Origin of the sequence: Roseateles sp., from assembly GCF_044373315.1 — a bacterium.
Taxonomy (GTDB): Bacteria; Pseudomonadota; Gammaproteobacteria; order Burkholderiales; family Burkholderiaceae_C; genus JACDQM01.
Window position 1 is genome coordinate 1 of sequence record NZ_JBILQK010000022.1, and the last position, 49,011, is coordinate 49,011.

General features: G+C 66.1%; 54 protein-coding genes. 30 read left to right on the top strand and 24 right to left on the bottom strand.

Annotated features, from left to right (window positions below; translation table 11 throughout):
* Positions 1-124: 124 nt before the first annotated feature.
* Complete coding sequence (locus ACIQ67_RS07500) at positions 125-385, bottom strand: toll/interleukin-1 receptor domain-containing protein (protein WP_397533736.1); 261 nt, start codon at positions 383-385, stop codon at positions 125-127.
* A 97-nt stretch (positions 386-482) separates the two neighbouring features.
* Between ACIQ67_RS07500 and ACIQ67_RS07505 the strand changes: the two genes are divergently transcribed.
* Positions 483-698 (top strand): hypothetical protein, encoded by a 216-nt coding sequence (locus ACIQ67_RS07505; protein WP_397533737.1) that lies wholly within the window; start codon positions 483-485, stop codon positions 696-698.
* 605 nt (positions 699-1,303) lie between these two features.
* Here ACIQ67_RS07505 and ACIQ67_RS07510 read toward each other — a convergent pair.
* From ACIQ67_RS07510 to ACIQ67_RS07525, 4 genes are all read right to left on the bottom strand, one after another.
* Positions 1,304-1,888: an NUDIX hydrolase gene (locus tag ACIQ67_RS07510; protein WP_397533738.1), complete on the bottom strand. Its 585-nt coding sequence runs from the start codon at positions 1,886-1,888 to the stop codon at positions 1,304-1,306.
* Between the two features lie 105 nt (positions 1,889-1,993).
* Positions 1,994-2,254: a glutathione binding-like protein gene (locus ACIQ67_RS07515; RefSeq protein ID WP_397533739.1), complete on the bottom strand. Its 261-nt coding sequence runs from the start codon at positions 2,252-2,254 to the stop codon at positions 1,994-1,996.
* A 13-nt stretch (positions 2,255-2,267) separates the two neighbouring features.
* Positions 2,268-3,347, bottom strand: coding sequence for a hypothetical protein (locus tag ACIQ67_RS07520; protein ID WP_397533740.1), 1,080 nt, complete (start codon positions 3,345-3,347; stop codon positions 2,268-2,270).
* Positions 3,344-3,706, bottom strand: coding sequence for a hypothetical protein (locus ACIQ67_RS07525; RefSeq protein ID WP_397533741.1), 363 nt, complete (start codon positions 3,704-3,706; stop codon positions 3,344-3,346). The genes ACIQ67_RS07520 and ACIQ67_RS07525 overlap by 4 nt, the downstream gene beginning before the upstream one ends.
* A 169-nt stretch (positions 3,707-3,875) precedes the next feature.
* Here ACIQ67_RS07525 and ACIQ67_RS07530 point away from each other — a divergent pair, with 169 nt between their 5' ends.
* The 9 genes from ACIQ67_RS07530 to ACIQ67_RS07570 all read left to right on the top strand — a co-directional run bounded on the left by ACIQ67_RS07530 (position 3,876) and on the right by ACIQ67_RS07570 (position 12,184).
* On the top strand, positions 3,876-5,270 hold the full coding sequence (locus ACIQ67_RS07530; RefSeq protein ID WP_397533742.1) for a DUF1800 family protein: 1,395 nt from the start codon (positions 3,876-3,878) through the stop codon (positions 5,268-5,270).
* Between the two features lie 5 nt (positions 5,271-5,275).
* On the top strand, positions 5,276-6,469 hold the full coding sequence (locus ACIQ67_RS07535) for a DUF1501 domain-containing protein (protein WP_397533743.1): 1,194 nt from the start codon (positions 5,276-5,278) through the stop codon (positions 6,467-6,469).
* 43 nt (positions 6,470-6,512) lie between these two features.
* Positions 6,513-6,965 carry a DUF3106 domain-containing protein gene (locus ACIQ67_RS07540; RefSeq protein WP_397533744.1) on the top strand — a complete coding sequence of 151 codons (453 nt, stop codon included), beginning with the start codon at positions 6,513-6,515 and terminating at the stop codon, positions 6,963-6,965.
* Positions 6,966-6,980: 15 nt separating this feature from the next.
* Positions 6,981-7,625, top strand: coding sequence for an RNA polymerase sigma factor (locus ACIQ67_RS07545; RefSeq protein WP_397533745.1), 645 nt, complete (start codon positions 6,981-6,983; stop codon positions 7,623-7,625).
* Positions 7,622-7,966, top strand: coding sequence for a hypothetical protein (locus tag ACIQ67_RS07550; RefSeq protein ID WP_397533746.1), 345 nt, complete (start codon positions 7,622-7,624; stop codon positions 7,964-7,966). Before ACIQ67_RS07545 ends, ACIQ67_RS07550 begins: the two co-directional genes overlap by 4 nt.
* A gap of 67 nt (positions 7,967-8,033) precedes the next feature.
* Positions 8,034-8,528, top strand: coding sequence for a MaoC family dehydratase (locus ACIQ67_RS07555; RefSeq protein ID WP_397533747.1), 495 nt, complete (start codon positions 8,034-8,036; stop codon positions 8,526-8,528).
* 103 nt (positions 8,529-8,631) lie between these two features.
* The gene (locus ACIQ67_RS07560; protein ID WP_397533748.1) at positions 8,632-10,182 is read left to right on the top strand and encodes an alpha/beta fold hydrolase; all 1,551 of its coding nucleotides are present in this window, start codon (positions 8,632-8,634) and stop codon (positions 10,180-10,182) included.
* Complete coding sequence (locus ACIQ67_RS07565; RefSeq protein WP_397533749.1) at positions 10,179-11,003, top strand: ATP-binding cassette domain-containing protein; 825 nt, start codon at positions 10,179-10,181, stop codon at positions 11,001-11,003. Before ACIQ67_RS07560 ends, ACIQ67_RS07565 begins: the two co-directional genes overlap by 4 nt.
* Entirely contained in the window at positions 11,000-12,184 is a 1,185-nt protein-coding gene (locus tag ACIQ67_RS07570; protein WP_397533750.1) for an ABC transporter permease, read from the top strand. Before ACIQ67_RS07565 ends, ACIQ67_RS07570 begins: the two co-directional genes overlap by 4 nt.
* 51 nt (positions 12,185-12,235) lie before the next feature.
* Here ACIQ67_RS07570 and ACIQ67_RS07575 read toward each other — a convergent pair whose 3' ends face one another.
* Positions 12,236-12,514, bottom strand: a complete 279-nt coding sequence (locus tag ACIQ67_RS07575) for a hypothetical protein (RefSeq protein ID WP_397533751.1) — start codon at positions 12,512-12,514, stop codon at positions 12,236-12,238.
* Between the two features lie 258 nt (positions 12,515-12,772).
* On the opposite strand from ACIQ67_RS07575, the gene ACIQ67_RS07580 reads away from it, so the two are divergent.
* The 5 genes from ACIQ67_RS07580 to ACIQ67_RS07600 all read left to right on the top strand — a co-directional run bounded on the left by ACIQ67_RS07580 (position 12,773) and on the right by ACIQ67_RS07600 (position 17,561).
* Complete coding sequence (locus ACIQ67_RS07580; RefSeq protein ID WP_397533752.1) at positions 12,773-13,492, top strand: helix-turn-helix transcriptional regulator; 720 nt, start codon at positions 12,773-12,775, stop codon at positions 13,490-13,492.
* Positions 13,493-13,607: 115 nt separating this feature from the next.
* The gene (locus tag ACIQ67_RS07585; protein ID WP_397533753.1) at positions 13,608-13,781 is read left to right on the top strand and encodes a hypothetical protein; all 174 of its coding nucleotides are present in this window, start codon (positions 13,608-13,610) and stop codon (positions 13,779-13,781) included.
* Positions 13,782-13,807: 26 nt separating this feature from the next.
* Positions 13,808-15,064, top strand: coding sequence for an HlyD family secretion protein (locus tag ACIQ67_RS07590; RefSeq protein WP_397533754.1), 1,257 nt, complete (start codon positions 13,808-13,810; stop codon positions 15,062-15,064).
* A 28-nt stretch (positions 15,065-15,092) separates the two neighbouring features.
* Positions 15,093-17,225: a peptidase domain-containing ABC transporter gene (locus tag ACIQ67_RS07595; protein ID WP_397533755.1), complete on the top strand. Its 2,133-nt coding sequence runs from the start codon at positions 15,093-15,095 to the stop codon at positions 17,223-17,225.
* Positions 17,226-17,327: 102 nt separating this feature from the next.
* On the top strand, positions 17,328-17,561 hold the full coding sequence (locus ACIQ67_RS07600; protein ID WP_397533756.1) for a DUF2061 domain-containing protein: 234 nt from the start codon (positions 17,328-17,330) through the stop codon (positions 17,559-17,561).
* Here ACIQ67_RS07600 and ACIQ67_RS07605 read toward each other — a convergent pair.
* Positions 17,548-18,528 carry a Bug family tripartite tricarboxylate transporter substrate binding protein gene (locus ACIQ67_RS07605; RefSeq protein WP_397533757.1) on the bottom strand — a complete coding sequence of 327 codons (981 nt, stop codon included), beginning with the start codon at positions 18,526-18,528 and terminating at the stop codon, positions 17,548-17,550. The genes ACIQ67_RS07600 and ACIQ67_RS07605 overlap by 14 nt on opposite strands.
* Positions 18,529-18,585: 57 nt before the next feature.
* A complete protein-coding gene (locus ACIQ67_RS07610; RefSeq protein WP_397533758.1) occupies positions 18,586-18,852 on the bottom strand; it encodes a YkgJ family cysteine cluster protein in 267 nt (88 codons plus the stop codon).
* 122 nt (positions 18,853-18,974) lie between these two features.
* Here ACIQ67_RS07610 and mnmG point away from each other — a divergent pair, with 122 nt between their 5' ends.
* From mnmG to ACIQ67_RS07630, 4 genes are read left to right on the top strand one after another with little or no spacing between them, the layout of a single operon-like run.
* Positions 18,975-20,954 (top strand): tRNA uridine-5-carboxymethylaminomethyl(34) synthesis enzyme MnmG, encoded by a 1,980-nt coding sequence (mnmG, locus tag ACIQ67_RS07615; protein WP_397533759.1) that lies wholly within the window; start codon positions 18,975-18,977, stop codon positions 20,952-20,954.
* A complete protein-coding gene (gene rsmG / locus ACIQ67_RS07620) occupies positions 20,951-21,610 on the top strand; it encodes a 16S rRNA (guanine(527)-N(7))-methyltransferase RsmG (protein WP_397533760.1) in 660 nt (219 codons plus the stop codon). Before mnmG ends, rsmG begins: the two co-directional genes overlap by 4 nt.
* Positions 21,611-21,669: 59 nt before the next feature.
* Positions 21,670-22,440: a ParA family protein gene (locus tag ACIQ67_RS07625; RefSeq protein WP_397533761.1), complete on the top strand. Its 771-nt coding sequence runs from the start codon at positions 21,670-21,672 to the stop codon at positions 22,438-22,440.
* 4 nt (positions 22,441-22,444) lie between these two features.
* A complete protein-coding gene (locus tag ACIQ67_RS07630) occupies positions 22,445-23,221 on the top strand; it encodes a GNAT family N-acetyltransferase (RefSeq protein WP_397533762.1) in 777 nt (258 codons plus the stop codon).
* A gap of 34 nt (positions 23,222-23,255) precedes the next feature.
* Here ACIQ67_RS07630 and ACIQ67_RS07635 read toward each other — a convergent pair whose 3' ends face one another.
* The gene (locus tag ACIQ67_RS07635; protein WP_397533763.1) at positions 23,256-23,696 is read right to left on the bottom strand and encodes a GNAT family N-acetyltransferase; all 441 of its coding nucleotides are present in this window, start codon (positions 23,694-23,696) and stop codon (positions 23,256-23,258) included.
* A gap of 2 nt (positions 23,697-23,698) precedes the next feature.
* Positions 23,699-24,640, bottom strand: coding sequence for an N-acetyl-gamma-glutamyl-phosphate reductase (gene argC, locus ACIQ67_RS07640; protein WP_397533764.1), 942 nt, complete (start codon positions 24,638-24,640; stop codon positions 23,699-23,701).
* Positions 24,641-24,685: 45 nt separating this feature from the next.
* Here argC and ACIQ67_RS07645 point away from each other — a divergent pair, with 45 nt between their 5' ends.
* From ACIQ67_RS07645 to ACIQ67_RS07665, 5 genes are all read left to right on the top strand, one after another.
* Positions 24,686-25,231: an RBBP9/YdeN family alpha/beta hydrolase gene (locus tag ACIQ67_RS07645; RefSeq protein WP_397533765.1), complete on the top strand. Its 546-nt coding sequence runs from the start codon at positions 24,686-24,688 to the stop codon at positions 25,229-25,231.
* 14 nt (positions 25,232-25,245) lie between these two features.
* Positions 25,246-26,154: a ParB/RepB/Spo0J family partition protein gene (locus ACIQ67_RS07650; protein ID WP_397533766.1), complete on the top strand. Its 909-nt coding sequence runs from the start codon at positions 25,246-25,248 to the stop codon at positions 26,152-26,154.
* Between the two features lie 434 nt (positions 26,155-26,588).
* Positions 26,589-28,511 (top strand): PrkA family serine protein kinase, encoded by a 1,923-nt coding sequence (locus ACIQ67_RS07655; protein WP_397533767.1) that lies wholly within the window; start codon positions 26,589-26,591, stop codon positions 28,509-28,511.
* 25 nt (positions 28,512-28,536) lie between these two features.
* Positions 28,537-29,817 (top strand): YeaH/YhbH family protein, encoded by a 1,281-nt coding sequence (locus ACIQ67_RS07660; protein ID WP_397533768.1) that lies wholly within the window; start codon positions 28,537-28,539, stop codon positions 29,815-29,817.
* A gap of 116 nt (positions 29,818-29,933) precedes the next feature.
* Entirely contained in the window at positions 29,934-31,445 is a 1,512-nt protein-coding gene (locus ACIQ67_RS07665; RefSeq protein ID WP_397533788.1) for a SpoVR family protein, read from the top strand.
* A gap of 3 nt (positions 31,446-31,448) precedes the next feature.
* Here ACIQ67_RS07665 and ACIQ67_RS07670 read toward each other — a convergent pair whose 3' ends face one another.
* The 5 genes from ACIQ67_RS07670 to ACIQ67_RS07690 all read right to left on the bottom strand — a co-directional run bounded on the left by ACIQ67_RS07670 (position 31,449) and on the right by ACIQ67_RS07690 (position 36,966).
* Positions 31,449-32,165 (bottom strand): ArsR/SmtB family transcription factor, encoded by a 717-nt coding sequence (locus ACIQ67_RS07670; RefSeq protein WP_397533769.1) that lies wholly within the window; start codon positions 32,163-32,165, stop codon positions 31,449-31,451.
* Positions 32,162-32,515 carry an antibiotic biosynthesis monooxygenase family protein gene (locus ACIQ67_RS07675; protein ID WP_397533770.1) on the bottom strand — a complete coding sequence of 118 codons (354 nt, stop codon included), beginning with the start codon at positions 32,513-32,515 and terminating at the stop codon, positions 32,162-32,164. The genes ACIQ67_RS07670 and ACIQ67_RS07675 overlap by 4 nt, the downstream gene beginning before the upstream one ends.
* Positions 32,512-32,838 (bottom strand): NIPSNAP family protein, encoded by a 327-nt coding sequence (locus ACIQ67_RS07680; protein ID WP_397533771.1) that lies wholly within the window; start codon positions 32,836-32,838, stop codon positions 32,512-32,514. Before ACIQ67_RS07680 ends, ACIQ67_RS07675 begins: the two co-directional genes overlap by 4 nt.
* Before the next feature lie 74 nt (positions 32,839-32,912).
* Complete coding sequence (locus tag ACIQ67_RS07685) at positions 32,913-34,340, bottom strand: FAD-binding oxidoreductase (protein ID WP_397533772.1); 1,428 nt, start codon at positions 34,338-34,340, stop codon at positions 32,913-32,915.
* Positions 34,341-34,494: 154 nt separating this feature from the next.
* A complete protein-coding gene (locus ACIQ67_RS07690) occupies positions 34,495-36,966 on the bottom strand; it encodes a penicillin acylase family protein (RefSeq protein ID WP_397533773.1) in 2,472 nt (823 codons plus the stop codon).
* A gap of 142 nt (positions 36,967-37,108) precedes the next feature.
* Here ACIQ67_RS07690 and ACIQ67_RS07695 point away from each other — a divergent pair, with 142 nt between their 5' ends.
* The 3 genes from ACIQ67_RS07695 to ACIQ67_RS07705 all read left to right on the top strand — a co-directional run bounded on the left by ACIQ67_RS07695 (position 37,109) and on the right by ACIQ67_RS07705 (position 39,666).
* Positions 37,109-38,614 carry an OmpP1/FadL family transporter gene (locus tag ACIQ67_RS07695; protein WP_397533774.1) on the top strand — a complete coding sequence of 502 codons (1,506 nt, stop codon included), beginning with the start codon at positions 37,109-37,111 and terminating at the stop codon, positions 38,612-38,614.
* Positions 38,615-38,744: 130 nt separating this feature from the next.
* Positions 38,745-39,002, top strand: a complete 258-nt coding sequence (locus ACIQ67_RS07700) for a hypothetical protein (RefSeq protein ID WP_397533775.1) — start codon at positions 38,745-38,747, stop codon at positions 39,000-39,002.
* An 82-nt stretch (positions 39,003-39,084) separates the two neighbouring features.
* The gene (locus tag ACIQ67_RS07705) at positions 39,085-39,666 is read left to right on the top strand and encodes a cob(I)yrinic acid a,c-diamide adenosyltransferase (RefSeq protein WP_397533776.1); all 582 of its coding nucleotides are present in this window, start codon (positions 39,085-39,087) and stop codon (positions 39,664-39,666) included.
* On the opposite strand, the gene ACIQ67_RS07710 is transcribed toward ACIQ67_RS07705, so the two are convergent.
* On the bottom strand, positions 39,663-40,640 hold the full coding sequence (locus tag ACIQ67_RS07710; RefSeq protein ID WP_397533777.1) for a helix-turn-helix transcriptional regulator: 978 nt from the start codon (positions 40,638-40,640) through the stop codon (positions 39,663-39,665). The genes ACIQ67_RS07705 and ACIQ67_RS07710 overlap by 4 nt on opposite strands.
* Before the next feature lie 122 nt (positions 40,641-40,762).
* Between ACIQ67_RS07710 and ACIQ67_RS07715 the strand changes: the two genes are divergently transcribed.
* Positions 40,763-41,836 (top strand): hypothetical protein, encoded by a 1,074-nt coding sequence (locus ACIQ67_RS07715; RefSeq protein WP_397533778.1) that lies wholly within the window; start codon positions 40,763-40,765, stop codon positions 41,834-41,836.
* Positions 41,837-41,872: 36 nt separating this feature from the next.
* Here the strand turns inward: ACIQ67_RS07715 and ACIQ67_RS07720 are convergent, their stop codons facing one another.
* From ACIQ67_RS07720 to ACIQ67_RS07735, 4 genes are all read right to left on the bottom strand, one after another.
* Entirely contained in the window at positions 41,873-42,091 is a 219-nt protein-coding gene (locus ACIQ67_RS07720; RefSeq protein ID WP_397533779.1) for a hypothetical protein, read from the bottom strand.
* Positions 42,092-42,361: 270 nt separating this feature from the next.
* Positions 42,362-42,880, bottom strand: coding sequence for a GNAT family N-acetyltransferase (locus ACIQ67_RS07725; RefSeq protein ID WP_397533780.1), 519 nt, complete (start codon positions 42,878-42,880; stop codon positions 42,362-42,364).
* 113 nt (positions 42,881-42,993) lie between these two features.
* The gene (locus ACIQ67_RS07730; RefSeq protein WP_397533781.1) at positions 42,994-43,653 is read right to left on the bottom strand and encodes a PolC-type DNA polymerase III; all 660 of its coding nucleotides are present in this window, start codon (positions 43,651-43,653) and stop codon (positions 42,994-42,996) included.
* 10 nt (positions 43,654-43,663) lie between these two features.
* Positions 43,664-43,978, bottom strand: a complete 315-nt coding sequence (locus ACIQ67_RS07735; protein WP_397533782.1) for a nucleotide pyrophosphohydrolase — start codon at positions 43,976-43,978, stop codon at positions 43,664-43,666.
* 150 nt (positions 43,979-44,128) lie between these two features.
* On the opposite strand from ACIQ67_RS07735, the gene ACIQ67_RS07740 reads away from it, so the two are divergent.
* A complete protein-coding gene (locus tag ACIQ67_RS07740) occupies positions 44,129-45,259 on the top strand; it encodes an SGNH/GDSL hydrolase family protein (RefSeq protein WP_397533783.1) in 1,131 nt (376 codons plus the stop codon).
* Positions 45,260-45,284: 25 nt separating this feature from the next.
* Positions 45,285-45,977, top strand: a complete 693-nt coding sequence (locus ACIQ67_RS07745) for an OmpW family protein (protein ID WP_397533784.1) — start codon at positions 45,285-45,287, stop codon at positions 45,975-45,977.
* Positions 45,978-46,214: 237 nt separating this feature from the next.
* Here the strand turns inward: ACIQ67_RS07745 and ACIQ67_RS07750 are convergent, their stop codons facing one another.
* The 4 genes from ACIQ67_RS07750 to ACIQ67_RS07765 form a co-directional block, all read right to left on the bottom strand.
* Entirely contained in the window at positions 46,215-46,268 is a 54-nt protein-coding gene (locus ACIQ67_RS07750) for a hypothetical protein (protein WP_397533789.1), read from the bottom strand.
* Positions 46,264-46,911 (bottom strand): 7-carboxy-7-deazaguanine synthase, encoded by a 648-nt coding sequence (gene queE, locus ACIQ67_RS07755; protein WP_397533785.1) that lies wholly within the window; start codon positions 46,909-46,911, stop codon positions 46,264-46,266. The genes ACIQ67_RS07750 and queE overlap by 5 nt, the downstream gene beginning before the upstream one ends.
* A 25-nt stretch (positions 46,912-46,936) precedes the next feature.
* Positions 46,937-48,040 (bottom strand): 6-carboxytetrahydropterin synthase, encoded by a 1,104-nt coding sequence (locus tag ACIQ67_RS07760; protein ID WP_397533786.1) that lies wholly within the window; start codon positions 48,038-48,040, stop codon positions 46,937-46,939.
* Between the two features lie 533 nt (positions 48,041-48,573).
* Positions 48,574-49,011, bottom strand: a 438-nt coding sequence (locus tag ACIQ67_RS07765) for an SUV3 C-terminal domain-containing protein (RefSeq protein WP_397533787.1), incomplete at its 5' end; no start/stop codon positions are given.

Consider the following 49,011-nt stretch of genomic DNA (forward strand, 5'->3'; position numbering starts at 1 on the left):
GATGCTCACCGCGGTGCTCCAGCACCATGCGTACGGCACGCTCGCGCACCTCAGGCGAAAACTTCGGGGACTTCTTCATGGCTCCATTCTCCAGAATCGGAGCCTCCTCGAAACCCGGGGCGATTCACTTTTCCTTCATCTCTCGGTTCGACGCAATATCCAGTTCCCGGGTTACCCACTCACTGTTTACCGAATGAGAAGAAATGATTGCGGCAACAAAGTCGACCTGATCCAACCCTTCTCGGATCTTCAGGACGAGTGAGTCACCGATGTTGATCTCTGCCTCGTCAATCCAAACAGCGTGCCCGGCAAGGCGCAGGTCGGCCGCGAGTTTCCGGGCGAAAGGCTTATCGGCGTGGGAGTGACTTAGGAATACGCTGCTCATGTTCGAGAGTGTAGTTTCTGAGGAGTAACGTTCTTGTTATGCGGACAAGCCAGCGTAGCTGGCGCAGGTCAGCTTGACCAAAGGGTTATGCCTCTGCATGCTGAAGGACCTTTGCGGCGTACACGAGGCAGAGCGCACCAACAAGGAAGAAGATCGCAGCAAGCGCCCATACGCTAGCGAACTGCTCGGACAAGCGATGAATGGCCGTCAGCCTAGCCGGCCCGCGCCAGACACCTACCAGTACGCCATGCCCTACTGTGCCCATACCGATTGCCAGAAGGCAAAGGAAGCCGACCAGACCAAGGCGCTTTGACCGAACGGGCGATAGCCTGGCGCCGCGCCCCAGCCGTGGAACCAACAATGTGATGAGAAACAGCCCAACGAAAAACGTGGCGACAACGACAACCTCGGCTACGTTGAACTCGGGGGACTGCGCCGCTCCAAACAAGACTGAAAGAGCCAAGTAGCCGATGGCGACTTGAATGCCTACAAGTAGAACGCGCATTTCAAGAGGCATAACGTAATTTATGGCGACAGGCGATGCGCCCTAACCTCGGGCGATGCTGCATAACTTCGGACGCGGCCGTCCCCCTAAGTGCTTGATGCAAAGCGTCTTCCTTCAGTTTCTCTGTACGTTCATACAAAACAAAACTCGCCTGCGAATCCGGCAGCTTGCTACATCGACTTCTGAGCCTTGCCGGAGCGCAGTAGCGGTGCATGTTGCCACGACTCGGCGGGTTAGCACCAGCCTGCAAACACCTGCACCCGATGGTTTACTCCTTGGCAGGAACTGACGCGCCCGCTCAGTTTCAAGCGAAACGCATGCACGAGTCAGGCCGGCCTGGGCGGTGACTCGGCCTCCTTGGTGCCAAGAGAAGCCAAAGCGTTTGCTGAGCGGCCGCCTCGATGGGCCACAGATCAGCCCGCGCTCAGACCCAGCGCCCTGAGCTTCGCCAGCACCGCATCAAAGCGCGGCTCGCCCTGCCCGGCCAGCTGGGCCAGCGGCCACCAGGCCACGCCGTCCACTTCCTGCTCCTGCGCCTGCAGGGCTTCGGCGGCAGCGTCGTCGCCGCCGGCCTGCAGCAGGTAGGCGTAGTCGTGGTGCCAGTGGGCGCCCTCGCCCTTGCGCGGGTTGGCGGCAATCGCGTGGCTGTCGATGTCCAGCGGCACAGCGGCGGCCCACAGCGGGTGGGCGCGCAGCGTCTGCAGGCCGGTTTCCTCGCGCACCTCGCGGCAGGCCGAGTCCCACAGGCTCTGGCCGGGCTCGTAGTGGCCGCCGGGCTGCAGCCAGCGGCCGATGATGCGGTGCCGGATCATCAGCACGCGCGCGCTGGCGGCGTCCAGCACGATGGCGCTGGTGGTCACATGGCCGCGCATATTGGCGCGGCTCAGCGGGTCCTGCGGGTCTTCATCGAGCTGCAGGCTGAGCGCCTGCAGGCGCTGGCGCTCGGCAGGGAACAGGTCGAGATAGTCGCGGAGTTGCTGTTGGGCTTGATGGCGCATGGTGGGCCGGATTATCTGGCTGATCCAGACGCTCACTCATGGCGTCATCACGACCGGATCGGTCGCTGCTGGCGGGCTGGCTCGCTGGCTGGCGTTGCGGTGGCGCTACTTCAGCAAGCCCTGGGCCTTCAGCGCTGCCACCACTGCGGGCCGCGCTGACACGCGCTCGCGCATCGCCATCAAGCGCGGGTAGGGGCTGAGGTCGACGCCCAGCTGCTGGGCCCAGCAGCTGAGCATGAAGAGATAGGCCTCCGCCGACGTGAAAGGCTCACCGGTGCAGTAGCCCGGCTCGGCCAGCGTGCTCTCAAGCCACGCGAACTGCTCTTGCAACCAGCAGACTGGCGGAGCTTGGGCGTCCTCTGGCATGGCGATGATGTTCCTACTGCGCGGCGCCGCTGGTCCAGGCCTTGCGGATCAGCGCGCCACAGCTGGCCGAATCGGCGCCGCCGCCACCTGAAGCCTCGGCGCGCGCCACGATGCCGTAGTAGCGCCGCGCGGCGTCGATCCAGGGGTAGAAGCCAAATGCACCCGCGCTGCTGAAGGCGCCGTCGCCCTGGCGTGGATCGTCTTCGACCCAGTGGCCCAGCGAGTAGTGCCAGTCCAGCTCGGTGCGCATCGGCGTGGACAGCGCGCTGGCGCAGCTGCTCGGGTTGGTGCAGACCGGATGGCTGCCCAGTTGGCGGCCGAGCTGCAGCTCCTGGCGCAGCAGCTTGCGCAGGAACAGCGCATAGGCGCTGGCACTCATGCGCGCGCCGCCTGCCAGCTGCGGCTGGGTGTAGCTCAAGGCCAGCTCGGTGCCCAGCACGCGGCGCATCTCGGCGGCCAGGGCCTCGTTGTCCAGCGCCGCGATGCCCATGCCCTCGGGTTGCGCGCGCGCCGCATGCACCTGCATATGGCCGCCGTTGTAGAAGAACTTGCCGACATGGGCGGGCGTCAGCAGACCGTTGTCGCCCCGGGTGGCGCAGCTGCCCACGGTGTCGCCACGCTCGCAGCCCGAGAAGCCGAAGCTGGTGTAGCCGCTGCGGAAGTTCAGCGCCTCGATGTCCTGCGCGCTGGGCTGGCCGGCACGGCGTTCGACGACATAGGCGCCGTACAGCCATTTCGAGGCCGAGGCGATGGGCATCACGGTGTCGGCCTGGTAGACGGTCAGATTGCCAGACGCGAGCACCGAGCCCGCACCCAGACGCGCGCTGCGGTCGCCGATTTCCCAGTAGAACGGGCGGATCGCGGCGCAGGCATTGCTGTTGCTGAGCGCCGTGCTGCTGGCGGCTGCCACACGCGCCGCGTCGCTGATTGGCGCGGGCGCGGGCGCGGGCGCGGGTGCTGGTGCGGGCACCGGCGCTGGGGCCGGTGGCTCGCTGCCGCCGCCACCACCGCCGCAGCCGAGCAGCGCAGCACTCAACATCGGCAGGCCGCCCAGCCAGACAGCCCGACGCCGGGCAGCTTCAGCGCGACTCATGGGCGGCTTTGCGGATCGTGCTTCTGGCGGCGGATGGCGCGGCTGTTGTGGTCCTGCTGATGCTCCAGGCGCGCTGCTTCCTTGCGCGTCACCTGGCCATCGGCCTCGACACGCTGTTCCATGCGCGCGGTCTTGGCCTGCTGGTGCTGCAGGCGGCGCTGTTCGCGCCGCGTCAGCTCACCACCGGCAACGCCCGAGGCGATACGGTCCGCCTGGCGCGCCTGGCGATTGTCGACACGCTGCTCTTGCGGCGTGGTGGCGGGATCGGTCTGGGCCATGGCCTGGCCCATCAGCACCACATAGCCGACCAGCGCGACGAAGAAGGTCAGCGCGGTGCTCTTGATGGACAACTTGTTCATGCGGGGGACTCCTGTTTGGGGCTGTACGGCAACAGCGGGCGTCGTTGGAAACATCGGGGGCCGGTCCGTCATCTGCACCGGCCTGCCCCTTGAACCTGGCTCGCCCGGCCGCCTTACTCAATCCCCAGCGCCCAAGTCGGGATTGCCGGCGCCCCGTAAGAGCCCGCCCTTGCGCCAGTTCAAGCAGCATCACCACCCCAAGCGCCTGCGCTCCCCGCCCACCATGCATGCCGCCGCCCTCGCCGCCCACCGTTTCGGCTATGCCGAGACCAGCTTGCGCGCCCTGCAGGCCGATCCCAAGGCCTGGGTACTGGCGCAGTTCCCGGCCACGGGGCCGACACCCAATGTCTTTGACGCCCAGGGGCTGGCCGACAGCTCGGCCGCCGTGCGCGTCACCCGCGAGGTGCTGCGCGCCGCGCTGCGTCCGCAAGACGGCGAGGACAAGGCCCGCCGCGAAGCCCGCCAGGCGCTGCGCCAGATCAACCAGCAAGGCCTGCAGCGGCGCTGGCAGCACATCATCAGCACTGAGGCGCCGGTGGCCGAGCGCTGGCTGCAGTTCTGGGCCAACCACTTCTGCGTGGCCGCCACCAAGGGCAGCGTGCTGGGCCTGGTGTGGCCGCATGAGAACGAGGCCATCCGCCCGCATGCGCAGGGCCGCTTCGTCGATCTGCTGAAGGCCTCCACGCTGCACCCGGCGATGCTGCTGTATCTGGACAACGCGCAGTCGATCGGCCCGGATTCGCGCGCCGGCCAGCGCCGCCAAAAGGGCCTCAACGAGAACCTGGCGCGCGAGCTGCTGGAGCTGCACACGCTGGGCGTGAATGGCGGCTACACCCAGGCCGATGTCACTGAAACCGCGCGCCTGCTGACCGGCTGGACGGTGCGCTACGCCACCGACGGCAAGGCCGGCTTCCAGGCCACGCTGCATCAGCCCGGACCCAAGACCATTCTCGGCAAGCGCTATGCCGAAGGCCCGCAGGCGCTGGACGAGCTGCTCATCGACCTGAGCCGCCACCCGGCCACCGCGCGCCATATCGCCACCAAGCTGGCGCGGCATTTCGTCACCGACGATCCGCCTACGGCGCTGGTGGATGCGGTGGCGACGCGCTTTCGGGCCAGCGACGGCGATCTGCGCGCCACGGCCCATGCGCTGCTCGAGCATCCGCTGGCCTGGAGCCCCGCGCACGCCGGGAAGTTCAAGCGCCCGGAAGAGCTGCTGCTGTCGGCCCACCGCATGCTGAAGCTGCCCTTCGGCGAAGCCCAGCTGCAGGCCGGCGCGCAGGCGGTGCAGGCCATGGGCCAGAGCCTGGGCCGCGCGCCATCGCCGCAGGGCTGGCCCGACCGCAGCGAAGACTGGCTGTCGCCCGACGCCCTGTTCAAGCGCGTGCAATGGGCCGAGCGCTTTGCCGCCAGCCATGCTGACAAGGCGGATGCGCGGCTGCTGGCACAGCTCGCCATGGGCGAAGACTTGAGCGCGTCCACTCAGCAGCAAATCGAGCGCGCCGAAAGCGGCGCCCAGGCCCTGGCCCTGTGGCTGGCCAGTCCTGAATTCCAGCGGAGATAAACACCATGCACGCTAACCACAAGCTGCCGCGTCGCGCGGCCCTGCAATGGCTGGCCGCCGGCCTCGGTGCAGCCGCCCTCCCCGCCAAGCTGGCGCTGGCCGCCAGCAGCAGCGATGCCGAATCGCCCCGCCTGGTGGTGGTGATGCTGCGCGGCGCGCTCGACGGCCTAGCCGCCGTTCCCGCGCTGGGCGACCCGGCCTGGGCAGCACTGCGCGGCCAGGAAGCGCCGTCGCCTAACGCCCAGCAACCACGTCCGCTGGACGGCACGATGTTCGCCATGCATCCGGCGCTGGACACCCTGCATCGCTGGTGGGGCGAGCGCCAGCTGCTGGTGCTGCATGCCATCGCCAGCCCCTACCGCGAGCGCTCGCACTTCGATGCCCAGCAGCTGCTGGAAAGCGGCGGCGAGCGGCCCTTCGCGCTGCAGACCGGCTGGCTGGGCCGGGCGCTGCATGCCTCGGGCAAGCCAGCGGTGGCGCTGAGCCCGGCCATGCCGGTGGCGCTGCGCGGCTCCGAGCAGGCCAGCACCTGGACGCCCAGCCGCCGCGGTGCGGATGACGCGGACACGCTGGCCCGCATCGCCCGGCTGTATGGCGATGACCGGCAGCTGGCCGAGGCCTGGTCCAAGGCGCTGGTGCAGCAAGGCATGGCGCGCGAGGCGGGCATGGCCGAGATGGGCGCTGCCGGCAACGCCAATGGCTTTGCGGCGCTGGCCCGCCAGGCGGGCAGCTTCCTGTCGGCCGAGCGCGGCTCGCGCGTGGCCTGGCTGGAAACCGGCGGCTGGGACACCCACTCGCAACAGGCCAACCGCCTGCAGCGCCAGCTGGCCAGCCTGGACGAAGGCTTGGCTGCGCTGCGCGAATCGCTGCGCCCGCACTGGGCCCGAACCACGGTGCTGGTGATGACCGAGTTCGGCCGCACCGCCGTGCTCAACGGCAGCGGTGGCACCGACCATGGCAGCGGCGGCGTGGCCCTGCTGGCGGGTGGCGCGGTGGCCGGCGGCCGCGTGCTGAGCGACTGGCCGGGCCTGGCCCCGAATCAGCTGCTGGACGGCCGCGATCTGCGCCCGACCCAGGACATCCGCCGCGTGATCGGCGCCGTGCTTCAGCGCCAGTTCGGGCTGTCGACGACCCAGCTGCAGGCAGGTGTGCTGCCCGGCGCGGCGTCGGCCGAGCGCCTGGCACTTTGGCGCGCCTGAGCCGGCGCTGGCATCATGAACCGTGCGATCCGCTGAAACTGCCATGAAGAACCGCCTAGTCAATTACCGCCCCGTGTTCGCTGCGCTGCTGCTGGCGCTGACCGGTCTTGCTGCCCATGCCGCGCCGATCGAAGTGCCCGACCCCAAGGGCTGGGCGGCGCTGACACCGGAGCAGCAGGAAGAGCGCCGCGCCGCGCTGAAGCGCCAGCTGCAACAGGCCACGCCCGCCGAGCGCCAGGCCTTCCGCCAGCAGCTGCGCGAGCGCCTGGAAACGCTCAGCCCGCAGGACCGCAAGGCCTTGGCCGCACAGACCCGCGACCGCTGGGATTCGCTCAGCCCCGAGCAGCGCCAGCGCCTGATGGACGAGCGCCGCGAGCAGATCAAGGGCATGACGCCCGAGCAGCGCCGCGAGCTGGTGCAGCAGCGCCGCGCGATGCTTGAGAAGCTGAGCCCCGAAGAGCGCCGCGCCTTGCGCGAGAAGCTGCCCCGGGACTGACGAACAAGGACAGCGATGTTCGACCCCTCAAGCGAAACCCCGGTGCTGGAGCTCAAGCCCCCAGCCGCCCGCCCGCGCAGCCGGCTGACGCGCTGGCTGGGCCAGCTGGCACCGCCGCCCAAGGACTGGGCGCTGTGGCATGGCGCCTGTGGGGGCGATGCCGAATCCGCTGCGGCGCTGGTGCGCATGCTGACCCCCCAGGCCCTGGGCCTGGCGATGCAGCTGCTGCGCCAGCGCGCCGATGCCGAGGACGTGGTGCAGGAATCCTTTCTGCGCCTGTGGAGCAGCCGCCCGAGCGACAGCCAGGGGGCGACGCTGGCGACCTTCTTCAACACCATCGTCATCAACCGCTGCAAGAGCCTGCTGACGCAGCGCCGTGAACTGGCCACCGAACCCGAGGCCCTGGCCGAGCTGTCCGACGCGCAGCAGCCCGCGCACGCGAGTGAGCCCCAAGGCCTGCAGCAAGCCGAGCGGCTGCGCGAGGTCTTGCACAGCCTGCCGGCGCGCCAACGCATGGCGCTGGCCATGTGGGCCTATGCCGATGCCTCGGTGCCCGAAATTGCCGCAGCACTGGAGATCGACAGCAATGCAGCCCACCAGCTGCTTCACCGCGCCAAGCAGACCATGAAGCTGCGCCTGGCCCAGGGAGAACCTTCATGAATCAAGACCCGACCCCGACCGACACCGACGACGATCTGGCGCTGCGCCAGGCCTTGCGCCAGAACCGCGCGCCGGCCGCCAACAGCCAGGCCTTGCAGCAGCGCGTGCTGGCGCAATGGCAACAGCGCCATGCGCAGCAGCCGCCGCCGGGCCAGCCCACGCTGCTGGCCGCCGGCCCGGCCCTGCTGCTGGGCCAGACGCGCCGCCAGCGCATGGCGCGCGCCTTGGTCGTGCTGGCGCTGGGCGTGGCACTGGCGGCTTGGTGGCTGCGCCCCGATCCCACGCTGAACGAGCTGCTGCAGCCGGACGTGCTGTCGCAGATGGGCATGGGCGAAATTTGAAGGCGGCCAACCAGCCCCTGTCGCGCTGGCGATGGCCGCCGTCCCGCGCCTGTCTATAGTCCGGCGCATGAGCACAGCAGAATCAAGACTTGCCTTCGAAGACTTCCAGGTCGGCCGGGTGTTCGAGTTCGGCGGCCGGCAGGTGGACCGTGACGAGGTGCTGGCCTTCGCCGCCGCCTACGACCCGCAGCCTTTTCACCTGGACGAAGAGGCGGCCAATGCCTCGGTGCTGGGCGGCCTGTCGGCCAGCGGCTGGCACACCTGCGCGATGACCATGCGCATGATGTGCGACGGCTATCTGCTGAACTCCACCAGCCAGGGCTCACCGGGGCTGGACAACATCCGCTGGCTCAAGCCGGTGCGCCCCGGCGACACGCTGAACGTGCGCATGAGCATCCTGGAAGCGCGCCCGAGCAAGAACCGCCCGCAGATCGGCCTGGTGCGTTCGCAGTGGGAGGTGCGCAACCAGCATGGCGACACCGTGTTGACCATGGAAGGCTGGGGCATGTTCGGCCGGCGCGAGGCCGCTGCCGGGGCCGAGGTGCCGCCAGCCGCTGGCTAATCTCCGCCACTCATCCGCGCCGGCTGCCATTCGCGACAGCGGCGCCACCGTGAAGACATGGCTGCGCTGACAATCCGCCCGACCTTGAAAAGGACGGATGCCCATGACGTTAGCCCTTCAAATGCGCAGCCCCGCCGGCCGACCGCCGCGGCGCCCGGCGCTGACCCTTGCGGCAACGGCCGCGATGCTGCTGACCCTGCTGTCGGCCGCCACGCCCACGCTGGCCGCCAATCCGGCGGATGAGACCGGCCCGACCAAGCCCTGCCGTGTCGAGGGCTGGCCCAATGAGCTGCGCTGCGGGCAGATTGAGCGGCCGCTGAACCCGGCCGAGCCGCAGGGCCGCAAGATCACGGTGCACTACCTGCTGGTGCCGGCCAAGTCGCGCAGCAAGCTGCCCGACCCCATCGTGCTGTTCGCCGGCGGCCCGGGCCAGAGCGCCACGCGCCTGGCGCCCAAGATGATCGGCGGCCTCTCGGGGCTGAACAACCGCCGCGACCTGGTCTTCATCGACCAGCGTGGCACCGGCCTGTCGGCGCCGCTGCAATGCCCCGATGCGCGCGGCCTGCCGATGGCCGAAGCCATGAGCAGCGCGGGCCAGCTGCGCCTGCTGCAGCGCTGCAGCGCCGAGCTGCAAAAGCTGCCCCATGGCGATCTGCGCTTCTACACCACGACCGTGGCGATGCAGGACTTCGATGCGGTGCGCCAGCAGCTGGGCGTACAGCGCTGGAACCTGATCGGCGCGTCCTACGGCACGCGCGCCGCGCTGGAGTACCAGCGCCAGTTCCCGCAGGCGGTGCGCCGCACGCTGCTGGACGGCATGGCGCCGCCTGATCAGACCCTGCCCGACAGCATGTCGGCCGATGCCCAGGCGGCGTTGGACCGTGTGTTCAGCGCCTGCGAGGAAGACGCACGCTGCACCCAGGCCTACCCGCAGCTGCGCACGCGCTGGCAGCAGCTGCTGCAGAGCCTGCCGCGTGAGGTGAGCCTGCCGCAGCCGCTGACCGGCGCGCCGGAGCGCGTGATGCTGGAACGCGACGCGCTGCTGCGCGCGGTGCGCCTGCCGCTGTACACACCGGCGATGAGCGCCGCGCTGCCAGCGGCCCTGCATGCCGCCACGCAAGGCCGCTTCGACGGACTGGCCGGGCTGGCCAGCGGCATGGGCATGTCGGGCAAGGATCGCTTGTTCGAAGGCATGCATTTCTCGGTGATCTGCGCCGAGGACGGGCCGCGCCTGGCGGCTGAGGGCCAGTCCGCCAGCGGCCGCGATTTCGGCGAGGCCGATGCACGCCTGTACCGCCAGGTCTGCGCGCAATGGCCGCGCGGCGAGGTGCCGGCGGCGTTCTACAAGACCTCGGCGGCGCAGAGCCCGGTGCTGCTGCTCAGCGGCGGCGCCGACCCGGTGACGCCGCCGCGCCATGGCCAGCGCGTGGCCGAAGCGCTGGGCGCCAAGGCCCTGCATCTGGTGGCGCCGAATGCCGGCCATGGCGTGATGCGCACGGCCTGCCTGCGCGAGCCGCTGCTGCGCTTCTTCAACGCCGCCAGTGATGACGAGGCGCTGGCACTGAAAGCCGATTGCCTGGAGCGCATGCCGCGCGCCCTGCCCTTCATCCCCCCCGGCACGCCCAAGCCAGCCGCCAGCGAGGTTTCCAAATGATCCAGATCGACAAGGTCTCCAAGCGCTTCGTCGCCAAGGGCCAGGGGGAGCGCAAGGCCTTCTGGCGCAAGGCGGCACCCCAGCATGTGCAGGCGGTGCATGACCTGAGCCTGCAGGCACCGAACGGCCAGATCACCGGCCTGCTGGGCCCCAACGGCGCCGGCAAGACCACCACGCTGCGCATGCTGGCCGGCATGTTCGCGCCCGACAGCGGCAGCCTGCGGGTGGACGGCATCGATGTGCAGGCGCAGCCGCGCGAGGCGCTGGCACGCATGGGCATCCTGGCGGACGCACATGGCCTGTATCCGCGCCTGACGGCACGCGAGAACATCGTCTACTACGGCCGCCTGCAGGGCATGGATGCCGCGCAGGCGCAAGGCCGCGCCGACGCGCTGGCCGAGCTGCTGGACATGCGCGCCATCATGGACCGGCGCGCCGAAGGCTTCAGCCAGGGCGAGCGCATGAAGACGGCACTGGCGCGCGCGCTGGTGCATGACCCCAGCCACGTGATCCTGGACGAGCCGACCAACGGCCTGGATGTGCTGGCCACGCGCAGCCTGCGCGAGGTGCTGCGCCACCTGAAGAGCCCGGCCGGCGGCAGCAAATGCATCCTGTTTTCCAGCCACATCATGCAAGAGGTGGAACTGTTGTGCGACCACGTGCTGGTGGTGGCGCATGGCCGCGTCGTGGCCGAGGGCAGCGTGGCTGCGCTGCAGGCGCAGACCGGCCAGGCGCGCTTCGAGGACGCCTTTGTGCAGCTCGCCTTCCCTGAGCTGCTGACCCACGAGAACAACAAAGTCGCCATGGAGGCCCAGCCATGAACCCGCAGAAATCCTTCGCCCACTACCTGGGCCTGGTGTTCCGCAAGGAGCTGCTCGACGCGCTGCGCGACCGCCGCACGCTGATGCGCACGCTGCTGCCCATGCTCTTCATGGGCCCGCTGATGATCTTCGCGCTGTCGGCCTTCATCGGTTCGCTGGAGGAGCGCGCCGAGAAGCGCGAGCTGCTGATCGAGAACATCGCCGCAGCGCCCAGCCTGCAGAACTATCTGGAGCGCCAGGGCTACACGATCAAGGCGCCGCCCGCGGACTACGAAGAGCAGCTGCGCAAGACGCGCCTGCTGGAAGCGGTGGTGCGCGTGCCGGCCGACTTCGAAGCCAAGCTGCAGGCGGCTGAGCAGCCGGTGCTGCAGATCGTCAGCGACAGCGGCAACCAGCGCGCCGAGATCAGCGCGCGCCAGGCCACCCGGGTGCTGCAGGGCTTCGAGCGCGAACGCGTCTCGCTGACGCTGATGTTGCGCGGCGTTCCGCCTGATCTGCTGGATCCACTGGAGGTGGACGACATCAATCTGGCCGGCCAGCAGGCCCGCGGCGCGCAGCTGACCGCGATGATCCCGATGCTGATCATCATGGCCGTGCTGATGGGCGCGCTGACCGCGGCGCTGGACAGCACCGCCGGCGAGCGCGAGCGCGGCTCGCTGGAGCCGCTGCTGATGAACCCGGTCCCGGGCTTTGCGCTGGTGGGCGGCAAATGGGCCGCCGTGGCGCTGCTGGGCGTAGCGGTGGCGCTGGCGGCGATCTTCAGCTTCGTGCCCTCGCAGCTGCTGATCCGCAACGACGAGCTGAAGGCGATGTTCCAGTTCGGCGTTGGCGAGGCGCTGCGCTCCTGGCTGCTGCTGCTGCCGCTGAGCGCCAGCTGCGCGGCCATGCTGATGGCGATGGCCATCCGCACCAAGACCTTCAAGGAAGCCCAGGCCAGTGCCGGCCTGCTGGTCAGCCTGTTCGGCCTGACCCCGCTTATCGCGCTGCTCAACCCCGGCGGCGAGCAGGGCTGGTATCTCTGGGTGCCAGGTCTTGCCCAGACCACGCTGATGAATATGGTGATCAAGGGCGACCCGCTGCTGTTGAGCAAGGTGGCACCCTCGCTGGCGGTCAGCGCGCTGCTGACGCTGGCTTCGCTGGCCCTGGTAGTGCGCTCGATGAAACAGGCGGTGGCGCGCTGAGCGCGGTGCCAGCCGCCCTGAGGCTGGGGCCGGCTGCCGCGCTCTTCATCATCAATGGCGCAGCGTCAGAGCGCGCTGCACCTCGCCCTGCCAGGGCAGCATGTGCACGATCTCGTTGAGCTGGCGCACCGATTCCATCGGCGCCAGTACATCGCCTGCAGTGTTGACGAGCTGCATATTGGTGATGAGCGCCATCGGATCGGCGATGGCCACGATGCCATAGGGCAGGCATACCCAATCCCAGGCCACACCGGCCGCACCACGCTCGGACTCACCGAACCAAAGGGTTTGCCCGGAGGCCGGGCGGCTGGCGTCGCCCGCGACCAACACGCGGGTACTCAGATGTGCAAAATGAAGACGCGGCGCGCGGTGCGCATCACACAAAACACGCGGCCATGCGTACACAATCCAGGCAGGAGTCATCTCGTTTGATGAAGTTGAGGGTATAGGGGCCTGAGTGAAGCCCGATGACATGAGTTTCGGCAGACGCACGCAATGTCGCTAGCTGTAAACCTTGTCAGGGATACTCAGGGGAGCAGGCCGTGCTTTGGGCCTGGCGTGAATCCATCAAACAACCGGATTTGATTGATGCTGCACGGGGGTTACCAGTCGGTGCTAGAAGCCCGCTCGCGCGAAGAATTTCGCGGCGAGGTGATTCGGTTTGCGCAGGGCTTGGGGTTTGAGTCCGTCTCAGCAACGGCGGTTCAGGACCAATCAGTAGGCCACGCAGTTTTTGAAAGCGTGGACAACATCCGCCCCGACTACCTTGAGCACTTCGAAGACGTCGGCAATTGGAGAGTTGACCCAGTCGCCCAGCATTGCAAGCGCAGCAGCATGCCCATCGTTTGGGACCAGTCCACTTACACAACTGCAGGGCTGGGCCAGTTGTGGGAATCGCAGGCGCACTACGGATATCACACTGGCATTTGTCTGGCCTTGCACATGCCCGAAGGAAGGCATTTCATTCTTGGCGTTGACCGTGCACAGTCGTTACATGATGAAGGTGGAGACGTCACGCGGCTTGTCGCCGACCTTCAGCTCTTTGCGGTGTGCGCACAGGAGGCTGCATGGCGCCTTCTGATGCCTAGCCATTTCAGCGCTCAGTCCTTAAACGCGCACCTCACACCTCGCGAGTTGGAATGCTTGCGGTGGACGATGGAGGGCAAAACTGCGTGGGAAGTGGGCACGATTCTCAGCATTAGTGAGCGAACGGCTGTCTTGCACATCAACAATGCCATGCGAAAACTGGATTGTTCAAGCAAGCACCAAGCAGTGCTCAAGGCCTTGCGACTTGGTCTAATCCGGTGATATTCACGAGTTACTGTCTGATCCAAACCTGTAAGACTTGACAGTTACTTAAGCGCGACTCCGCTGCTCCAATTTGATCAACGTACAGAGACGTTGACTCAAACAGGAGCTTGAAATGGAAAAGGTCGTTCAGCAGTTTGGATTCCACCAAGTTGATGCCGTCAATGGTTCCGGCGCGTCCCCTACGGCGGCCCAAGACCAGAGCCCTATCGTTGTGCCGCTTGAATGCCTTGAGTTGGTCAGCGGTGGCAATGGCGAAGCAAACTCCGCCCCCGTCAAAGGCTGGTGATCTGTCACGTTCGTTCAGCGCTCTGAATGCCTCTCTTCCGCGCTGAAGCGCAACACGGGCGCAACTCCGCCCGCCTCGGCACCATCAATCTCCACCGCCCCGTCCCGCTGCATCTGCTGACGGCCGCGGCGCTGGGTGCGGTGGCGCTGGTGGGTGTGTTCCTCTGTACGGCGGAATACACCCGCAAGGCGCGTGTCAGCGGCTATCTGGTGCCGGACCGGGGCGTGCTTCGCATCACGCCACCGCAGGCGGCGACGGTGCTGTCGCGCGAGGTCAGCGAGGGCCAGACGGTGCGGGCCGGCGATGTGCTGTTCGTGCTGTCGCTGGACAGCGGCGCGGCACAGGCGGGTGAAGGGATTGCCCAGAGCCTGGTCGAGCGCGAGCGCTCGCTCAGTCAGGCAGCCGGGCAACAGCAACAACTGCTGCGCGCCCAGGCCCTGGCGCTGGATCAACGCGTGGCCGGTTTGCAGCGCGAGCTGGATCAACTGGCGGCCGAGGCGCGCTTGCAGAACGAGCGCCTGACCCTGGCGCAACAAAGCCTGGCGCGCACCGAAGCGCTGGGGCGTGACCAGTTCGTGTCGAGCGCTCAGGTGCAGGCCAAGCGTGAAGAGACGCTGGGTTTGCAAGGGCAGCAGCAGGCTTTGGCGCGCCAGCGCGAGAGCCTGCACAGGGAGTTGCTGTCCCTGCAAGCCCAGCGTCGAGAGTTGCCGCTGCGCGGCGAGGTGCAACAAGGCGAGATCGCCCGCGACCTCGCCGGCCTGAAGGCGCTGGGCCTGGAGACCGAGGCCAAACGCCGCTTGGTGCTGCGCGCCCCCAGCGACGGCATCGTCAGCACCGTGCTGGCCGAGCCCGGCCAACCGGTGGCACCGGGCATGGCGCTGGCCAATGTGCTGCCGGCGCTCACGCAGATGCAGGCGCATCTGTATGCGCCCTCCAGCGCCGTTGGCTTTGTGCGTCCAGCGCATGCGGTGCAGCTGCGCTATCAGGCATTCCCGTATCAGAAGTTCGGCCAGCAACAGGGTCAGGTCTTGCGCATCTCGCGCACGCCGCTGGCCCCGGCCGAGCTGGCGACACTGGCCTTGCCGAGCACACTCACCCAGGGCGCGGCCACCGAGCCGCTCTACCGCATCACCGTCACGCTGGATCGCCAGACCGTTGCCGCCTACGGCGAAGAGCAAGCGCTGGCAGCCGGCATGCAGCTTGACGCGGATGTGCTGCTGGAGCGGCGCAAACTGATCGAATGGCTGTTCGAACCCTTGCTGAGCCTGGCGCGCCGTGTCTGAGCCTTCCCCTTCCTTTTCCGCTTCTTCCTTGCTCGGACGCCTAAATCTAGGCCCCGGCTGGCGCCGCGCCACACCGATGGTGCTGCAGGGCGAAGCCGCCGAGTGTGGCCTGGCCTGCCTGGCGATGGTGGCCAGCCATCACGGCCAGCGCTGGACGCTGACCGAGTTGCGGCAGCGCTTCGCCGTCTCGCTGAAGGGCGTGACGATGGCCAGCATCGTGCGCATGGCCGGGCAGCTGGGCTTGGTCGCGCGAGCATTGCGCGCCGAGCCGGTGCATCTTCAGGGGCTGCAGCTGCCCTGCATCCTGCACTGGGACTTCAATCACTTCGTGGTGCTGCAATCGGTGCGCGGCGACGAGGCTGTCGTGCTCGATCCGGCACGCGGTGAGCGGCGCTTGAAGCTGGACGAGCTCTCCAAGCATTTCACCGGTGTGGCGCTGGAATTGCGCCCCGGTGCTGACTTCACGCCCAAGGCGGCGGCACCGGCGGTGAGCTGGCGGCAGCTGCTGGGGCGGATCACCGGACTCAAGCGCTCGCTGGCGCAGATCCTGGCGCTGGCGCTCGGTCTGGAGTTGCTGGCCCTGCTGGCGCCCTTCCTGCTGCAGTGGGTGGTGGACGGCGTGATCGTCAGCGCCGACCGCGATCTGCTGGTCACGCTGGGCCTGGGCTTCGGCCTCTTGGTGCTGCTGTCAGCCGGCATCAGCGCGCTGCGCTCCTGGGCGGTGTTGTATCTGTCGGCCTCGCTGCACCTGCAGTGGCTGGGCAATGTGTTCGCGCACTTGCTGCGCCTGCCCCTGGATTGGTTCGAGAAGCGCCACATGGGCGACATCTGGTCGCGCTTCGCCAGCGTGCAAGAGATCCAGAAAACGCTGACCGGCCCCTTCATCGAGGCGGTGCTGGATGGGCTGCTGGTGCTTATCACGCTGGCGATGATGATGGTCTACAGCCCGCGGCTGACCGCCGTGGCACTGGCCGCCGTCGTGGGCTATGGCCTGCTGCGCTGGGCGCTGTTTCGGCCGCTGCGCGAAGCGGCCGAGGAAACGCTGATCCACGAAGCGCGGCAGAACAGCCATTTCCTGGAATCGCTGCGCGGCGCGCAGGCGATCAAGTTGTTCAGCGCCCAGGCCGACCGTGGCTCGCGATTCGCCAACCTCGTGGTCGAGCAGATGAACGCCAGCCTGGTGGGCCGCAAGCTGGAACTGTGGATGAGCGTCGGCAACAAGCTGCTGTTCGGGCTGGAGCGCGTGGCCATCGTCTGGCTGGGCGCGCTGCTGGTGCTGGATCGCGAGCTGTCAGTCGGCATGCTGTTCGCCTTCCTGGCCTACAAGGAACAGTTCAGCCTGCGCATCAGCGCGCTGATCGACAAGGCGGTGCAGCTGAAGATGCTGCGCCTGCAGGGCGAGCGTCTGGCCGACATCGTGCTGACAGCGCCGGAGAACGAAGGCAATGCGACCCAGGCTTTGCCAGTGCGCCCGACACTGGTGCTGAAGGACGTGCAGTTCCGCTACGCCGAGGGTGAGCCGCCCGTGCTGTCAGGCTGCAGCCTGACGATAGAGCCCGGTGAATCGGTGGCCATCGTCGGGCCTTCGGGCAGCGGCAAGACCACCCTGCTCAAGCTGATGCTGGGCATCCACCATGCGCAGGGCGGCGAGATCCGCATCGGCGGCCAGCCGCTGGCCCAGCTGGGCCTGCAGACCTGGCGAGCTTGCGTCGGCACGGTGATGCAGGACGACCACCTGTTTGCCGGCAGCATCGCCGACAACATCAGCTTCTTCGACGCCGAGACCGATATGGCTTGGGTCGAGCAGTGCGCGCAGATGGCCTGTGTGCATGAGGACATCGCCGCCATGCCGATGGGCTACCAGACGCTGATCGGCGACATGGGCTCCAGCTTGTCAGGCGGCCAACGCCAGCGCGTGCTGCTGGCGCGAGCGCTGTACAAGCGGCCGCAGTTCCTGTTCCTGGACGAAGCCACCAGCGCACTCGATGTCGAGCGTGAGCGCCAAGTCAACGCATCGCTACGCGCGCTGCCGCTCACCAGGATAGTGATCGCTCACCGTCCGGAAACCATCGCCGCCGCACAGCGCGTCATCACGCTGCAGCAGGGGCGCGTGTCGCAGGATCTGCGCAGCGTGCCCTGCCCCGCGACCCGCCCTGACTGAGCCTTCTTTGGCTATCGCGACCATGGCCAGATCCAACTGGCTCTGAAGCCCAACGATGGTTAGCATTAATCTATTGAAATTCTCAAATCAATAGAGGTTGCGATGGCCAAGACAGCAAGTTTCGGAGTGATGCACCTGGCCACCGCTTTTGGCGTGAGCTATGCGCTGACCGGCGATGTAGCCATCGCTGGGGCCATCACCTTCGTCGAGCCGGCGGTGAATACCGTCATGCACTATTTCCACGACAAGCACTGGGATCGGATCGCGCAGTACCTGCCCGGCGGACGCCGTCCGGTGGACGGCAGCGCGAATGCGGACGAACTCAATCCGGCTTGATCTTGGCCCGCGCGATGACCGCCTTCCAGCGCTGCTGCTCCTGAGCGACGAACTGCGCAAACTGCGCCGGCGTATTGCCCACCGCTTCGGCCGCATCGGCGCTGAGACGCTCTCGGGCGGAGGCTGATCGGATGGCCTTTGCCGCTTCGATAGCCAGCTTGTCGATATGCGCTTGCGTCATGCTGGCCGGTGCCGTCAGGCCATACCACTGAGTCATCTCGAAGCCAGGGAAGCCTTGCTCAGCCACGGTCGGCACATCGGGCAGCTGCGGGAGCCGCTCCTTGGAGCCAGTGGCAATGCAGCGCAGCTTGCCGGCCTTGATGAACTGCAGGATGGCGGGCGCGCCCACCGAAGCAGCTTCCAGCCGCCCGGCGAGCAGGTCGGTCAGCTGCGGCCCGGTGCCACGGTAAGGCACATGCACCAGAAACAGATTCGCCGCCATCTTCAGGTATTCCATCGCCAGATGACCGGCGCTGCCGTTGCCGGCTGAGCCGTAGTTCAGCTGGCCCGGTTTGCTGCGCACCAGGGCCACGAACTCCTTGAGGTTGCGCGCCGGCACATCGGGATGCACGACATACAGGCTGGGCACCTTGGCCAGCAGCGTGACCGGTTTGAAGTCGCGGTTGGTATCGAAGGGCAGCTTGTCGTAGATGAAGGGGTTCACCGCCAGAGTGCCGATATGGCCCAGGATCAGCGTGTGCTGGTCGTCGGCGCGGGCCACCTCACCCATCGCGATATTGCCGCCGCCGCCGGGCTTGTTCTCCACATAGACGGTCTGGCCCAGCGCCTTGGTCAGCTCATGCGCGGTGGCACGGGCAACGATCTCGCTGCTGCCGCCAGGTGCAAAAGGCACCACAAGGCGAATCGATCGGCTGGGCCAGTTGGCCTGCGCCATGGCGGGCACGCCCAACAGGCTGGCGGCACCGGCAAGGCCGGACTGAAGCAAAAGACGGCGGCTCTCTGACATCGGGCTTGTCTCCATTTGGATTGTTCGTTGTGCCGACCAGTCTAGGCCTGAGCGCTGTCAAGGTGCTGTCTGATCCTCCATCCAGCCCAGCCAGCGCATGGCCTGCTCGCGGTTCTCACCACACATGATCTCGCTGGGCTGCAGCGAGCTGCAGACGGCGGGCCGCTCCGGACGACCGAAGATCTTGCAGCGGTCCTGCTCGTCGAGCTGGATGCAACGAACGCCCGCGGGCTTGCTGATACCGTCGACGACGGGCATGCCGGGGATGGGCGAACTGATGGAGGGCGCGATGCAGCAGGCGGCGCAGTGATCTCTGCATTTCATGGCCGGATTGTCCATCCGGCCCATGCCACTGGCCGTGACTTATCCACAGCCCCCCGTTAAAATCGCCCCCCTCCCCTCTGCTCGTCCGCCCGGCGTCACAGCGCGCCCGGCTGACTCTTGCCATGCTTTATCCGAAAGAGTTCGACGTCATCGTGGTCGGTGGCGGCCATGCCGGCACCGAGGCTGCGCTGGCCGCGGCCCGCATGGGCGTGCGCACCCTGCTGCTCACGCACAATATCGAGACCCTGGGCCAGATGAGCTGTAACCCCTCGATCGGCGGCATCGGCAAGGGCCATCTGGTCAAGGAAGTCGACGCGCTGGGCGGCGCGATGGCCGCGGCGACCGATGAGTCGGGCATCCAGTTCCGCATCCTCAACAGCTCCAAGGGCCCAGCCGTGCGCGCCACCCGTGCCCAGGCGGACCGCATCCTCTACAAGGCCGCAATCCGCCAGCGGCTGGAGAACCAGCCGAATCTGATGCTGTTCCAGCAGGCCGTCGACGACCTGATGGTGGAAGGTGATCGCGTCGTGGGCGCCGTGACGCAGAGCGGCATCCGCTTCCGCGCTCGCACCGTGGTGCTGACCGCGGGCACCTTCCTGGATGGCCGCATCCACATCGGCCTGCAGAACTTCAGTGCTGGCCGCGCGGGCGACCCGCCGGCGATCAGCTTGTCGGCACGGCTCAAGGAGCTGAGGCTGCCGCAGGGCCGGCTCAAGACCGGCACGCCGCCCCGCATCGACGGCCGCACGATTGATTTCAGCCATTGCCAGGAGCAGCCCGGTGACCTCGACCCTGTGCCGGTGTTCAGCTTCCTCGGTGAAGCTTCGCAACACCCACAGCAGCTGCCCTGCTGGATCACGCACACCAATGCGCGCACGCACGAGATCATCCGCTCCGGCTTCGACCGCAGCCCCATGTTCACTGGCGTCATCGAGGGCGTGGGCCCGCGCTATTGCCCGTCGATCGAGGACAAGGTCAACCGCTTCGCCGACAAGGACAGCCACCAGATCTTCCTGGAGCCCGAGGGCCTGACGACGCACGAGTTCTACCCGAACGGCATCTCCACTTCTCTGCCCTTCGACATCCAGCTGGCCGCCCTGCAATCGATGCCCGGCCTGGAGAACGCGCACATCCTGCGCCCGGGCTATGCGATCGAGTACGACTACTTCGACCCGCGAGAGCTGAAGAGCAGCTTCGAGACCAAGGCCATCAGCGGCCTGTTCTTCGCTGGCCAGATCAACGGCACCACCGGCTATGAGGAGGCGGCGGCACAAGGCCTGTTCGCCGGACTGAACGCCGCACTGCAGGTCAAAGAGCAGGGCCCCTGGCTGCCGGGCCGCGACCAGGCCTATCTGGGCGTGCTGGTCGATGACCTGATCACCAAGGGCGTGACTGAGCCTTATCGCATGTTCACCAGCCGTGCCGAGTTCCGCCTGCAGCTGCGCGAGGACAACGCCGACATGCGCCTGACCGAAGTCGGCCGCGAGCTGGGCTTGGTGGACGATGTCCGCTGGGCAGCATTCAACCGCAAGCGCGATGCTGTTTCACGTGAAACAGAAAAACTGAAGTCGACCTGGGTGCATCCCGGCATCTTGCCGGCAGCTGACGCGGAGCGCCTGGTCGGCAAGGCATTGGAGCGCGAGTACACCTTGATCGACTTGCTGCGCCGGCCAGAGGTGCAGTTCGACACGCTGGTTGAGGTGGCACGGATTGCTCGCCCAGAAGCGCCTGTTTCACGTGAAACGCTCCGCACTGAGCTGGGCGCCAGCATGGCGGACGCCGTGATCGAGCAGATCGAAACCAGCGTCAAGTACGCCGGCTACATCGACAAGCAGGTCGAAGACGTGGCCCGCGCTGCGAATTTCGAGAACCTCAAACTGCCAGCCGAGCTGGACTATGCGCAAGTCAGCGCCCTCTCCTTCGAGGTGCGCCAGAAGCTGGCCAAGCACAAGCCCGAAACCCTGGGCCAGGCGTCCCGCATCTCGGGAGTGACGCCAGCAGCCATCTCACTGCTGCTCGTGCACCTGAAGAAGGGCCGCTTCAAAGGCTTTGGTGGCGACAACACCGCTGCCGCCCAAACTGAACCCAGTGCCGCCGCATGACGACCGCAGACACCGCCACGATGCGCCCAGCCCTCGCCGCCGCGGCCCAGCAACTGGGGCTGCAGCTCAGCGACACCCAGCTCGACCAATTGCTCGCCTATCTGGGCCTGATCCAGAAGTGGAACAAGGTCTACAACCTCACCGCGGTGCGCGACCCGCAAGCCATGCTGACCCAACATCTGGTGGACAGCCTGAGCCTCCTGCCAGCCTTGCACCGGCACGCTGCAGGCCGCGCGCTGCGGCTGATGGACGTGGGCAGCGGCGGCGGCCTGCCCGGTGTGGTCGTGGCGATTTGCGAGCCAAGCATCGACGTGAGCTGCGTCGACGCGGTGGCCAAGAAGGCCAGTTTCATCAAGCAGGTGGCGGCTGAGCTTGGCCTGAAGAATCTGCATGGCGAGCATGCGCGAGTCGAAGAGCTGCGCGCCGCGCCCTTCGACCTGATCACGTCGCGGGCCTTTGCCTCGCTGCTGGACTTCACCACGCTGACCCGCCAGCACCTGAAACCAGGCGCGATCTGGCTCGCAATGAAGGGCCAGCATCCTGCCGAGGAACTGGCTGCCCTGCCCGCCGAGCTGGATGTGTTTCACGTGGAACCACTGCAGGTGCCTGGGCTGGACGCACAGCGCTGTCTCGTCTGGATCAAACCGCGGGCTTGAAGCGGCCGCAGCCCGATCCTTACCGGCTACCATCACAGCTCGCTGAAAACTAGAAAACCATGGCCAAGATCTTCTGCGTTGCCAATCAAAAGGGAGGGGTCGGCAAGACCACCACCACCGTCAACCTGGCGGCCGGCCTGGCCAAGGTGGGCCAGCGCGTGCTGGTGATCGATCTGGACCCGCAAGGCAATGCCACCATGGGCTCGGGCATCGACAAGCGTGCGCTGGAACTGACCGTCTATGACGTGCTGCTGGAGTCGGCCAGCATCGCCGAAGCCAAGCAACGCAATGACAAGGTCGGCTACGACGTGCTGGGCGCCAACCGTGAGCTGGCCGGCGCCGAAGTCGAACTGGTGGAGCTGGAGCGCCGTGAGCGCCGGCTCAAGACCGCCATCGCCGCCGCCAATGCGGACTACGACTTCGTGCTGATTGACTGCCCACCCTCGCTGTCCATGCTGACGCTCAACGGCCTGTGCTCCGCCCACGGTGTGGTCGTTCCGATGCAGTGTGAGTACTTTGCGCTGGAAGGCCTGTCGGACCTGGTCAACACCATCAAGCAGGTGCATGCCAATCTGAACCCGGACCTGCAGATCATCGGCCTGCTGCGTGTGATGTTTGACCCGCGCATCACCTTGCAGCAGCAGGTCAGCGAACAGCTCAAGGCCCACTTCGGCGACAAGGTGTTCGACACCGTGATCCCGCGCAATGTGCGCCTGGCCGAGGCACCCAGCTACGGTCTGCCCGGCGTGGTGTTCGACCCTTCGTCCAAGGGCGCGCAGGCCTTTGTCGACTTCGCACGCGAGATGGTCCAGCGCGTGGGGACCATGTAAGCCCGTGGCGGCCGTGCCCCAGGAGCTCGCCCGCCGCGCCGAAGAAGCCGGCCTGAACGCCAGTGCACCACCGCAGCAGGCCGACATCGCCGGCTGGCTGATCCGACTGTCCCCCGGCAAGGCCAAGCGCTCGCGCTGCGTCAACGCGCTGGCCGAAGGCACGCTGCCACTGGAGGAGATGCTGGCACGCTGCGAGCGCGCCTTCGCTGCAGCCGCGCTGCCACTGATTGTGCGCATCACCCCCTTCAGCCAGCCTAGCGATCTGGATGCGCGTCTGGCTGCACTGGGCTGGCCGGCTTTCGACGCCGCCGATGTGATGGTGCTGGATTGCCTGGGCGCACTGGCCGATGCGGCGCTGCCAACCGACGTCCGCTTCGAGCCGCAGAGCACCGAGCGCTATGCGCAGACCGTCGGCCAGCTGCGCGGCTCCTCAGCACGCGAGATCACCGCGCATGCCGAGCGCCTCCAGCAGTCGCCCGTGCCCTACCAAGGCTTCGTGCTGCTGGATGCGGACGGCCAGCTGCTCGCCTGCGGGCAGTTTACGCGCGAAGGCGGCATGGTTGGGATCTACGACATCTTCACGCCGCCGGAGCAACGCGGCCAGGGCCGCGCGCGGCTGCTCTGCACCCAGCTGCTGCTGGCAGCCCGCGCCGAGGGCGCCGAGCAGGCCTATCTGCAGGTGGGCTCGGACAACGAGGTCGCCAAACGCGTCTATGCACGCCTGGGCTTCGAGTTCGCCTACCGCTATCACTACCGCAGCCCGACACCCGAGCTGGCCTGAGCACAGCCAAGGCACTCAAGAAGTGAGCGCCAGCTCAGCTCTCGCGCGGCTGCCAGACTTTGAGCAGGGTGTGGCGGGTCAAGCCGGGCAGGTAGTCGTGCAGATGGGCGATGCAGGCATAGCCCAGGTGTTCGAACAAATCCGCGGCCTCATCGGACACGGTCTCGGCCAGCGCATCCACACAGCCACGCCGCAGTGCCTGCGCCTCCAGCTGCCGCAGGCAGTCGCCCGCCAGGCCCTGGGCGCGCAAGTCGGCACGCACCCACAGCTGCTCGATGAACAGCCGCCGCCCCTCGCTGCGGCCGGCGGCACCGGCCAGCAGCGCCTCGCCTTCGTAGAGTGCGCAGGCAATGGGTTGGGCATCGCTGCCCTGGCTGAGCTGCTGTTCGGCGATGCGCACCCCGTCGGCGATCAGCGTCAATGCCGCAGCCGGCACCTGGCCATCAAACTGCCACAGGCGGGCAGCCGCTTTCACGCTCAGAGCCCCAGGCCCTCGTCCAGGCCCAGGTGCACGTTCATGGCCTGCACGGCGGCGCCGCTGGCGCCCTTGCCCAGATTGTCCAGGCGCGCCATCACCAGAATCTGGCTGTCGCTGCCGAAGACAAACAGGTCCACGCGATTCGTGTCATTGCAGGCCTGCACGTCGAAGAAGCCCTCTTCCAGCGTCGCGGCATCGCGCAGCGGCTTCACGCGGATGAAGCGCTCACCCGCGTAATGCGCCTGCAGCGCGTGCTGCACCTGCTCAGGTGTCGTACCGGCACGCAACTGGCTGAGGTGCAGCGGCACGGTCACCGACAGGCCCTTGTAGAAGCTGCCGACGATGGGCATGAACACCGGCGCGTTCTGCAGGCCGGTGCAGGCCATCATCTCGGGCAGGTGCTTGTGCTTGAGACCCAGTGCATAGGGGCGCGGCGAGTTGAGCTTGGCATCACCGCCCGCCTCGTACTGCGCAATCATGCTTTTGCCACCGCCCGAGTAGCCGGTGATCGAGGTCGCGCTGATCAGCGCCTGCGCGTCCAGCAATCCGGCATCAACCAGCGGCCGCAGGGCCAGGATGAAGGCCGTGGCATGGCAGCCAGGATTGGCAATGCGCTTGGCCTGACGAATCGCATCGCGCTGGCCGGCGCGCAGCTCGGGCAGACCATAGGTCCACCCCGGCACAGTGCGGTGCGCGGTGCTGGCATCGATCAGGCAGGTGTTGGGGTTGGTGATCATGGCGGCGGCTTCGCGCGATGCCGCATCGGGCAGGCACAGGAAGGCCACGTCGGCAGCGTTCAACAGGCGAGCCCGCTCGGCCGGGTCCTTGCGCTTGTCGGCGTCGATGCGCAGCACCTCGATGTCACGGCGCGCGGCCAGGTACTCATGAATGCGCAGGCCGGTCGTGCCCTCTTGGCCATCCACAAACACCGCGTACGTCATGACTTCTCCAGCACAATTGATCACAAAGGAAGCGAAGCATAAGGCATGAGGACGACCGAGACGACACGCGTGCTGCTGCTGCCAGGCTGGTTGAACTCCGACCCCGAGCATTGGCAAAGCTGCTGGGAACGTCAGTATGGCGACGAGCGGGTGGAGCAGTCCGACTGGAACTGGCCACGCCGCGGTGACTGGATGGCCCGTCTGGACGAGGTCGTGCTGGCCGGGCCCGGGCCGGCGGTGCTGGTGGCGCACTCGCTCGGCTGCCAGCTGGTGGCCAGCTGGGCCGAACACTCGGCGCACACGGCTCGCGTCAAGGGCGCGCTGCTGGTGGCCCCACCCGACACCGAAGCGCCGGACACGCCGCCGCAGCTGCACAACTGGCGGCCGATCCGCCGCACCCGACTGCCCTTCCCCGCCGTGGCTGTGATCAGCAGCGACGACCCCTACTGCAGCCCTGAACGTGGCGTCCAGATGGCGGCCGACTGGGGTGCCGAGCTGCTGATGGCCGGCCCGCGCGGGCATCTGAACACCGCCTCGAATCTGGGCACGTGGCCCGAGGGCCGGGCCCTGCTGGCCGACTGGATGGCATAAGGGACAATCCGGCCATGGTCACGAAAAAACCCAAGGGGCTCGGCATGGGCCTGGAAGCCCTGCTCGGCCCCAAAGTCAGCGATACGCCCGCTACCGCCCGCGACGGCGAGCCCAGCAGCCTGCGCCTGGAGCAGATGCAGGCCGGCAAGTACCAACCGCGCACGCGCATGGACGAAGGCTCGCTGTACGAGCTGGCCGAGAGCATCAAGGGCCAGGGCATCATGCAGCCCATCCTTGTGCGCCCCATCGCTGCCGAGCAGAGCAAGGACGGCACGGCGCGCTACGAAATCATCGCCGGCGAGCGGCGTTTCCGTGCTGCCAAGCTGGCCGGTTTGCGCGAGGTGCCGGTGCTGGTCAAGCCCGTGCCCGACGAGGCTGCGGCCGCAATGGCGCTGATCGAGAACATCCAGCGCGAGGACCTCAATCCGCTCGAAGAAGCACAAGGCCTGAAGCGCCTGACCGAGGAGTTCGGCCTCACGCATGAACAAGCGGCGCAGGCCGTGGGCCGCTCGCGCAGCGCTGCCAGCAATCTGCTGCGCCTGCTGCAACTGGCCGATCCGGTGCAGAACATGCTGATGGCCGGCGATATCGACATGGGCCATGCGCGTGCGCTGCTGCCCCTGGACGGTGCGCACCAGATCACCTGCGCCACCGAGATAGCCGCCAAGAAGCTGAGCGTGCGCGAGGCCGAGAAGCTGGTGCAGCGCCAAGGTGCCGGCCGCCAGACGCCGCTGTTGCGCGTCAAGAACAGCAAGAGCCGTGATGTGCTGCGGCTCGAAGAGGAGCTGTCCGATCTGCTGACCGCCGCCGTGGAGATCCGCGTGAAGAAGCGCACCAAGCGCGGAGAGCAGGGCGAGCTGTCCATCCAGTTCGGCTCGCTGGACGAACTGAACGGCCTGATCGAAAAACTGCGCAGCACTTAAGCGGACCATCATGCGCGCAGCAGCCACTCGCTGCAGCGCCCGCCACCAAAGCCGTGAATCCCTCACGGCTTTTTTCATGCGCGCCACAAGGCCTGGCACGACACATGCAAGATGGTAATCACCACAAGCGTGACAAATGGGGTCAGGTCTTGCCAAGCGCAGCGAGCGCGAGTTATCGAGACTGAATGCACAGCTCTCGTTGCAGCGTGTCAACGTAGCGTGAGTTCTGGTTGTTAAGGGATCAACACCGCCTTATTCTTGGTTTCACGATCACGGTCTTTGAGCCACGCTGGAGCTCAGCACAAAGCGCTGAACCTCGGAAAGCTCTGATGACGCCTCAGCCCTGTATTGGGGGCGCCATCAGAACTTCCCAGACGATGCCGGATGCGAACGCACACGCACGGCAGCGTCTCTCCCGAACACAGGAGGTCAGCATGGACGTGATCAGCAGCTTTGCCGCTCGCTACGAGCGCACCCGGGTCGAAGAGCTCTCGCTCGAAGAGTATCTGGCCGAGTGCAAACACAATCCCCTCGCCTACGCCACCGCGCCCGAGCGCATGCTTCAGGCCATCGGCGAGCCGCAAACGGTCGACACGCGCAATGATCCGCGCCTGTCGCGCATCTTCGCGAACAAGACCATCAAGATCTATCCCGCCTTCGCCGAGTTCTACGGCATGGAGGACGCGATCGAGCAGGTGGTCTCCTACTTCCGGCATGCCGCGCAAGGGCTGGAAGAGAAGAAGCAGATTCTCTATCTGCTGGGCCCGGTGGGCGGCGGCAAGAGCTCGATTGCTGAACGGCTCAAGAGCCTGATGGAGCAGGTGCCCTTCTACGCACTGGCCGGCTCGCCGGTGAATGAGTCGCCGCTGGGCTTGTTCAACGCTGCAGAGGACGGCCCGCTGCTGGAAAAGGAATACGGCATCCCGCGCCGCTACCTGAACCGCATCATGAGCCCCTGGGCAGTGAAGCGGCTGGAGGAATTCGGCGGCGACATCCGCAAGTTCAAGGTCATCAAGCGCTACCCCAGCGTGCTCAAGCAGGTGGGCGTGGCCAAGACCGAGCCGGGTGACGAGAACAACCAGGACATCTCCTCGCTGGTCGGCAAGGTCGACATCCGCAAGCTGGAAACCTATGCGCAGGACGACCCCGATGCCTACAGCTACAGCGGCGGCCTGTGCCTGGCCAACCAGGGCCTGCTCGAATTCGTCGAGATGTTCAAGGCGCCGATCAAGGTGCTGCACCCGCTGCTGACCGCCACGCAGGAAGGCAACTTCAAGGGCACCGAGGGCTTTGGCGCCATCCCCTTCGACGGCATCGTGCTGGCGCACAGCAACGAGAGCGAGTGGAAGACCTTCCGCAACAACAAGAACAACGAGGCCTTCCTCGACCGGATCTACATCGTCAAGGTGCCTTACTGCCTGCGCGTCAGCGAAGAGGTGAAGATCTACGAGAAGCTGATCCGCGGCTCCTCGCTGGCCGAGGCCAAGTGCGCCCCCGGCACGCTGAAGATGATGAGCCAGTTCGCCATCCTCACGCGCCTGAAGGAGCCCGAGAACTCCTCGCTGTTCTCCAAGATGCAGGTCTACGACGGCGAGAACCTCAAGGACACCGACCCGCGCGCCAAGAGCTACCAGGAGTACCGCGACTACGCCGGTGTCGACGAGGGGATGAGTGGCGTCAGCACGCGCTTCGCCTACAAGATCCTCTCCAAGGTCTTCAACTTCGATTCCACCGAGGTGGCCGCCAATCCGGTGCACCTGATGTATGTGCTGGAGCAGCAGATCGAGCGCGAGCAGTTCCCGGCCGAGCTGGAGCAGAAGTACGTCAGCTTCATCAAGGAACAGCTGGCACCGCGCTATGCCGAGTTCATCGGCAAGGAAATCCAGACCGCGTATCTGGAGAGTTATTCCGAGTACGGCCAGAACATCTTCGACCGCTACGTGACCTATGCCGACTACTGGATCCAGGACCAGGAGTACCGCGACACCGACACCGGCGAGGTGTTCGATCGTGGCGCGCTGAACGCCGAGCTGGAAAAGATTGAGAAGCCCGCCGGCATCAGCAACCCCAAGGACTTCCGCAACGAGATCGTCAACTTCGTGCTGCGCGCGCGCGCCAACAACCAGGGCAAGAACCCGGCCTGGACCAGCTACGAAAAGCTGCGCACGGTGATCGAGAAGAAGATGTTCTCCAACACCGAGGAGCTGCTGCCCGTGATCAGCTTCAACGCCAAGGCCAGCGCCGACGAGGCCAAGAAGCACGAGAACTTCGTGCAGCGCATGGTCGACAAGGGCTACACGGCCAAGCAGGTGCGGCTGCTGTGCGAGTGGTATCTGCGCGTTCGCAAGAGTTCTTGATCCGCCGCCCGATCAAGGAGCATTCATGCTTCAACAGATCATTGATCGCCGCCTCTCGGGCAAGAACAAGTCCGTCGGCAACCGCGAGCGCTTCCTGCGCCGCCACAAGGAGCAGATCCGCGAGGCCGTGAAACGTGCGGTCGATGGCCGCGGCATCCGCGACATGGAGCGCGGCGAGGAGGTGCACATCCCGAAGAAGGACTTGAGCGAGCCCGTCTTCGGCCATGGCGAGGGCGGCGTGCGCGAGGTAGTGCGGCCCGGCAATACCGAGCACATGAAAGGCGACCGCGTGCCCAAGCCCAAGGGCGGCGGACAAGGCCAGGGCGGCGGCCAGGCCAGCGATTCCGGCGAGGGCGAGGACGACTTCGTCTTCCACCTCAGCAAGGAAGAGTTCATGCAGGTCTTCTTCGACGACCTGGCCCTGCCCAATCTTGCGCGCACCACGCTGGCCGACACGCCGGAGTGGAAGAGCCACCGCGCTGGCTTCGTCAGCGACGGCACGCCGACCAATCTGCATGTGGTGCGCTCGATGCGCGGCGCTTTAGGCCGGCGCATCGCGCTGGGCATGGACAAGCGCCGCGAGCTGCACGAGCTGGAAGAGCGCCTGGTCGTGCTCAAGCGCGAAGACAGCCACAAGCCCGAGGCCGAGACGCTGATCAAGGAGACCGAGGCGCGCATCGCCGAGCTGCGCCGACGCATCGCCAACATCCCCTTTCTCGACCCCATCGACCTGCGTTTTCGCAACCGCGTGCGCGTGCCGGTGCCGACCACGCGCGCGGTCATGTTCTGCCTGATGGACGTCAGCGGCTCGATGGACGAGGCGCGCAAGGACCTGGCCAAGCGCTTCTTCATCCTGCTCTACCTCTTTCTCACGCGGCACTACGAGAAGATCGAGGTGGTCTTCATCCGCCACCATACGCAGGCGCAGGAGGTGGACGAGCAGAACTTCTTCCACGCCACCGAAACCGGCGGCACCGTCGTCTCCTCGGCCCTGGTGCTGATGGAACAGATCATCCGCGAGCGCTACTCGCCGAGCGAGTGGAACATCTATGGCGCCCAGGCCAGCGACGGCGACAACTGGCACCACGACAGCGGCCGCTGCCGCGAGCTGCTGGCGGACAAGATCCTGCCGCTGTGCCGCTACTTCGCCTATGTGCAAGTGGCCGAGGCCGAGCAGAACCTGTGGGAGGAATACGCCAAGCTGGCCGACGAAGTGCCCCAGTTCGCGATGCGCAAGGCGGTCGAGGCCTCGCAGATCTATCCCGTGTTCCGTGAGCTGTTCAAGAAGGAAGGGGCCAAGTCATGAGTGAAACCGAGCTCAGCATGCTTCCCTCCATCAGCGCCGACAACCGTCGCGACCTGGGCATTGCCGCCGACCGGCGCGAGTACGGCGGCCGCCGCCACAAGGAGCCGCTGCAGCAGATGCGGCCGCTCAAGGAGCGCCCCGCCCAGCCCCTGCCCGCGCCCAGCGACTGGACCTTCGAGCTGATCCACGACTACCACGCGGTGATACGCGCAACAGCTGAGCGCTATGGGCTGGACACCTACCCCAACCAGCTGGAGGTCATCACCGCCGAGCAGATGATGGATGCCTACGCCTCGGTGGGCATGCCGGTGAACTACCGGCACTGGAGCTATGGCAAGGAGTTCATCGCCACTGAGCGCAACTACAAGCGCGGCCAAATGGGCCTGGCCTACGAGATCGTTATCAACTCCGACCCCTGCATCGCCTACCTGATGGAAGAGAACACCCTGGCCATGCAGGCCCTGGTGATCGCCCATGCCTGCTACGGCCACAACAGCTTCTTCAAGGGCAACTACCTGTTCCGCATGTGGACCGATGCCTCATCCATCATCGACTACCTGGTCTATGCGAAGAACTACGTGGCCGAATGCGAGGAGCGCCACGGCCTGGATGCGGTGGAGCAGCTGCTGGATTCCTGCCACGCGCTGATGAACCACGGCGTGGACCGCTATCGCCGGCCCACCAAGCTCTCGCTGGCCGAGGAACGTGCGCGTCAGCACGAGCGCGAGGCCTATGCCCAGCAGCAGATCAACGACCTCTGGCGCACCCTGCCACGCGGCAGGGACAAGGCCGAGGACGAGAAGACTGCGCGTCGCTTCCCCGACGAACCGCAGGAGAACCTGCTCTATTTCATCGAGAAGAACGCGCCGCTCTTGGAGCCCTGGCAGAGAGAAATCGTGCGCATCGTGCGCAAGGTGGCGCAGTACTTCTATCCACAGCGCCAGACCCAGGTGATGAACGAAGGCTGGGCCACCTTCTGGCACCACCGCCTGCTCAACCAGATGTACGACGACGGCTATCTGTCGGACGGCATGATGATCGAGTGGCTGAAGTCGCACACCAATGTGGTGGCGCAGCCGCCGATGGCGCAGCTCAACCCGTATGCGCTGGGCTTCGCGATGTACACCGACATCAAGCGCATCTGCGAAACCCCCACCGACGAGGACCGCCTTTGGTTCCCCGACATCGCGGGCGCCCCCTGGCTGCCCACGCTGGACCACGCGATGCGCAACTTCAAGGACGAGAGCTTCATCGGCCAGTACCTGAGCCCGCGGCTGATGCGCGAGTTCCGCCTGTTTTCCATCGTCGACGACGAAGCGCAGAACGAGTACGAGATCTCGGCCATCCACGACGAAGCCGGCTACCAGCATGTGCGCGAGGCGCTCTCCAAGCAGTACGACCTCAGCACCCGCGAGCCCAATATCCAGGTCTGGAACGTCAATCTGCGCGGCGACCGCTCATTGACCCTGCGCCACACCCAGCACATGAACCGCCCGCTGCATGACAGCTCGCAAGAAGTACTCAAGCATGTGGCGCGGCTGTGGGGCTTCGACGTGCACCTGGAGAGCATCAATGCGCGCGGCGACGTGGCGCAGCGCTGGAGCACTCGCGGGCCGCAGGCGCAGTGACGCTCAGTCCTGCCGCAGCAGGCCATCCAGCAAGGCAAGGCGGCCGGTCGGCGTCACGGCCAATTCCCGCGAGCCCTCGACACGGCGCAGCCAACCCTTGTCGATGAACGCGTCCAGCAGGCCCACCGCGGCCGGCCCGGCGAAATGGTCGCGCCGCTCGGACCAGTCCATGCAGTCGTACAAGGCGCGCCCGCCCGCTCCGGTAGGCAGCGGACCCAAACCCAGCGCCGCCAGTCCGGCCCGGCCCGCCTCACTAAAGCCATAGGGCTGGCCGGCCAGCCCCGTGGCCTGAACCCAGCCGCGCGCCAGCAGCGCCTCATGCAGTCTCACGCCCAGCTCGCCAGCCAGATGGCCGTAGCAGCTGCGTGCATGCCGAAGACCGCGCAGGGCCGGCCGCTGCCAGCGCTCCAGCTCGCCCATCGGCGCCGGAGCAAGGCCATCGGCCAGTTGCAGCAAGGCCTCCAGCGCATGGGCCACCGCGGCATCGGCAAGCCCGTAGTAGCGATGCCGCCCCTGCTGCCGCACGCGGGCCAGACCTTCATCGAGCAGCAGTCTCAGATGGCCGGACATGGTGGCTGCCGCCACGCCGGCATGGGCCGCCAGCTCGCCGGCTGTGTGCATGCGCCCATCCAGCAAGCGGGCCAGCGTGCGAGCCCGCGTCGGGTCCGCGATCGCAGATGCGATGCGGGCCAGCCGCGGTTCGCCGCTGCCTGCCGTCACAGCAGATCCACGGGTAGCACTGGACAGGTAGCGGGGGCCTGCTCGCGCTCGTCCAGACCATAGTCGCGCAGCACCGCAGCCACGCGCAGCCGGTATCCGGCAAAGAGGCCGGCACGACCGGCCTCCTGAGTGGCCCGGTGCTCGGCATGCTCGCGCCAAGCGCGCACGGCGGCTTCGTCGCGCCAGAAGGACAGCGAGACCAGCTTGCCCGGCGTATTGAGGCTCTGGAAGCGCTCGACCGAGATGAAGCCATCCATCCCGGCCAACAGCGGCTTCAGCCGAGCCGCATGCTGGAGATAGGCGTCCAGGGCGCCCGCCGCCGGCTCCACCTCGAAGATGACCGCGATCATGCCGCCACCGCCAGCGTTTCCGCCACGGCCTGGCAGAAGCGGCGCTCCTCGCGCCGGATGAAGCGCTCTCGCTGCGCGAACTCGAAATTGGCCTGGGCCTCGGCATCGCACTTCAACCTGGCACGGTAGGCCTCGTAGTCGGCCAGGCTGGCAAAGCCGACCAGGCCCCAGGCCTCGACATTGCTGCCCTCGTGCGGCAGGAAGTACCCCAGCAACTGGCCACCCAGGCGTGGAATGATTCCACCCCAGGCCACGGCATAGCGGCGGAAGGCCTCGCGCTGGAAGGGATCGATCTCGTAGCGGATGAAGCAGACGACGTTCATGAGGGGCTCCTCTGTTTGAATGCCACGAGTCTGCGGGGCCCGGCCGCCAGGACGCTTTGGTCCGTACCGAATCGTCAGGGGGCGGACGCGAAGATCTTGCCCGGGTTCATGATGTTCTTCGGGTCCAGCGCGGCCTTCAGTTGGCGCATCAGCTGCACCGCGCCAGCGCCGGCCTCGTCGACCAGAAAGCCCTGTTTGTGCAGGCCGATGCCATGCTCGCCGGTGCAGGTGCCTTCCAGGCGCAGCGCGCGCTGCACCATCTGCGCTGACAAGCGCTCAGCCGTATCGCGCTCCGCAGGCACATTCGGGTCGATCAGATAGCCGAGGTGGAAGTTGCCGTCGCCCACATGGCCGACAATGAAGTAAGGCAGGCCCGCCTCCTCGACCTCGCGCACCGACTCATTGATGCTCTCGGCCAGGCGTGAGATCGGCACGCAGGTGTCGGTGGTCACGCAGCGGCAACCGGGCTTGGTCTGCAGCGCCGACAGATAGGCGTGGTGGCGCGCGGTCCAGAGCTTGGTGCGCGCCTCGGGCGTGGTGGCCCACTCGAAATCCTCGCCACCGAATTCGCGCGCAATCTCCTGCACGGTTTCAGCCTGCTCGGCCACGCTGGCGTCGGAGCCGTGGAACTCCATCAGCAGCATCGGTGCCTCGCGCAGCCCCAGCTTGTCGTGCAGGTTCACCGCACGGATCGCATGCGCGTCCAGCAGCTCGCAGCGCGCGATCGGCACCCCCATCTGGATGATCTGGATGGTGGTCTGCACCGCCGCATCGATGCTGGGGAAGAAGCAGACTGCGGCCGACACGGCTTCAGGCAAAGGATAGATGCGCAGCGTCACCTCGGTGATCACGCCCAGCGTGCCTTCGCTGCCGATGAAGAGGCGCGTCAGGTCATAGCCAGCGCTGCTCTTGCGGGCACGCGTGCCGGTCCGCACAACTTCACCGGTGGCCGTGACCACGCTCAGGCCCAGCACCGCCTCGCGCATGGTGCCGTAGCGCACCGCGTTCGTGCCGCTGGCGCGTGTGGCGGCCATGCCGCCGAGGGAGGCGTCGGCGCCCGGGTCGATGGGAAAGAACAGGCCCGCGTGGCGGATCTCGGCGTTGAGCTGGTTGCGCGTCACGCCGGCCTGCACCGTTACCGTCAGGTCCTCGGCATTGACGCTCAGGATCTTGTTCATGCGAGAGACATCCAGGCTGACGCCGCCCTGCACCGCCAGCAGATGGCCTTCCAGCGAAGAGCCGGCGCCATAGGGGATCACCGGCACGCTGTGCTCGTGCGCCAAGGCCAGCACCGCGGCCACGTCTTCGTTGCTCTCGGCGTAGACCACGCAGTCCGGCGGATCCACGTCGAAAGGCGACTCGTCGCGGCCATGCTGCTGGCGCACCGCCAGCGCGGTGCTCAGGCGTGCGCCAAAGCGTTCGCGCAGCGCGTCCAGCATAGCCTCGGGCACAGGGCGCCTGCGGGCCTTCAGCAACGCTTCGAGATCGTGGGGGGCATTCATCGCGGGGCTCCTCGCCGCCAAGCTTGGCGGACCCGCTGATTCTAGGAAGACTGCGGCCGGCGCGGTGCGAGCAGCGTTGCCGGTGTCGCGATGCTTTACCAAAAGAAGGAGGGCCGGCAATTGCCGGCCCCTGTTCAACCCTGCAAGCTGTCCATCACTCGCTGAGCATCATGCTGCGGTAGTTCGGGTCCGCCTTGATGTCGGCTTCGCTGAAAGGCAGCTTGGCCCACTTTGCACCCTTCAGGAAGATGTCGGAGTAGAGCTTGGTCTGGTCCGAGAAGTTGGCGGACAGCAGATGGCTGCTCTGCGAGTAGGTCAGGATGCCCTCGGCCACCGGGCCGTTGGCGTCGAAGGTGACGAATTGCATATAGCTGTTGCCATAGACCGGATCGCCATACAGACCGGCGCTGAGGTTACCGCGCACGTTGTTGAAGGTGTAGCGGCCGCCCGGGAAGGGCAGTGGCGCGCTGTCACGCACGACCACCTGCTTGCGGGCATTGACCTCCTCCAGCGCAAACTTGTTGGCGTTGAACCACTGCACAGCATCCGCCAGCAGCGTCACGGCCTTGGTGTCGGCCGTGTTGTAGCCGCGCGGCGTGTTGACCGGATCGGCTGGGTCGTAGGCCACGCGCCACAGGCTGGCGTCCTTCATCTCGCCGGACAGTTCATAGAACTTGCGGAACAGCAGCGAGCCCGGATCGACCATGCCTTCGGTCTTCTTCCAGATCGACAGCACGCCGCAGGCCTTGCTGAGATCAGTCACCACGCCCTTGCTGTCGTTGGCCGTCAGACTGCCGCCGGCGCAGCGCGCCGCCAGGAACTCGTCCAGCCAGACCTCGGCCTTGAGGAAGCGGCTCTTGGCATAGACCTGCTGCAGATTGGCCAGCGTGAAGCCGGTGCCGGGCAGGCCGTCAGTGCCCTTCATGCGGTCCAGCACCTGGACGATGCCGGTGCGGGTGCGCTCGCCCTGCTCACGCCCTTCGGCCACCGGGCCGGTGGCGATGATCCTCGGGTAGCCGGCCAGGCGCACCTTGTCGTTGGGCAGCCAGTGGCTGTCGTTAGCGTTGACGATGTAGTCGTCGCGAAGCACAAACGGGCGCTGGCTGCTGGGGATGGCGCCGTTCCAGTTGCAGCTGGCCTTGCTGCCGTCCATCAGCACCAGGCCGCGCGTGGCCAACAGGAACTGGCCGGTCGGGCTGTTGACGCAGCTGGCCAGCTGGGCATCGCTGACATTGGCCGCCACCGAGTAGTTGGCGTAGAGCGCCTTGCCATTCTTGTCGGCCGCCATGGTGTTGACCCAGGGCATCGCGTTGTGCGTGGCCAGCGACTCGCGCAGGCTCTCGGCGCTGGTGGACTTGCCGTTCAGCAAGGCCTGGTCGAGCAGCTTGTAGTTCGTGTAGTTGGCATCGCGGATGGCAAAGGCCGCGCCCGCCGTCCAGCCGAAGGTGGCTCCATCGCTCAGCAGCGGGCCGAAGTCGGTGCCGTACATGGTGCGCTGGTGCGTCTTCACGCTGCCATCGGGCTGCAGGGCGTCGACGCTGAGCGCCGTCTTCGTCATCGCCTTGAAGGCGCCGTCGACCTGGTAGCGCGTCGGGTCCGCCGGGTCCAGCTTGAGCTGGAACAGCGTGAAGCGGTTGTCGGTCGAGAAGGTGTGCGTCCAGGCCACATCCTTGTTGAAACCGATCAGCGGCACCAGGGTGCCCAGCAGGGTGGAGCCGAACACGTCGTACTTGCCGGGAATGGTGATGTGCAGCTTGTGCAGACGCAGCGCGCCCCACCACGGGAAGTGCGGGTTGCCCAGCACCATGCCGGCGCCGCTCTGCGTCACGCCCTTGCCCAGGCCGTAGCCATTCGAGCCGATCGCATGCTCGAACAGCGCATTGGTGCCCTGCACCAGCGGGCTGTTCAGCACCGCCAGCTGCGTGCTCGGGCGCTTGAGCGCCTTGGCGCTCAGCGCAGCCACAGTCGTCGCACCCGCGGGCTTCGGGCCAGGTGGCTGGGCCACGCCAATCGAGTTGATGAACTGCAGCGAGCTGCCCGCCATGGCCGCCTGACTGAAGCGCCAGTAGGCCTCGTCCTCGGTCATCGGCGTGACCCAGGCCGCACCCTTGCACTCGGTAGGCAGGCCGTTGACGCCCTTGTCGCGCAGATAGCGGTTGTAGCCCGCGACGAAGCCGCTGACCATGTCGCGCACATCCGGGCCGGTGGCGGCCTTCATCGATTGCGCCAGCGCCGGCGTCATCAGCAGCTTGTAGAAGAAGTCGGACGACAGATTCGGCGTGAAGTCGCCGAACTGGCCCAGATAGGTGATGGGCACGCCCTTGGCGTCCACATCGCCGAAGAAGCGCGAGCGCTGACCGCGCAGCGTCACCAGCTCCTGCGCGAACAGGCAGATGTGGTCGTTGGCGAAGGCGTAACCGTAGCCGTAGCCGGCGCCCTTGAAGTCTTCGGCCTTGACGTGCGGAACGCCGTAGCTGGTGTAGCGGATCTCGGCCGAGTAAGTGGGCGGTGCCGGTGTGGTGGGTGTACCCGTCGCGGAATCGCCGCCGCCGCAGGCGCTCAGCATCAGGCTGCCCGCCAGCAAAGCGGCAACAGGGGTCATGGAATGGGGAATGCGCAGCGGCATGGATGTCTCCTTCGTTGATTCTTGTGTTTTTCGCAGCACAGCACGTGGGTTAGCACGACTAAGCTAGCGATAACTAGCAGGCTATCATCAAACTTTCTGGTCACCACTCGTGACCTACCCTCGAAGATACGGAGACATGATCTTGAACCGCCCTGTCGTAAACCCCTTGATGCTTGCCCTGCTGGGTGTCCTGGCTGCCCCGCTGGCCCAGGCCTCGGGCTACCACTTCGGCTCCCAGTCTGCCTCCGCCCAAGGCACGGCCAATGCCAATGCGGCCGAAGCCTCAGACGCTTCGGTGTTGTTCTACAACCCGGCCGGTCTGAGCCGTCTGGACGGCACCCAGGCCAGCGGCGTGCTGAACCTGGTACTGCCCAAAGGCCGCTTCACTGATGGCGGCAGCTTCACCCAGTTCCGCCTGCCCACACGCGGCGGTGAGGCTGGTGATTTCGTCGAGCCGGCTGCTGTGCCGCACGCCTATCTGAGCCACCGCTACAACGAGCGACTGACGGCCGGCCTGGGCATCTTCGTGCCCTTCGGCTCCAAGAGCGAGTACGACAGCAACTGGACCGGCCGCTACAACGGCATCAGCACCGAGCTGAAGACCCTGGCGATCAATCCCTCGCTGGCCTACAAGCTGAGCGAGCGCCTGAGCCTGGGCGCCGGTGTGAGCGCGCAGCACATCGAGGGCAAGCTGGCCAAGGGTGCCGACTTCGGCTCCGGCGCCATGGCCTCGATCGTCGAAGCCCAGGTGCGTGCCAACGCCATCCCCGGTGTGCCGGCCGAGATCATCCGCAATGCCGTGATCAACCAGCTGGGCGGCCTGATCAAGACCGTCTCCGGCAACCCCACCTACTCCGGCCGCGTCGATGTCGAAGGCAAGGACTGGGGCGTGGGCTTCAACCTGGGCCTGATGTACAGCCCGGATGACAGCACCCGCTTCAGCATCGCCTACCGCTCGGCCATCAAGCACACGCTGACAGGCGATGCCCAGTGGCAAGTGCAGACCGCCGCCGCCAACCTGGCCGGCCTGCTCAATGCGGCGCTGCCTGGCGCCGGCAGCCAGGTTCAGGCCCAGCTGCTGGGCGCCTACACCAACAGCGCGGCCAAGCTCAGCGTCAAGACGCCGGAGTCGCTGTCCTTCTCCTTCTACAAGAAGCACGACGCCCGAACCGCCGTGATGGGCGATGTGTCGCTGACCCGCCACTCGCGCTTCAAGGAGCTGCGTGTCGACTTCGCCAACAACCTGCCCGACTCGGTGACACCGCAGGGCTGGACCGACACCGTGCGCGCGTCGCTGGGTGTCTCGCACCAGTGGACCGATGCCCTGCAGCTGCGCGGCGGCGTGGCCTATGACCAGTCGCCGGTGACCCAGACCACGCGCACCTCGTCAATCCCTGACGGCGACCGCAGCTGGCTGTCGGCAGGCCTGAACTGGAAGCTGGACAACAAGCGCTCGCTCGACTTCGCCCTGAGCTACATCCACGTGGCTGCAGGCGAGATCAACGCGTTCGACAACGGTGGCCAGACCAATGCAGTCGGCTCAGCCGTCTGCAACCCGGCCGGCAACACCTCTAGCTGCGCGACCGTGGTCGGCCGCTACAAGCTGAACTCCGCGCTGCTCGGCGTGCAGTACAACCATCGCTTCTAAAGCTCGCCCGAGACCCGTGCCTGCGCGCGGGTCGACGCCCGGCGCCTGTCTTTGATCCGGCTCCTTGCCCCCCGCCCCCGACGGTGAGAGCATGGAGCCGGTTTCACATCAACGACGGGGAGCGTTCACCATGCCCTTTGCCTGGGACACCAGCACCATCCTGATCGCCATCGCGTTGGCGCTGGCCATCGTCGGCGCGCTGCGCTTCGATCTGTTCGGCCTGATCTGGCGCGAGTGGCTCAAGCTCGGCAGCCGCAAGCCCGAGCTGCCGCCTGGCCCCCCGCCCTCGCATGGGCCCTATCACGGCAAGAGCGGGGCGCACGGCCATGCCGACCCCGGCAAACCCAACAAGCCCACCGATATTCACCGCAGCGGCCGTCGGGACTGACAAAGAAGGGCCGGATCCCGAAGGGTCAGGCCCCTTGAGGCAAGATGCGGGTCCCGCTGCAACGACTGCCCTGCTCCTTCCCATGGCCAACCGACTCTCACAAATCGCAACCCGCACCGGCGACGACGGCACGACCGGCCTGGGCGACGGCAGCCGCGTGTCCAAGGATCATCTGCGCATCCAGGCCATGGGCGATGTGGATGAGCTCAACTCGCAGATCGGCGTGCTGCTGGCCGAGCCGCTGCCGGACGATGTGCGTGAGCTGCTGGTCACGATCCAGCACGAGTTGTTCAACCTCGGTGGCGAGCTCTGCATGCCGGGCTACACCCTGATCAAGGACGAGGCCGTGCTGCGCCTCGATGAGGCGCTGGCCCACTACAACGAAACCCTGCCCCGCCTGAAGGAGTTCATCCTGCCGGCCGGCACGCGCAGCGCCGCCCTGGCCCATGTCTGCCGTACTGTGGCACGGCGGGCCGAGCGGGCTGTAGTGACCCTCGCCTCTCAGGACACGATCAATGCGGCGCCGCGCCAGTATCTGAACCGCCTGTCTGATCTGCTGTTCGTGCTGGCACGCGTGCTCAACCGCGCCAACCTCGACGGCCTGGGCGGCGACGATGTCTACTGGCACAGCGAGCGCCTGAAGCGCCAGGAAGCGGACGACTAAGCCAGCGCCGCGACCGCTTCGCGCAAGCGCTTGGCGTAAGCCGTGCGCAAAGCCGCAGGTGCCCTGACCTCAACCTGTCCGGCATGGCGCAGCAGGTCCATCAGCAGCTCGGTGGCATCCACATAGGGCACATCGAGCTGCCAGCGGCCATCCTCCAGCCAGCGGCTCTGCTGGGCCGGATGCCACTCTTCGCGTGACACCCATTGCGCCGCCTCGGCGCTGAACACCAGCTCAGCCTGCTGGGCATGCCCGCCGGCGAAGATGCCGTAGCCCTGGTCCAGCTCGGCTTCCAGCGCCTTCAAAGCGACCGGCTTGGCTTTCTCTTCAAGCAAGACGGCCGCTTCCATCGCATCCAGCGCAAAGCGCCTCAGACCCTCGCTCTGATGGCACCAGGCGTCCAGATACCAGGTGTTGCGGTAATGGACCAGGCGCTGCGGCGACACGATGCGCTCCGACAGCGTCGCCCCGCCCCGCCCGCGCTTGCGGTAGCGCAGTTTCAGGCGCTGGCGCTGCACCACCGCGCTGCCCACCGTCTCGAAGAACTCGCTGGCCACGCGCCGGCGCGCCGTGCTGATCAGCTTGACACGCCGCGTCAGCTCCTTGGCCTCGTCCTCGTCCTTACCCAGCATGCCGCTGAGCTTGTCGAACATCGGCTGCAGATGCCGGCTCAGGATACCGTTCTCGTCCAGGCTGGACAGCAGCTGGTGCATGGTCAGCAGCGCGTGCAGTTCACGCTCATTGAACCAGACGCCCGGCAGCTCATGCTGGGTGCCGCGCCACTGCTGGCCGAAACGGTAGCCATTGGCCGCGGCGTCGTACTCGATCGGCGCGTCCATGCGCTCTCGCAGGTATTGCAGATCACGCTTGAGCGTGGCCGGCGACACCTCCAGCGCATCCAGCAACGCGGCAAAGCTGACGCACTCGCGCGAGCGGATCAGCAACTCGATCTTGTAGAAGCGCTCGGTCCGGTCCATGGTGTCCTGTTCTCAGGGGTTTCCCTGACTTTCTAGGTGGCTCACGCCATGAGCCAGCTGTCGCCCAGACTGTGCCACATGGTTGCTGAAACATCGACAGGCAGCCGCAACCGGAGCACACCATGGCACATCCCGCAGCAGCAGCAACAGCTCAAGCACATCAGCCCCTGGCCTCGACGACCCAGCTGGAGCTCGGCATTGCCGCCGCGCCCGCAGCGGCCAGTCCCCACCAGACGCTGGGTTTCGAGCTCGGCTGGGATCATGCCCATCACGGCATCACGCCGCCGACTGCACATCTGTTCGCCGCCTCGCCGCTGCGCCAGGGCTGGCTGGCTGGCCGTGCCACCTTCGGCCGCCGCACGCTCAAGGCCAGCCGCCATACCCGACTGTGGCTGCAGCTGCGCAGCCATGCCTGGGCGCGTGGCCGCAGCTTCGAAACCCTGGAGCTGACACCCAACTACCTGCAGCAGATCGGCACCGAGCATTGCCCCATCACCCGCTGCACGCTCGATGAGAGCACGCTCTCGATCGACCGAGTGCGCGATGACGCTGGCTATGCCGCCGGCAATCTGGCCACCATGAGCCGCGGTGCCAACGCGGCCAAAGCCAGGCATGACTGGGCCAGCGCCAGCGAATTGGCGGCCAGCCTGGAGCAAGGTCCGTTCAAGCAGGTGGCCGGGCTGGCTGCCGCCGAGTGGCAGCGTGTGGCTGTCCTCTGCAGCTTCGTCACCGAGTTGCCGCACGCCCAGGCCGCGCTGCTGCCCATGCATATGTTGCCGCCGAACCGGCTGCGCCTGTTCAACCCGATCCAGGCTCTGCAGGCCCTGGTAACCCGGCAGCTGGCCAAACCCGGCTGGAGCCAGCGCCTGGCACGCATCGAGGCGCTGCTGCCGGACGAGGCCGTGAAGGCCGACTTCAACCGCTTCGTGATGGCCCTGGTGCCGCGTGTGCTGAATGCCGGCAGCCTGGTACTGGCACACGAGATCCGCTGGGCGCTGGAAGATGCCTGGAGTGATGCGCTGGTGCAAAAGCGTTGGGCCCGCTTTGCGCTGCAGCTCAGCCCGGCTCAGGCCGAGGCTCTGGTGCAGCGTGCCGCCGCCAAGCGGCTGAGCACGGTGCATGTGCAGCAGCATGCGCTGCCGCGAGCGACTGAGGGCTGGGCGCTGGAACGGCGTGGCTTCCGCGCAGCCGCTTGAGTGCGCTGTGGCGCCACGCCTGCCAGGCTTTGCTGATCAGCTCGGCAGACCCTGGTACTGCTTCTCGACAGCACCCGTCTGGTCCTGCAGCGCCACGCAATAGCCCTGGGACGTGAACCAGTACGCCCACTGCTCGGCCATCTTCTTGCTAGGCAGCCAGGGGCCGGTCTTGTCGACATGAATGCGACAGCCGCGCCGCTCGTGGAACACCACGCGCCACATACTGGCTGACATCGAATGCTTGAAGCTGCTCATCGCGGCCGGATTCTGCAGGGTTTGGCCGCTGACCAAAGACGCTCGCGATACCAGAAGCGCCAACAAGTTCTCAAAGCATCAGGTCCCGTCACTCATGGCCGCGACATGCTTGCCGGATTGGAGGCAAGACCTGACCCTGGTGAGTCCTGTGCTCGGGCTCAGCCACGCGACCCTTCCGGGTCCCGTGCGCGGGCTCAGCCCGGCTGCTTGCAGGCAACCCGGCCTGCGTCAGGCGTCCGGCAAGCCACTGGGCTTGCCCTCGGTCCTGACTTAGACCAATGACCGTTGGAGGCGGAGTTCTTCGAGGCGAACACCACCGACTTCGGTGGTCTTGGCGCTGCCGAGCTCGCGCTTGAATCCGGCCATTTCGAAGAAGCGCAGCGCGCGTTCATTGCGCAGCCAGGTCCACAAGGTGACCTTGGTGCAGCCTTCTTCCTGAAGGCCATCACGCGCTGCGTCCCACAGCGCCAGACCAACGCCCTTGTCCCAATGCACGGGCTTGGCATACATGGCCCAGATCTCGCCGGTGCTGGACGGCGTGCCCTTGTCACGCGAACGATCAAAGCCGACAAAACCCATCAGCTCGTTATCGATATGCGCCACCATCACCTGTGGCTCGCACAGATCAATGGCCTCGCGCCAGAAAGCCTGACGCTTCTGCACCGAAAGCGCATCCAGCTGGCTGTCTGGAAGCAGACCCTTGTACGCACCCTGCCAAGCTGCAACATGGATTTCTGCAATGGCTTTGGCATCACGCAGCGTGGCCGGACGAACCTGAATACTCGACATACGGGGAAAGAAAGGGGGGAGAGAAAATACTCTGGCAACAGCGCACGAAAGGGCAGAATTGTCCCTGCCAATCAGCGCTGTGTGAGCGCTTGACAGTTCTAAATTTTGGGCTCTCAGTCTGGAACAGCCCCTAGCGCCCCCTGGCGGCGCCTGGCCCAATCTCGCACGCAGCGTGCCAGTGCCGATTTGGCGCTGCGCTGCAGGCTGCCCAGCAGCTCATGTTCGACCGCAAGCGGCCCCAGCTCAGCCGCAAATCGCTGGCCGAGGTCCTGCTGCATGCGCAGCAGCAGGTTCGCGGTAGTCTGGGCATCCGCCAGCGCCCGGTGGGCGCGGCCCGAATCGGGCAGCGCATGAAAACGTGCCAGGGTTCCCAGCTTGCAGTTGGGTGCGTCCGGATAGAGCCGTCGCGCAAGCAGCACCGTGCAGGCGAACTCATGCGCCGGGTCGGGCTCGGTGCCGGCCTGCGCCAGCTCGTAATGCCAGAAGCCGCGGTCAAAGGCCGCGTTGTGCGCCACCAGCGGGCAGCCGCGGGTGAACTCGGCCACCTCGCGCATCACCTGCGTCGAGTCGGGGGCCTCGGCCAGCATCGCATTGCTGATGCCGGTCAGTTGCTCGATGAAGGGCGGCACCCAGGCACCGCTGTTCATCAGGCTCTGGTAGTGGTCCACGATCCTGCCGTCCCGAACCAGCACAGCGGCAATCTCGGTAGCGCGGCCACCGCTGTTCGGGCTGATGCCCGTGGTTTCGAAGTCGATGACCGCGATCGTCTGCATGGCAGCCTCTTCAGGGGACAGGATGCTTGAGCGCATTCATCGCCAGCTTGCGTTCAAGCGCCTGCTCAATGTCGATGCCGCTGTGATCGGCGATCTGCAACAGATAGAGCATCACGTCAGCGATCTCCTCACCCAGATGCTGGTGACGCGCGGCGTCCTGCGCGATGGCCTGCGATTCTTCCGGCGTCAGCCATTGGAAGATCTCCACCAGTTCGGCGGCCTCGACCACCATCGCCATAGCCAGGTTCTTGGGCGTCTGATACGGCTCCCAGTTTCGCTGGGCGGCAAAGTCGCGCAAACGGCGCTGCAGGTCGGCTATGTCCATGCACGCAGTGTGGCATGGCAGGCCCGTCTCGCCCGCCCCACGCCCAGGGGTTTGCACTCCTTGGCCGCATTGAGCCAGACAGTAGAGTAGCTATCACTATGCAAGAAGCAGCCTGTGCAACTGACGCGGGCTCAAGACATGGAGACAGCAATGAAGACGATGCAAATACGGCTGTTGGCGCTCGCTGCCAGCATGGTGCTGGCAGCCTGCGGTGGCGGCAGCTCCGATGTGACTCCGAAGGACCCCGGCATCACCTCGCTGAAGGTGTTTGGCGACAGCCTCGCCGATGTGGGAACCTTCGGCATCAAGTTCACGGTGCAGGGTAGCGAGTCGCTGATCTACCCCGAGCGCATCGCCCAGGCCTATGGCCTGAGCCAGTGCAACTTCTATGTTTTCACCGGCACGACCTTTGCCGCCAACCCGAAGACCGGCTGCACCAACTACGCCATCGGCGGTGCGGTGATCAATCACGGCAACCCGATGGATCCGCGCGGCGTGCCGCTGCAGCTGGCCACTGCAGGTGGTTTCAAGAGCAGTGATCTGCTGCTGATCGTCGGTGGCGGCAACGACGCGGCCGACCTGGTGGGCGCCTATCTGCGCGCTCCGCGCGACGGCGCTGCGGCCTACGCCGCACTGCTGGGCACGCTGCTGAGCCCGACCCAGATCGGCAGCGCACTGGCCGGCGGCTCTGCCGGCCTGGCCACCGTCGGTGGCGCCTATATGCAGGCGCTGGCGGCCAAGTTCCACGCCTCGATCAAGACCAGCGCTCTCGACAAGGGTGCCACCCGCGTGGCCTTGCTGAACATGCCGGGCATCACCAACACGCCGCGATTCCAAACCGTGCTCGACAGCATCGCAGCAGCCAGTGGCGGTGGTACCGCCGGCGCGGCGGCACGGGCACAGGCCGAAGCACTTTTCAAGAGCTGGGTCGAGGCCTACAACGCCGAGCTGGTCAGGCGCTTTGCTGACGAACCACGCGTGGCCATTGTCGACTTCTACACCAGCTTCAATGACCAAGTCAGCAACCCGAAGCAGTTCGGTCTCGGCAATGTGAAGACCCCTGCTTGCCCGATCACCGGCGTGGGCAGCGACGGCCTGCCCAGCTACACCTTTGCCACCTGTACCGCCACCGCGCTGTCCGCAGCGCCGCCGGCTGGCCAGAGTGGCGCTGATTGGTGGAAGAACTACGCCTTCTCCGACGGCTTTCATCCGACGCCCTATGGCCATCAGCTGCTGAGCCAGCTGATTTCCAGGACGCTGGCCAACAAGGGCTGGCTCTGAGCCCGGCCTCATGACGGAGAACACCATGAAGAAGACCCTTCGCTTCAACAAAATGTTCGGCCTGCTGCTGCTGGGCAGCCTGCTGGCGGCTGGCAATGCACAGGCACAGCTCAAGCTCGATGGCCGCGTCAGCGCCCGCATCGGCCTCACCACCATCATGCCGGCCGTCAAGAGCGGCAACCTCAGCGCGCCCAGCCTCGTCGGCACCCAGATCGATGTGGGCAATGCCACTCAGGTGAGCGGCGGCATCAGCTATGCCTTGAGCGACCGCTTTGTGATCGACCTGCCCCTGGGACTGCCCTTCGAGCACAAGATCGTGGGCGCCGGTGCCATCGATGGCGTCGGCAGCCTAGGCACGGTACAGGTCCTGCCGATGACGCTGCTGGCCCAGTACCGCTTTGGCGACGCCAGCGCCAAGCTGCGGCCCTATGTCGGCGCAGGTGCCACCTACGCTCGCTTCTTCGACACACGCAGCACTGCAGCGCTGTCGGGCCTGACCGGCGGTCTGCCCAGCAAGCCCACAACCCTGTCGATGAAGAGTGCTTCAGGCCCGACCGTTCAGCTGGGCGCGCTCTACAAATGGGACAAGCGCTGGGGCGTGGACATCGCCGCCACCTATGTGCGGCTGAAAACCACCGGCACGCTGTCAACCGGCCAGACCATCGAAACCCGGCTGGACCCAACCGCCATCAGCGTCGCGCTCGACTACAGCTTCTGAAGGCTTCCCCGCTGTTTGCAGCCCGCAGGGCCTGAAGGCGCCTGAATCTCTTCCGGATACCTTGTCTTTTTTAAACTTGGTAGTCGTAGTAGAGGCAACTCCGGGCTGTGGACAGCGCCAAAAATCACCAGCCTGACAGGCACTTGGCAGGGGAACAAGCCTGTGCGCCAGGGCGGGTTTGCTGCGAGTCCGGGTGATAACAACTCGGGCACCGGACAGCCAGCTGTGGACAAGCCATCAGTTGTTCAAAAACTGTCCACAAGTTTGCCCACAGGCCCGGCAGGCATCAATCGATGCCGATCACCTTGTGCATCTGCACCGACAGGCGCCACTGCGGATGGTCCATGCAATAGGCCACCGCCTCGCGGGTGTGCTGGGTCTTCAACACCGAGTCCAGCGGCTGCAGGAAGAAGTTTTCGAAGGCCAGGCCTTCGAAGCGTTCCGGCCGGGCCAAGGCCTGCGGGTAGATCAGCTTGAGTTCATGCCCTGAGGTCAGCACCAGCTCAGCATCGGCCTTGGGGCTGACGCAGATCCAGTCCAGCCCCGGCGGCGCTGGCTGCGTGCCATTGGTCTCGACGGCGATCTCGAAACCGCGGGCATGCAGAGCGTCGATCAAGGGCACATCCAGCTGCAGCAAGGGCTCGCCGCCCGTGCACACCACATAGGGCTTGCCGATACGCTTGCCTTGAGCGTCCCTGGGCCAGCGCGCATCGATCGCATCGGCCAGCGCGTCCGGCGTCGCAAACTTGCCGCCGCCCTGCCCGTCGGTGCCTACGAAGTCGGTATCGCAGAAATTGCAGACCGCCGTGCTGCGGTCCTGCTCGCGGCCGCTCCACAGATTGCAGCCTGCAAAACGGCAGAACACCGAGGCGCGGCCAGCCTGGGCACCCTCGCCTTGCAGCGTGTAGAAAATTTCCTTCACCGCATAAGTCATGTCTGTTCCCTCCTGCGGTGCCGGTTCAAACCGGAATCAGCTCGTCGCCGCCTTCCAGGCTGACGATGGAGCCCGAGCCGCGGGTTTCGTACATGTCCACCCGGTCCAGCTGCGGCAGCGCAGCGCGGCCCTTGTCCAGCACCCAGGCAGCCAGGCTGGCGGTATCGCCATCGGGCAGATCGGCAATCTCGTACAGCGGGCTGTGGTCGATGGCTTTGAAGATCGGATTGAAGAAAGTCTTCACATCGCCATAGTCAACGGTCCAGCCCATCAGCGCATCGAGCTCGGCACTCAGGTGCAGACGCAGCGTATAGGTGTGGCCATGGATGCCGGAGAGCGGGCTGTGTGCCGGTGCGTGCTTCAGGCGGATCGCACTGTCCAGCGTCAGTTCCTTCCAGATCCGATAGCGCTGACCATCGTAGTTGGCACCGCTGGAGCCAGTCTCGTAGACCGTCACCCAGGACAGCTCGGGCAGCTGCGGCTTCAAGCGCTCCCACAACCACGAGGAGATCACTTCGCTGGTCGGGTTGGCCAATCCTTCAATCTCGTTCAGGCAGTGGTAGTTCAGCTGGATCTGGAAAGGCGCCCATATCTCGTCGAGATGGTCATAGTCGATCGCAAGATCGCGTTCGCCCAGATCCTGGTTGGCGTGGATGATGACTTCGAAACCGTGACCGTGCATGCGGCCGCACTTGTGCCCGGCCGGCACATTGGGCAGCTTGTGCGCTGCCTGGAAGCGGTAGCGACGCCAGACATGGGCGTGGCCATTGGCGTCCAGATCAACACCGGTCTGCGCCGTGCTCTGTATGCCGACCTGCAGGATGCCTGGCACGCTGAATTCGTTTTCAAGACGGCTGCGTATCCAGCGCGCGATGTTCTCGTCAGTGGGCTGTTCGATATGCCGGTTCAGCAGCGCATGGTCGAGCGGCGCGACACAGGCCTCCAGGCGCCTCCTTAGTTCTTCCACCTCAGCACCCGCAAACGGAGCCCAGCCCTCGGGCAGTTGCGCGCGCACGGTCGCGAAATAGCTGTGGCCATGCAGGCCATGGCTGCGGTGCGACAGCGGCAAGGCTGGAATCTGGCAGGCGGATTCAAAGCCGCAGGAGGCTGAGTAGGTAGTTTGCTTCATGGAACGGGAGAGATCGCCTTGAACGGCTGACGTGCAACGGTTGCCAGTGTGACATGAGCCGGTTTTGACGGTTCAAACGCAGCAGCCGTGCTGATGGCAAAAAGAAAAGCTCGTCCACACTCAATGATTGAAGGGGTGGATCTCAAAGTAGTAGTCGTAGTAGTGCCCGGCCAGTGCTGTGGACAAGTCAAAAAAACCTCGCTGGAACGCACACTTGGCTGCAGCGCAAGCATGTGGGCGGAGGGCTCTTTGTCGGGAGCGTCAACAGATAACAAGTTCTGGAACAGCGTCCGGCCTGTGGATAAGCCCCTTGTTGCGCAAAACTTATCCCCAGCCTTATGCCTTGACAGCGGAGCGCGGTCGATTTCATCGTGGAAGCATGGCGTCGCGCAGCGCTCCGCCAAGGCTGCCTGCACTTTTTTGCTGGGCGCAGGCTGGCGAAGCTGTCTTGGAAATGAGTGAATCGCCGCCCTGATCCAGGGCCGGCAGTGCGACCTGTTGACGCTGTGTCAACAGGTCCTGGCTGATTGGGCCTAGCCGTGCTTACCGGCCCGACTGCGCGTCTTCTGCCACAGTGGGCGCTTGCCCTTGAGCTGGCGCTCGATGCCGTCGTTGAGGCGGCTGCGCAAATCGATCACTTCATTGACATGGCCGTAGACGCCGGGAAAGCGCAGATCCAGCCACAGCCACAGCGTGCAGGAGCGTAGCGCTTGCTCCATCTGGTCGAGGCGGCTGTGGCCATCGACACCTTCCAGGAACCACGGTGGCCCGGCCTTGCCATGGCGCGCATGGCTGTGGGCCCAGTCCAGATACTGCTGAAGCAGTGCGGGCAGACGCGTGTCCACCGGGGCCTGGGCATAGATGAAACGCTGCTTCAGAGGCAGTGAGGCGGCCACCTGGTCCAGCGCTTCGGCCAAGTCCAGCATCTGCTCGAGTTCGGCCACTGCGAAGTGGGCATCATCCAGCCGCAG

Bases quoted from the DNA above. Each gene is read 5' to 3' on its own strand.
- ACIQ67_RS07500 (WP_397533736.1), bottom strand. From the start codon at position 385: ATGAGCAGCGTATTCCTAAGTCACTCCCACGCCGATAAGCCTTTCGCC.
- ACIQ67_RS07505 (WP_397533737.1), top strand. From the start codon at position 483: ATGCTGAAGGACCTTTGCGGCGTACACGAGGCAGAGCGCACCAACAAG.
- ACIQ67_RS07510 (WP_397533738.1), bottom strand. From the start codon at position 1,888: ATGCGCCATCAAGCCCAACAGCAACTCCGCGACTATCTCGACCTGTTC.
- ACIQ67_RS07515 (WP_397533739.1), bottom strand. From the start codon at position 2,254: ATGCCAGAGGACGCCCAAGCTCCGCCAGTCTGCTGGTTGCAAGAGCAG.
- ACIQ67_RS07520 (WP_397533740.1), bottom strand. From the start codon at position 3,347: ATGAGTCGCGCTGAAGCTGCCCGGCGTCGGGCTGTCTGGCTGGGCGGC.
- ACIQ67_RS07525 (WP_397533741.1), bottom strand. From the start codon at position 3,706: ATGAACAAGTTGTCCATCAAGAGCACCGCGCTGACCTTCTTCGTCGCG.
- ACIQ67_RS07535 (WP_397533743.1), top strand. From the start codon at position 5,276: ATGCACGCTAACCACAAGCTGCCGCGTCGCGCGGCCCTGCAATGGCTG.
- ACIQ67_RS07540 (WP_397533744.1), top strand. From the start codon at position 6,513: ATGAAGAACCGCCTAGTCAATTACCGCCCCGTGTTCGCTGCGCTGCTG.
- ACIQ67_RS07545 (WP_397533745.1), top strand. From the start codon at position 6,981: ATGTTCGACCCCTCAAGCGAAACCCCGGTGCTGGAGCTCAAGCCCCCA.
- ACIQ67_RS07550 (WP_397533746.1), top strand. From the start codon at position 7,622: ATGAATCAAGACCCGACCCCGACCGACACCGACGACGATCTGGCGCTG.
- ACIQ67_RS07555 (WP_397533747.1), top strand. From the start codon at position 8,034: ATGAGCACAGCAGAATCAAGACTTGCCTTCGAAGACTTCCAGGTCGGC.
- ACIQ67_RS07560 (WP_397533748.1), top strand. From the start codon at position 8,632: ATGACGTTAGCCCTTCAAATGCGCAGCCCCGCCGGCCGACCGCCGCGG.
- ACIQ67_RS07565 (WP_397533749.1), top strand. From the start codon at position 10,179: ATGATCCAGATCGACAAGGTCTCCAAGCGCTTCGTCGCCAAGGGCCAG.
- ACIQ67_RS07570 (WP_397533750.1), top strand. From the start codon at position 11,000: ATGAACCCGCAGAAATCCTTCGCCCACTACCTGGGCCTGGTGTTCCGC.
- ACIQ67_RS07580 (WP_397533752.1), top strand. From the start codon at position 12,773: ATGCTGCACGGGGGTTACCAGTCGGTGCTAGAAGCCCGCTCGCGCGAA.
- ACIQ67_RS07585 (WP_397533753.1), top strand. From the start codon at position 13,608: ATGGAAAAGGTCGTTCAGCAGTTTGGATTCCACCAAGTTGATGCCGTC.
- ACIQ67_RS07590 (WP_397533754.1), top strand. From the start codon at position 13,808: ATGCCTCTCTTCCGCGCTGAAGCGCAACACGGGCGCAACTCCGCCCGC.
- ACIQ67_RS07600 (WP_397533756.1), top strand. From the start codon at position 17,328: ATGGCCAAGACAGCAAGTTTCGGAGTGATGCACCTGGCCACCGCTTTT.
- ACIQ67_RS07605 (WP_397533757.1), bottom strand. From the start codon at position 18,528: ATGTCAGAGAGCCGCCGTCTTTTGCTTCAGTCCGGCCTTGCCGGTGCC.
- ACIQ67_RS07610 (WP_397533758.1), bottom strand. From the start codon at position 18,852: ATGAAATGCAGAGATCACTGCGCCGCCTGCTGCATCGCGCCCTCCATC.
- mnmG (WP_397533759.1), top strand. From the start codon at position 18,975: ATGCTTTATCCGAAAGAGTTCGACGTCATCGTGGTCGGTGGCGGCCAT.
- rsmG (WP_397533760.1), top strand. From the start codon at position 20,951: ATGACGACCGCAGACACCGCCACGATGCGCCCAGCCCTCGCCGCCGCG.
- ACIQ67_RS07625 (WP_397533761.1), top strand. From the start codon at position 21,670: ATGGCCAAGATCTTCTGCGTTGCCAATCAAAAGGGAGGGGTCGGCAAG.
- argC (WP_397533764.1), bottom strand. From the start codon at position 24,640: ATGACGTACGCGGTGTTTGTGGATGGCCAAGAGGGCACGACCGGCCTG.
- ACIQ67_RS07645 (WP_397533765.1), top strand. From the start codon at position 24,686: ATGAGGACGACCGAGACGACACGCGTGCTGCTGCTGCCAGGCTGGTTG.
- ACIQ67_RS07650 (WP_397533766.1), top strand. From the start codon at position 25,246: ATGGTCACGAAAAAACCCAAGGGGCTCGGCATGGGCCTGGAAGCCCTG.
- ACIQ67_RS07655 (WP_397533767.1), top strand. From the start codon at position 26,589: ATGGACGTGATCAGCAGCTTTGCCGCTCGCTACGAGCGCACCCGGGTC.
- ACIQ67_RS07660 (WP_397533768.1), top strand. From the start codon at position 28,537: ATGCTTCAACAGATCATTGATCGCCGCCTCTCGGGCAAGAACAAGTCC.
- ACIQ67_RS07665 (WP_397533788.1), top strand. From the start codon at position 29,934: ATGCGGCCGCTCAAGGAGCGCCCCGCCCAGCCCCTGCCCGCGCCCAGC.
- ACIQ67_RS07675 (WP_397533770.1), bottom strand. From the start codon at position 32,515: ATGATCGCGGTCATCTTCGAGGTGGAGCCGGCGGCGGGCGCCCTGGAC.
- ACIQ67_RS07680 (WP_397533771.1), bottom strand. From the start codon at position 32,838: ATGAACGTCGTCTGCTTCATCCGCTACGAGATCGATCCCTTCCAGCGC.
- ACIQ67_RS07685 (WP_397533772.1), bottom strand. From the start codon at position 34,340: ATGAATGCCCCCCACGATCTCGAAGCGTTGCTGAAGGCCCGCAGGCGC.
- ACIQ67_RS07690 (WP_397533773.1), bottom strand. From the start codon at position 36,966: ATGCCGCTGCGCATTCCCCATTCCATGACCCCTGTTGCCGCTTTGCTG.
- ACIQ67_RS07700 (WP_397533775.1), top strand. From the start codon at position 38,745: ATGCCCTTTGCCTGGGACACCAGCACCATCCTGATCGCCATCGCGTTG.
- ACIQ67_RS07705 (WP_397533776.1), top strand. From the start codon at position 39,085: ATGGCCAACCGACTCTCACAAATCGCAACCCGCACCGGCGACGACGGC.
- ACIQ67_RS07710 (WP_397533777.1), bottom strand. From the start codon at position 40,640: ATGGACCGGACCGAGCGCTTCTACAAGATCGAGTTGCTGATCCGCTCG.
- ACIQ67_RS07715 (WP_397533778.1), top strand. From the start codon at position 40,763: ATGGCACATCCCGCAGCAGCAGCAACAGCTCAAGCACATCAGCCCCTG.
- ACIQ67_RS07720 (WP_397533779.1), bottom strand. From the start codon at position 42,091: ATGAGCAGCTTCAAGCATTCGATGTCAGCCAGTATGTGGCGCGTGGTG.
- ACIQ67_RS07725 (WP_397533780.1), bottom strand. From the start codon at position 42,880: ATGTCGAGTATTCAGGTTCGTCCGGCCACGCTGCGTGATGCCAAAGCC.
- ACIQ67_RS07730 (WP_397533781.1), bottom strand. From the start codon at position 43,653: ATGCAGACGATCGCGGTCATCGACTTCGAAACCACGGGCATCAGCCCG.
- ACIQ67_RS07735 (WP_397533782.1), bottom strand. From the start codon at position 43,978: ATGGACATAGCCGACCTGCAGCGCCGTTTGCGCGACTTTGCCGCCCAG.
- ACIQ67_RS07740 (WP_397533783.1), top strand. From the start codon at position 44,129: ATGAAGACGATGCAAATACGGCTGTTGGCGCTCGCTGCCAGCATGGTG.
- ACIQ67_RS07745 (WP_397533784.1), top strand. From the start codon at position 45,285: ATGAAGAAGACCCTTCGCTTCAACAAAATGTTCGGCCTGCTGCTGCTG.
- queE (WP_397533785.1), bottom strand. From the start codon at position 46,911: ATGACTTATGCGGTGAAGGAAATTTTCTACACGCTGCAAGGCGAGGGT.
- ACIQ67_RS07760 (WP_397533786.1), bottom strand. From the start codon at position 48,040: ATGAAGCAAACTACCTACTCAGCCTCCTGCGGCTTTGAATCCGCCTGC.